Below are 55492 nucleotides of genomic sequence, written 5' to 3'. Positions count from 1 at the left end.
CGGCAACAATGAGGACAATCCTGAATACGGCGCGGCGAACGAACCTTTCATCCGCTTGACCGAAGCCCGCTATGGCGAGCCGGACGAAAACGGAAACCGGGCGATCAACCCGATCTTCGACGGTCTGGATGCGCGGGATATTTCCAACATCCTCGGGCAGCAAGAGGCGGGTACGCCAACCAACGCGATGAATGCGAGCACGCTGTTCATGGCCTTCGGTCAGTATTTCGACCACGGGCTCGATTTTATCGGGAAGGACCCTGCCTTTGGCACGATCGAGATCGGCGGACCGGGGGCGGAACGCAGCCCGACATCCGACAACCCTGCCGACCTGACGCGGGCAGCCGTCTCGGGGTATGACGAAAACGGCGTGCCGCAGCACATCAACAACACGTCGCCTTATGTCGATCAGAACCAGGCTTATGGTAGCCACGAGTTGGTTGGTCAGTTCCTGCGCGAAAGTGATGGAGCACAAGGGTTTGGCATGCGTCTTCTGGGAGGCGAGGCCGATCCGTCGGATCCGGCATTCACCCTGCTTCCGACGCTGCGTGACCTGATCGAGCATCACTGGGCGGCCGAAACGATCTTTGAGGATGCGGGTCTGCCGGGGGGAGCTGCAACGCTTCGCGACATGATGCCGGATCTGGTGGACGACACCACCGGCGAGATCGACGCGGCAGGGGTGCAAGCACTTGCATCGAACTTCCTGGGTTCCGGTCAACCGCTGCTGCTGGATACAAACCCGTACATCAACCTGCTTGATCACCGGGTCGCTGGCGATGGCCGTGCGAACGAGAATATTGCACTGACATCGGTCCACACGATCTGGGCGCGGAACCACAACTTCCATGTCGAGAACCTGATGGCTCAGGGCTATGAAGGTTCCGCCGAGGAGATCTTCCAGGCCGCCAAGATGATCAACGAGAGCGACTATGCGCGGGTGGTCTTCCAGGAGTTCGCGGACAAGCTGCTTGGTGGTCTGCGCGACCCTGACGGCGACTTCGGAACGCATGGCTGGGACGGCTACAATCCCGAAGCGGACGCCCGGATCAGCCACGAGTTCGCAGCCGCGGCGTACCGCTTCGGCCACTCGTTGGTCGGGGAGAACCTTCAGGTCACGGGACCCGATGGCGAGCCGATCCAGGTGCCGCTGTACGATGCCTTCCTCAACCCGAGCAATGATGCGTCGGTATTCACGGGGCCGCTTCCTCCGGGATATGTGCCGCAACCGGGTTACAGCCAGTTCGGTGTCTCATCGATCGTTGGCGGGACTTCCACGCAGATGGCGGAAGAGGTGGACCTCAAGATCGTGGAGGCGATCCGGTCTGACCTTGTTCGGATCAACGCGGACCTGTTCTCGTTCAACGTGGCACGCGGTTGGGATGTCGGTCTTGGGACGCTGAACCAGGTACGCGCTCAGCTTGCGGCTTCGATGGACAAGTATGTCAGCGAAGCGGTGGGGCTGGCCGGAGACCTGTCACCTTATGACAGCTGGGCCGACTTCCAGGCGCGTAACGATTTGAGCGACGAGATGATCGAGGATCTTATGGAGGCCTATCCTGACCTGGTGCTGGATACGCCCGAGAAGATCGCTGCTTTCGTTGCGGTGAACCCGGATATCGTACTGATGGATGGGGCGAACGGTGCGAAGATCGTCAAGGGGATCGACCGGGTGGATATGTGGACCGGCGGCCTTGCCGAGAAGCATATCAACGGTGGCATGGTGGGTCAGACCTTCTGCGTCGTGCTGCACGAACAGCTTGACCGTCTTCAAGAGGGCGACCGGTTCTACTACCTTGACCGGTTTGACGACTTCGACTTCTACGATGCCTTCGGCGAAGATACGACATTCGCCAACATTGTCGCGCGCAACACGAGCCTTACGGATATCGACAACAGCCTGTTCGATGCTGCGGTTGACGACGAAGACAACGGCAATGATGACGACAACGCCGACGATGACGACGACAATGCCGGTGATGATGACAACAACTCCGGTGACGACGACAACGGCGGTGACGACGACAATGCCGGTGACGACGATGATGAAGATGACGACGTCGGTGATGACGATGACGACGATGAGGCCGGGGATGACGATGATGATGTAGGCGCCCCGCCGCTTGCGGCATCAGGTGATATCATCGGAACCGCTGCCGGAGACACCCTTTTCGGTGGCGACGAAGGCGACAACATCCTCGGACTGGGTGGACGCGACATGATCTTTGCCGGTGATGGCAATGACAATGTGCTCGCTGGTGGCGGTCGCGACATGGTCTTCGGTGACGAAGGCAATGACAAGCTCTTCGGGGAGGGTGAAGACGACTTCATCCAGGGCGGAAGCGGCAACGACTTTGTCGTTGGCGGCGACGGAAACGATATGTTCCAGGCAACCCAGGGCGACGGCGATGATGTCTACTACGGTGACGACGTCGGTGCCGACTCCGGGACGGATACCCTGGACATGTCCCAGATCACGGCGGACGCGACGGTTGACCTCGGAAGCGGCCCGGGGGTACGCGGTCATGCCTCCAGTGATCAATCCGGTAATGACGTGCTCTGGAGTATCGAGAACTTTCTTGGAGGTTCCGGCGACGACGTGATCACTGCCGGCAGCGCGCAGAACGAAATGGATGGTGGGGTCGGCAACGATGTCTATCGCTTCCTGTCTGCGTCGGACGCCGATGGCGATACGATCCTGTCGTTCGAACCCGGTGACAAGATCGACCTTTCGCAGATCGATGCCAACGGCTCGGGCATGGGCAACGGAACGTTCTCTCTCGTGTCCGGCGCCTTTACCGGCAGTGGTCAGCTTCTCGTAACGCACGAAACAGGTGCGGACGGCGAGATGACCGTGGTCCAGGGCAATATCGATGGCGATGACGGTGCTGACTTCAGCATCAACATCCGGGGACGTCATGAGCTGAACCAGGATGACTTCCAACTCTGACGGGTAATTACGAAAACCGGTCCGGACAGGCTGTGTACCTGCCCGGACCGACCCGCCCGGACCCGATCATTTCAAGTTGCGAGAATTCATTATGGCACAGCCGAAGAAAAAGCCCGGTAATGCAGCCTTCAAGGCGCTGGGAAGCGTCAAGGGCCTGTTTGTTTTTCTGCTCATCCTTTCCGGCGTAATCAATATCCTGGCACTGACCGGTGCCTTTTACATGCTTCAGATCTACGACCGTGCCCTGGTAAGCGGTAGTGTTCCGACGCTGCTTGCCATTTCGGCCCTGGCTATCGGGTTGTACCTGTTTCAGGGCGTGTTCGACATTCTGCGCTCGCAGATCCTTGTCCGTATGGGCGCCAGGCTGGATCGCAGGCTTGCACCCATGGCGCATCAGCTGGTCATCGATATGCCACGGCATGGCTATTCCACGTCCGAGGCGCTGGAACGCGGCCGGGACGTGGACACGGTGCGAGGGTTTTTCGGATCCCAAGGACCGATTGCCTTGTTCGACCTGCCGTGGATGCCGGTTTTCCTGGCGTTCGTTTATTTCCTGCACCCTTATCTTGGCGCACTGACTATCGCTGGCGCCTTTGTTCTGACCTCGCTCGCGATAGCGGCCGAACTGCGGACACGCAGTTGGAGCAACTCGACGGTCGCGGCGACGATCGAACGCAATGCGATTGCGGACTCGAACGCGCGCAATGGCGAGGTGTTGAAAGCTATGGGCTTCGCCTCTCGCGCGGTTGCACGCTTCTCGGCTGCGAATGACCGACATCTCGAGCTTCAGACCCGCACCACCGACATCTCGGGGACCTACAGTGCGATTTCGCGTGTGCTTCGGATGTTACTGCAATCTTCGATTCTCGGGCTTGCCGCCTTTCTGACGATCATGGGTGAGCTTTCGGCTGGTGCGATCATTGCGGCGACTATTGCGGCAGCCCGTGCCATGGCACCGATCGATCTTGCAATCGGAAATGCCAAGAACATGGAATCCGCACGCACTGCGTGGAAACGGCTGCGCAAAACGATCGACGTCCTTGAAGGCGAACCCAAGCCGATGTCGCTGCCAGCTCCGAAGTACAACCTGAAGCTGGAAGGCGTAACCGTTGCGGCTCCGGCGACCGGCATGGTGTTGTTGAGCGACATATCGTTCGAAGCGGAGGCCGGACAGGCCATCGGCATTATTGGACCCAGCGGAGGCGGAAAGACGACGCTGGCGCGCGTCTTGACTGGCATCTGGTCACCCTTGCGAGGGTCGGTGCGGCTGGACAGTGCGGAGCTTACGCAATGGAGCGATGATGATCGGGGCGCTTTTGTCGGATACATGCCGCAAGATGTGGCGCTGCTGGACGCGACTGTAGAGGACAACATCGCGCGTCTCGATGAAGCGCCGGAGGCCGCGCATATAGTGGCAGCTGCGAAAGCCGCCAACGTACATGAGATGATCGTCCGGATGCCGGAAGGCTACCGTACCTACCTTGGGCCGATGGGCACATCGATTTCGGGTGGACAACGTCAGCGTCTGGGGCTTGCACGTGCGTTGTACAAGTCGCCGTTCCTTGTCGTGTTGGACGAGCCAAATGCGCATCTGGACCCTGAAGGCGAGGCGGCCCTCATCGCCGCAATCGAGGGCGTGAAAAGCCGCGGCGGAATTGTTGTGCTGATCGCGCATCGTCCCTCCGCACTTCAGGCATGCGATCTGATCGGCGTTGTCCAAGGTGGCAAGCTGACTGCTTTCGGGTCCCGAGAGGAAATACTAAATCCGAAACCCGTTCCCGATGCGCAGAAGAAAAGGTCTGTGAAGACCGCTCCTGCCGCGAAAGCAGAACCGAAACCGGCGCAGAATCAGGATGGCTGCGAAGTGCGAGAGCATGTTCGCGAGGCCAGTAGAGGAGGCCGGTCATGATTGACGTAAAAGGCTTTCGTTCAAGCAAAGAGGAACCACCGGAAAAGTTCGACCCGATGGGTCTGGAACTACCGGCCAACAACCAGGTCAAGCTGCTAAGTGGTTGGGTTGGTGGCCTGCTTGGTCTGGGACCCTACCTGCGTTCGTTCTTGTGGGCTGATCCGGTAGCCGCCCAGTCACCCGGCGAGGAAACGCCTGTGACTGATCCAGATGAGGAAAATGCATCAAACCTCAAGTCTTCCAAGGTGGGGGTGGCCAAGACGGCGGAGGAAGAAGGCGAACCCGCTGCCGAGGCGCACGCATCCGACGAAAGCGAAGCCGACACTGTCCATCCTTATCCTGAGATTGAAGGCCGGTTTGTGAGTATGTTTCTCGAGCCCGCTTCCGGCTCGCTATTTGTAAGCAACCTGGCCAGCGCGTCTGCAAACACGATCCTGCCCCCGTTCAGCCTGTTTCAGAGCTTCAAGAACCTACTAGAAGGCCATTCGCCGCAAGCCGCGGTTCGTAGCCCGCAGCCGGACGCCAGTGTCGTGACCGAGGAGGATACCACTGACGAGACCACCACGGAACAGGAACGCAACCGTGCCCCCCGCACGACAGGTCCAGTTCAACTCGGGGATATCGGTAGCGGCGCTGTGCTGGCGATCTCTTTATCGTATTTCCTGTCCGGAACGATCGATCCCGATGGTGATGCGATGAGCGTTTCGATCGATGGTGGTGTCATCGGACATATTGCCCCACACGGCGCGGGCTGGCGGTATTTTGCAGACACGGAATATCTTGGCGAGGTCGAAATTAGTTACACGATTACCGACGGAGATTTAACCATAGCGCAGACCGCCTATCTGAACGTGGTTGCGAACGAATTAGAAGGTACCGGGGCCGATGACCTGATCGTAGGTACGCTTGGTCGCGACGTCATCTCGGGGCTTGGCGCGGATGACAATCTGATCGGTCTGAGCGGGCATGACACGATTGATGGTGGCTCTGGCGACGACCAGATTGCCGGGGGTGACGGAAACGACTTTCTGTATGGGGGCGACGGGAACGACCAGATCGCAGGGGGTGCCGGCAACGATTTCATTTCCGGTGGCGCCGGCGACGATCATCTTTATGGCGAGGACGGTGACGACGAAATCCATGGCGATGCCGGGGATGATGAGATCCACGGCGGCGATGGCCATGACGAGATTATTGGCGGCATGGGGCAGGATACCGTACTGGCCGGCGCGGGGGACGACGTGGTTTCGGGCGGCGCCGACGATGACCTGCTTTCCGGCGATGACGGCGACGACGAGATCCATGGCGACGCCGGGGATGATGAGATCCACGGCGGCGATGGCCATGACGAGATTATTGGCGGCATGGGGCAGGATACCGTACTGGCCGGCGCGGGCGACGACGTGGTTTCGGGCGGCGCTGACGATGATCTGCTTTCCGGCGATGACGGCGACGACGAGATCCATGGCGATGCCGGGGATGATGAGATCCACGGCGGCGATGGCCATGACGAGATTCTTGGCGGCACCGGGCAGGATACCGTACTGGCCGGCGCGGGTGACGACGTGGTTTCGGGCGGCGCCGACGATGACCTGCTTTCCGGCGAGGACGGCGACGATCTGATCCTTGGCGAAGCCGGCGACGACGATATTTCTGGGGACGCTGGGGATGACGTGTTGTTCGGCGGGGAAGGTGCCGACCGGCTTGATGGCGGCGTCGGTGATGACGTCCTGTCGGGCGAGGACGGCCAAGACAGCCTTGTCGGAGGCGACGGCGATGACATCCTGATCGGTGGTGACGGGGCCGATACCGTCGAGGGTGGGGCCGGCAATGACCGGGTGATCGCCGACGATGATGACGCCGACGACACCTACCTTGGTGGCGATGGTCATGACCAATTGGATTATTCCGGGGCAAGCGAAGCAGTCGAGTTTGACCTGATCGTGAAAAAAGCTTCTGGCGACAGTGTCGGCGAAGACAGCTTTGACGACTTCGAGCATTACAGGGGTAGCAATTTTGGCGACCATTTCGTCGCCGGTGAGGGGCACGCCGTCATGTCCGGGAACGGTGGTGCCGACACGTATGAGTTCCAGCAGGGCGACACGGTCTCTTCTATGCCATCGTCCTACATGATCACGGATTTCGATGACGACGACCGCATTTGGATCGGTTCGGGTGCAAGTCACAGAGAGATCCGCCAAGCACAGAGATCGCTGGAAGAGCGCATAGAGGAAGATCTGGAAGATTACGCCGAAGAGGTCAACGCAGCTGAACCTCAACTGACCTTTCGCCACGATTGGACTGACACGTATCGCAGAACGATTATCGAAGTCGACCTCGACCGGGACCGGATTGTCGACTTTGAACTGACAATTGAAACAGACCAGATTCTGATAGTCGAACAAGGCTGTTAAAGTGAACGCGAGGGAAACTTCAAATGAGTGATGCCAAACGCAATTCGGAAAAGACAAATCGCAGCGCCGCCTTCGATAAGATCAGCGGACGCATCGTGCTGGGCGTGACCATGATGTTCGGGTTGTTGGGTGGCGTCGGCGCATGGGCGTTCAACGCAAACCTTACCGGCGCGGTGATCGCGATGGGCACCGTGAAGGTGGACCAGAACCTGAAGCAGGTTCAGCATCGCGACGGCGGAATCGTCGAGAAGATATTCGTGCGCGAAGGCGATGAGGTCGAGGCCGGACAAGTTCTGTTTCGTCTCGACGACGCACAGTCCCGTGCGGAACTGTCGATCTTGTCGGTTCAGCTTGACGAGGCCGAACTGCGGCGTGCCCGACTGATTGCTGATCGTGACGGCGAGGAAGAAATCCGTTTCCCCGAGCGCTTCGCCAGTGCGGACCCGCAGCAAAGCGAGTTGATGTCAGGGGAACTTCGTCTGCACGCCGGCAATATCAAGAACCGCACCAACCAGCGCGAGCAACTTGAACTCAGCATCGTGCAGGTAGAAGAGGAGATTGTGGCACTGGAATCGCAGCGTTCTGCCCTGGTCGATGAACTGGCGCTGGTCGAGGAAAGCCATGATCGGGTTGTCAGCCTGTTCGAGAAGGGTTTGATCCAGACGCCGCGCGTTGACGAGGCGAAACGCGAGCTTGTTCAGATGCGCGGCAAACTTGGTGAACTCGATGCGAATATCGCGCGCTCCGGTTCCCGTATTAGCGAAATCGAGATGCGTATCCTTTCGGTGGACGAGGTCGCCCGGAACGAGGCGCAGCGGGAACTCTCGATTGTGGAAACACGCATACAGGAATTGTCCGACAGGCTGACAGCTGTGCAGGACCGGCTGTCACGGACCGAGATACGTGCACCGATTTCCGGTCGCATCAACGAGTTGTCGGTCTTTACCGAAGGTGGTGTCATCACGCCGGCGGAAGTTCTGGCTACGATTGTTCCATCGTCCGCAGAATTGCGGATAGAGGTGCAATTGCCCACCACTTCGATTGACCAGGTTTATCTCGATCAGAGTGCCCGCATTCGCTTTTCGTCGTTCAACCATCGTACGACGCCCGAGATCCTCGGCGTGATTTCGCAGATATCACCTGCGACCACTATTTCGAGCGCAACCGGCGAGCCGTTCTACATCGGCAATGTTGATATTCCGCCTGAAGAGATGAACCGGCTGGACGGCCTCGTCCTGTTGCCGGGAATGCCTGCAGAAATCTACCTTTCGACACAAGAGCAAACAGCCGCGTCCTATTTTGCAAGGCCACTCATGGATCAGTTCGAGCGCGCCTTCCGCGAGGAATAAGCGCCTTGCTTCGCGCTTATCAAGACTTCGCTGATCAGCGAGCGAACCCGAGGTGAAGCCGGCGAGGATTTCGGAATTGGGCGTTCAACGCCGACACTTCAGAGGAGCCAGGTCCTTACGCCCCGGAGCCTGGAGGTCTGCGGGCCGAGCTGCGGCGGCATTGTGGATTGATCACGCGTATAGGCGGCTTGTTGCAGCTTGCCCGGTCGAGCCGGCAACCTGACAAAGCTCCATTCCGCGCTCACGCATTCCGAGCGGATGGTTCGTGAAAGGGGTGAGCGCGAGTTGTGGTGGGCGCGGCAGTGGAGTCGGGCGCCGCGCCCCCGGGAAAATCGAGGGGTGCTAAAGTGAGGCGGCCGCGCGGCTGGCCTGGTCGTACTGGCCCGAAAGGCCGCGCAGGATGCGGGCAATTTCACGCAGTTCCTCGCCGCTCAGGCCGGTGCCGCCGGAGGCGTCCAGCAGGCATTGGCGCCGCACATCGCGGTAGGATTGGCAGAGCGCGCTGCCCGCGTCCGATGTGCGATAGAACACCTCCTTGCCGCGTTTTTCGGACACGATCAGACCGGCCTTGGACAGCTTTCGCAGCGCGTAATTGACGGTGTGCGTGTCTTCGATGTTGAGCAGGAAGCAGATGTCGGACAGGCGCTTGTCGCGGTTGCGGTGGTTGGTGTTGTGCAGAATCAGGATGTCGAGCGGGTTGAGCTCGCCCTGTCCGGCGGCGGCCATGCAGCGAGTCATCCAGCGGGAGAACGCGTTGTAGGCGATGATCAGGCCGAATTCGAATTCGGAAAGTTCCCAGCCTTCGCCCTCGGCCAGATGGCGTGAGGAGACGATACGGCGGTTTTCCGATTGGGATTTTTCCATTCTTCGGCCCTTCTTTCTTTGGCGAAACGCTGGCATTTCATTGACTTTTTCACATTCAAAGCCGTCGCACAATGCTTTGAGGGTGGCCGCGTAGGCTGGCCTGCCGCTGCATGAGTGGGCCAAGCCATTCGCCGATAGCAAACCCGATTTGACAAAACGTTGACAAATTGCAAGCGTATCGTCAATATTCCGACATTGAATAATTCACAGGGAGAAATGTGATGACACTGATGAAGACATTGGGTGGCGCGGCGGTTGCCGTGGCGGCGCTGGCCCTGCCGATCAAGGCCGAGACGTGGGACATGCCGACGCCCTATCCGGATGCCACGTTCCACACGGTCAACATCGCGGAGTTCGCCAAGGACGTCGAAGAGGCGACCGGCGGCGACCTGGCGATCAAGGTCCATTCCGCGGGCTCGCTGTTCAAGCACCCCGAGATCAGCAAGGCCGTCCGCAGCGGTCAAGTGCCGGCAGGCGAGTTCTTCCTGTCGCTGCTGGCCAACGACAACCCGGTCTTCGGGGCGGATTCGCTGCCCTTCCTGGCCACCAGCTATGACGAGGCGCAGGCGCTGTGGGCCGCGCAGGAAGAGGTGATTAAGCAGCTGCTGGACGAGCAGGGGCTGATACCGCTTTACGCCGTGCCGTGGCCGCCGCAGGGGCTGTATACCACCAAGGAGATCACGTCGGTCGATGACCTGGCGGGTCTGAAATTCCGCACCTACAACGCCACGCTGGAGCAGTTCGCGAACCTGGCCGGCGCTGCGCCGACGCAGGTTGAAGTGCCCGACATCCCGCAGGCGTTCAGCACCGGGCGTGTGGAGGCGATGATCACCTCGCCCTCGACCGGGGTGAATTCCAAGGCGTGGGATTTCCTGACGCATTACACCGACATCCAGGCGTGGATTCCGAAGAACATCGTCGTGGTGAACAAGCGGTCCTTCCGCCGTCTGGACGAGGACACGCAGACCGCCGTGCTGGAAGCCGCGGAGGCCGCCGAGGCGCGCGGCTGGGAGATGAGCAAATCCGAAGCCGAGGAGATGACGCAGGTCCTGAAGGACAACGGCATCACCGTGGTCGAGCCGTCCGAGGAACTGACGACCGGCCTGCAAGAGATCGGCGCCCAGATGCTCGAAGCGTGGAAGGAAGAGGCCGGCGAGACCGGGCAACAGCTTCTGGACGCCTACGAAGGCTGACGCACGCATACCGGCCCGAGGCGCGCGCCAAGACGCGCCCGGGCCATCCTTCATCCAAACGGGGAGACACCTCATGCGGCGCGTTCTCGACACGCTTTACCGTGCGGCCGGCGGGCTGGCGGCGCTTTTCATCCTTGCCATCGTCGTGCTGGTTTTCGCGCAGGTGGCGCTGAACCTGGCCGACAAGATAACCGTGGGGCTGACGGGCAAGGGGCTGGGGGTCACGATCCCGTCCTACGCCGATTTCACCGGGTTCTTCCTGGCCGCCGCGAGTTTCCTGGCGCTGGCCTATACGCTGCGGGCCGGCGGGCACATTCGGGTGTCGCTGGTCACGCAGGCGCTGGGGGAGCGCAGCCGACACGCTTTGGAAATTGTCGTCACCGCGATCGGCCTTGGCATGTCCGCCTATGCCGCGTGGTTCATGATCCTGCTGGTGCTGGAGTCGCACGAGTTCGGCGACAAGAGTTCCGGCATGGTGTCGGTGCCGCTTTGGATCCCGCAGGTGCCGGTGGCGCTTGGTCTGATAATTCTCGCAATCGCGCTGGCCGACGAGCTTGTCGGGCTTCTACGCGGACGCTCTGCCAGCTGGACCGGCAAGGGCGAAAACCTTCTCAACGAGTGAGGTGCGCCCATGTCCGTCACGGTTCTTTCGATCATCCTGCTGGTCCTGCTGTTCGCGTTTCTGGGCGCGGGGTTGTGGGTGGCGTTTGCGCTTCTGGGTGTGGGCATCGCCGCCATGGTGCTGTTCAGCGACGCGCCGCTGGGGCTGGTCATGGCGACCACGCTTTGGGGGCATGGCAACAACTGGGCGCTGGCCGCGCTGCCGCTCTTCATCTGGATGGGTGAGATCCTGTTCCGCTCGCGCCTGTCGGACGACATGTTCGCGGGCCTGTCGCCCTGGATGAACCGGCTGCCGGGGCAGCTTTTGCATGTCAACGTCTTCGCCTGCGGGATCTTCGCCGCAGTCTCTGGGTCGTCCGCCGCCACGGCGGCGACCATCGGCAAGCTGTCGATCCCGGAGCTGACGCAGCGGGGCTATCCCGAAAAGATGGTGATCGGCACACTGGCCGGCTCGGCCACGCTGGGATTGCTGATCCCGCCGTCGATCATCCTGATCGTCTATGGCGTGGCGACCGAGCAATCCATCGCGCGGCTTTTCGTGGCGGGCGTCCTGCCCGGCGTTCTGTTGGTGGGGCTGTTCCTGGGCTACGTGATCCTGTGGGCGCTGTTGAACCGTGCGCGGCTGCCCGACGAGTCGCTGGCGGTGAGTTTCATGGAGCGGCTGCGCCGGTCGCGGCGGCTGATCCCTGTCATGCTGCTAATTCTTGGAGTGATCGGGTCGATCTATGCCGGACTCGCCTCGCCCACGGATGCCGCCGCGGTGGGCGTGGTGCTGGCGCTGATCCTGTCGTGGAGCACCGGAACGCTGACGAAACAGAGCTTCATCGACGGGCTGATGGGCGCGACCGTGACGTCTTGCATGATCGCCTTCATCCTGGCGGGTGCGTCGTTCCTGACCGTCGCGATGGGGTTCACAGGCATCCCGCGCATCCTGGCGGAATGGATCGGGTCGCTGGGGCTGTCGACTTTCACGCTGCTGGCCGCGCTGACCGTGTTCTTCGTCATCATGGGCTGTTTCCTGGATGGGATTTCGGTCGTGGTGCTGACGGCATCCGTGATCATGCCGATGGTGAATGAGGCCGGGATCGATCCCATGTGGTTCGGCATCTTCCTCGTGATCGTGGTGGAGATGTCGCAGATCACGCCGCCCGTGGGCTTCAACCTGTTCGTGCTGCAATCGCTGACCGGGCGCGACATTCTTTACGTGGCCAAGGCGGCCTTGCCGTTCTTTTTGCTTATGGTGGCGGCGCTGGTGATCATCTCGGTGTTCCCGTCCATCGTCACCTTCCTGCCGGGGCAGATGTAGGATGAGCGACACTGGCACAGAGCAGGTGGCCGCATCGGACTGGCCGAGGATCCGCACCGTTGGAGTGGACGGGATGCTGGTCAGCTTTGGCGATCGCCTGAGCGAGCCGGCCAACCGCGCCGCGCTGGCCTTTCGCGCCGCGCTGGACCGGGCCGCGCCGGAGGGGGTGGAGGAGACATCCACATCGCTGGTCTCGGCCTATGTCCGGTTCGATCCGGTGCACCGCGATCACGCCGGGTTGCGCGCCGATCTCGATGCGTTGTTGCAGGATCGCGACTGGTACGAAGCCGACCTGCCGCAGGGGCGGCGGGAATGGCGCATTCCGACGGTCTTCGGCACCGACCTTGCGCCGCAGCTGGAAGAGGCCGCTGCGGCGGCGGGGATGACAGCGGACGAGGCGATTGCCTCGATCTCGGAGACGGTCGTGCGGGTGCAGACCATCGGGTTCGCCCCCGGTCAGCCCTATCTGGGCGAGCTTGGGCCGGAGTGGGAAATCCCCCGCCAGAAGGCCCTGACCGAGCGCATCCCCGAGGGCGCGCTGGCGGTGGCGATCCGGCAGTTGGTGCTGTTCTCCGTTTCCACCCCGACCGGGTGGCGGCATATCGGGCAGACCGGGTTTCGGCTGTTCCGGCCCGAGGCCGACACGCCCTTCGTGCTGCGCCCGGGCGACGCGGTGCGGTTCGAGCCGGTGTCGCGGGAGCGCCTTGAGGCGATGAAGGACGATCCCGATGGCGGTGCCCGCGCGAAGGAGGTGACATGAGCCGGGCGCTGATCGTACGCCGCGCGGGCCCTGGCCTGACGCTGCAGGACCGGGGGCGGCCGGGCTACATGGGGTTCGGGTTGTCGCCGGGCGGTGCCGCCGACCGGCTGGCGCTGGCCGAGGGCGCGGCGCTTTTGGGACAGGATGACGGGCTGGCCGCTTTGGAAATGGCCGGGATGGGCGGCGAGTTCGAAGCGGACAGCGACATGCGTATCGCCCTGACCGGCGCGCCGATGCGGGCGGCCATCGACGGCACAAGGGTGACTTGGCACGCCAGCCATGCCCTGCCCGCCGGGGCGCGGCTGACCATCGGTGGGGCCGAGGCGGGCAGTTACGGCTATCTGCATGTGGGTGGCGGTTTTGCCGGCGAAACGTGCCTTGGGTCGCGCAGCGTACATGTGGCAAGTGGGCTGGGATCGGCGGTTGAGTCCGAGGCGCGGCTGGAAATCGGCGAGGAGAGCGCCCCTGTGGAGGTGAACCGGCTGCTGCCGGTCGAGCCCCGCTTCGCGGGGGGCACTGTGCGTGTCGTCCCGAGCCTGCAGACGGATTTCTTCGACGCCGGCCAGATCGAGCGGTTCGAGGCGACCCGGTTCAAGCGCGATGCGCGGGGCAGCCGCATGGGCGTGCGGCTGGATTTCGACGGCGAGGGCTTTCACAGCGATGCGGGCCTGAGTGTGCTGTCCGAAGTGGTGGTGCCCGGGGACATTCAGATCACCGGCGACGGCGCGCCCTTCGTGCTGTTGGGCGAGTGCCAGACAACGGGGGGATACCCGCGGATCGCGTCTGTACTGCCATGCGACCTGCCGACAGTGGTGCAGGCTGCGCCTGGCACGGCGCTGCGGTTCCGGTTCGTGACGCTGGAAGAGGCGGTGGAGGCCGAGCGCCGTGCCGCAACGCATCGCAAGGGGCTGCGATCGGCGCCGACACCGCTGGTGCGCGACCCGCATGACATACGAAATCTTCTGGCCTACCAGCTGATCAGCGGTGCCACGGCCGGACGAGAGCTTTAGGAGGCGAAAGAGACATGACGACGACGGTGGACCTGAACGCGGATATGGGCGAAAGCTTTGGCCCCTGGGTGATGGGCAACGACGCGGCCGTGCTGGATATCGTGACCTCGGCCAATGTCGCCTGTGGGCAGCACGCCGGGGACTGGGACGTGATGGCCAAGACAATGCGCGCGGCGACAGAGCGCGGTGTGGGCATCGGGGCGCATCCGGGGTTTCCCGATCTGCAGGGTTTCGGGCGGCGTCGGATGTCCCTGCCGGCAGAGAGCCTCGGTAACCTGGTGCGCTATCAGCTGGGTGCGGCGTTGGGCATTGCGCGGGCGGAAGGGGCCGAGGTGCGGCACCTGAAACTGCACGGGGCGCTGGCCAACATGGCGTCGGAGGACAAGGCGGTGGCGATGACCTGTTACGATGCCGCGTTGTCGGTCGCGCCGGAGCTTATCATCATGGTGCTGGCGGGCACGGCGCAGCAGGAGGCGGTGGCCGAACTTGGCTGTCGGGCGGCCTGCGAGATCTTTGCCGACCGCGCCTATAACGACGACGCGACGCTGGTTGATCGCAGCCAGCCGGGGGCTGTCATTCACGACCCCGAGGCCGCTGCCGCGCGGATGGTCGAGATGGTGGGGGCCGGGGCGATCATCACGGAAAGCGGCAAGCGCATTCCCACGCGGATCGATACGATTTGTCTGCATGGCGACACGCCCACCGCTGTCGACATCGCGGACCATGTCCGGCAAGCGTTGAAAGAGGCCGGAACGAAGCTGAAAATGTTTGCGGGAGACCCTGTTTCGGCGTGAGGGGCCCCATGTGCCTGGTCGTGCCGCCGCGCGGCCACATTTTCTTTCGATATGCTGCTGGCTGTCGTGACGTGGGTGTCACGCAGATTGCAACTTCGGTCGCACTGGCGCAGGGTGCTGAAAAAACCCGGAATGGAGATGTATCATGTTGCAGACCAACACCGCGACCACCCCCAACATTGCCCACTGGAAAGAGCGGGTCGAGCTGGCCGCGGCGTTTCGCTGGACCGCACGGTTGAACATGCATGAGGCTGTGGCGAACCATTTCAGCCTGTCGGTCAACGATGACGGAACGCAATTCCTGATGAACCCCAACCAGGTGCATTTCAGCCGGGTGAAGGCGTCGGACCTGCTGTTGATCGACGCCAAAGATCCCCAGACGCTGGACCGGCCCGGCGCGCCGGATCCGACTGCATGGGGGCTACATGGCGGGGTGCATCGGGCCTGTCCGCACCACCGCTGCCTGATGCATGTGCATTCGATCCACGCCACGGTGCTGGCCAGCCTGGCCGACAGCACTTTGCCGCCGATCGACCAGAACTGCGCCACCTTCTTCAACCGCTACGTCATCGACGACGGCTACGGCGGGCTTGCTTTCGAGGATGAGGGCGAGCGCTGTGCCCAGATGTTGGGGGATCCGTCCAAGAAAGTTATGATCATGGGCAACCACGGTATCCTGGTGATGGGTGACACGGTCGCGGATTGCTTTAACCGGATGTATTATTTCGAGCGGGCGGCGGAGACGTATATCCGCGCGTTGCAGACGGGCCAGACGTTGCGGGTGCTGTCGGACGAGGTGGCCGAAAAGACCGCGCGGGAGATGGAAGACTATCCAGAGCAGGGCGACCGACACCTGGCGGAACTGATGGCGATTCTCGACGCGGAAGGCTCTGATTACGCCGCGTGAGACGGGGCGGGCCAAAACTTTTCCGCAAAAGTTTTGCCAAAAGCTTTGATAAAGCTTTTGGCTAGGCGTGGCCGGCCTCGGAGGAGAGCGTGACGGAGCTGACGCCCAGCTTTTGCAGGGCGGCTTCCCACTTGGTTGCGTCAGCGTGGGAGAACACGATTTCCTTGTCGGCCTCGACCGTGAGCCAGGCGTTCTGGGACAATTCGCTTTCCAGCTGGCCGGGGCCCCAGCCGGCATAGCCCAAGGCCACGATGTTGCGCAGCGGACCACGGCCAAGCGCCAGGTCTTCCAAGATGTCCATCGTCGCGGTCATGGCGAAATCGTCGTTCACGTCGAGTGTGGAGATTGCAGAGTGGTAGCCGTAATCATGCAACACGAAACCGCGGCCATGTTCCACCGGGCCGCCGAAATGTACGGGTAGGTTGGTCATGTCCTGGCCCTGAGCGATCTCGAGTTGCTCCAGAAGGTCGCTGAGGCGCAGGTCGTCGGCGCGCTTGTTGACGATGAGACCCATCGCGCCCTCTGGTGAATGGGCGCAGATGAAGACGACCGACTGCGCGAAGCGGTCGTCGCCCATGGCGGGCATGGCGATCAGCAGTTTTCCGGTCAGGTCGATGTCGCTCAAGGCGGTCCCCGGTGGTTAGATTACAGGTCACATGATGGAGGTGCGGGGCGTTCTGTGCAACCATCCTGCCTTGAGAGTGCCGGGATTTCTCGCTTCAATGTGAATTGGCAAAGCCGATGAAACCCGCCATGAGAGGCCCCATGCAGAAGATCATGACCCTTTTGAAAGCCGCCCTGATCGCGGTCTGTGCCGCGCCGGTGTCGGCCCAGGATACCGCCAATATGGTGCGCGTCGATGTGCTGCCCGGATGGCGGGCGTCGGATGGCAGTCACTACGCCGCTTTGCGGCTGGACCTTGCACCGGGGTGGAAGACCTATTGGCGCAGTCCGGGTGAGGCCGGTGTGCCGCCGCTGTTCAACTGGCGCGGATCGCGCAACCTTTCGGGGGTCGACGTGATCTGGCCCGCCCCCAAGCCGGTGCCGCAATTCGGGTTTATGACCATCGGGTACGATGATGACGTGGTTGTGCCGTTGCACATCCGCCCCAAGGCGGGCGGGCGTGACGTGCGGCTGGAAGGCCAGCTGGAAATCGGTGTGTGCAAGGATATCTGCGTGCCGGTCAGCGTGAACGTGGCGCAGGTCTTGCCGAGTGCCGCGAAAAAGCCGGACCCCGCCATCGTCGCGGCCCTGACCGCGCGGCCTTATGGTGCCGACGAGGCCGGGGTGCGGAGCGTGGCGTGCCGGTTGTCGCCCGTGGCGGGTGGCGTGCAACTGACCGCGACGATCCGGATGCCGAAGCTGGGCGTGTCGGAATACGCGGTGGTCGAATCAAGTGACCCCAAGGTCTGGGTCTCGCCGCCCGAGACCACGCGGCAGGGTGACAGCCTGATCGCGCGGACGGTGTTGAACCATATCGACGGGCGGTCCTTTGCGGTCGACCGCAGGGGCCTGCGCTTTACCGTGCTGAGCCGGGGTGGCGCCGTGGATATTCAGGGCTGTTCGGCGGGCTGACGGCGAAAGGCGTGGCGCAGGGCCACGGCGGTATAGAGCAGAACCACGATCATAAGGGTTCCCGCGATGAAGAGCATCAGTGCTGTCGGCATCGGGGATGCAAAGGCCAGCGCGGCGATCGGTCCGGGCAGGCTGCCGGTCAGTGCCGCAAAACCCAGCGTGGCGGCGAAGAGCGCCGCGATGGCCACCCCGCCCACCAGCATGATACCGCGCAATTCCCCGGGTTTTGAGCGCAGGGCGCGGCGCAGGGAGGCGGTCTGTCGCGCGACGTCGGACTGGATGGCAATGATCGCGGGTACCAGCAGCAGGACGAGGACCATGCCGAAGGCCAGGCCGTAGACCAGCGTTATGACCGTGGGTTTGATGAACTGCGCCTGTGTGGATTGCTCGAACAGAAGCGGGGTGAGGCCAAGCACCGTGGTAAGCGTCGTCAGCATGACGGGGCGCAACCGGTCGACGGCGCCTTCGATGATTGCGGGGACGATGCCGCGCTCCTTGGCGTAATCGTCGATGGTTGTCACCAGCACGATCGAGTCATTGATGATGATGCCGGTCATGCCCAAGAGCCCCACGACCGTGAACATCGACAGCGGCACCTCCCAAAAGGCGTGCCCGTATATCGTGCCGACAAGACCGAAGGGGATGATCGACATCACCACGATGGGCCGCGTCCAGCTGGCGAAAACCCAGGCGAGGACGAGGTAGATCCCGGTCAGCGTCAGGATCAGGCCGAGGCGGGCGTCGTTCAGAAACTCGCTTTCCTGTTCGGCGAGGCCGCCAAGCTGCCATTCGACCTGGTGGACGCTGGCGATGCGGGGCAGGATCTCGGTTTCAAGCGCGGTGCTGATCTCGGCGGCGCGGGCGGGGTCATCTTCGGAAATGTCGCCGGTGACATTGATGTGGCGGATGCCGTTCTCGCGCCGGATTGTGGAGAAGCCCACGCGCTCGGTCACGCTGACGATATCCGCCAGCGGCACGTAGGCGCCGGTGGGCGCGCGGATCTGCATGCGTTCGAGGAAGTCGGCGGTAAGCTCGGGTTCCGGCACCTCGACGCGGATTTCGGCGCTGCGGGCGCTGTCGGGATAGGTCGCGGCCTCGATCCCGTTGAGGCGGTTGCGCAGGACGCTGCCCATGCCGTCGATGGTGAAGCCCAGCGCCTGGCCCTGCGGCGTGAGTTCGAGGATCAATTCCTGCTTGTCATAGGCCAAGTTGTCTTCGACCGCCGACACCTCGGGGTAGTCGAGCAGCGCGGATTTGAGCGCTTCGGAGGCGTCTTTCAGCGTCTCGGCACTGGCGCCGTAGAATTCGACGTCGAGCGCGTCGCCGCCGGGGCCCGAGCGCCAGCCTCGAAAGCTGAGTTCCTCGGTCAGGGGGTGGCGGGTGACGGCGTCCTGCAACTCGGCAACGAACGCGAAGGAGGAATAGGGGCGCAGGTCGGGGTCGATCAGTTCGATGGATATGCCGCCCAGCTGGTCGGGTTCCTTGGTGTCGGCACCGGCAAGGCCGCCGCCGGAATTGCCGCCGATCTGGGCGATGGCGAACTTGATGGGGTTGGCGCCGTAGCGGTCCTCGTAGTCGGCGCCGAGGTCTTCGACGGCGGTCTGGATCTGGCGCATCATGGCCAGCGTGTCCTCGCGCGTGGCGCCGGGGGCCATCGAGAAGTTGCCGGTCACGCTGCCGCGTTCGGGGGCGTTGAAGAAGCGCCATTGCACGTCGCCCTTGATGAAGAGCGCGGCCTGCGAAGCCAGGAGCACGATGATCCCCGCCAGCACCGGGTAGCGGGCGCGGATGACCAGCGCCATGAACGGGCGGAAGGCACGTTCGCGCAGCCAGACGAAGCCGCGGTTCACAGTGCGCGAGGGCCAGTCGTACCAGCGCTCCTTGCCCGCATGGGTCAGCGCATGGGACATGTGATGGGGCAGGATCAGGAAGCATTCCACCAGCGAGGCCGTCAGGACGACGATCACGGTAAAGGGAATGTCGATGATGAGGTCGCCGAAGCGCCCGCCGATGGCGACCAGACCGAAGAAGGCAATGAGCGTGGTCAGGGTGGCGGAGAAAACGGGCAGGGCCATGCGCTGGGCGGCGCGTTCGGCGGCTTGTACGGGGCTTTCGCGATATTTGCGTACACGGGCGTCGGCATGTTCGCCCACCACGATGGCATCATCCACCACGATGCCGAGCGTGATGATGAGCGCGAAGAGCGAGATCATGTTGATGGTCAGCCCCGCCGCGTACATCAGCGCGATCGCTGCCAGCATTGCGACGGGAATGCCCGCGGCGACCCAGAAGGCGGTGCGAGCGTTGAGGAACAGGAACAGCAGCGACACCACTAACAGGAGGCCGGTCAGGCCATTGTCCATGAGCATGTCGAGTCGGCCGGAGATGGCGTCGGAGCGTGTGTTTATGAGCGTCAGTTCCGTGCCTTCGGGCAGGGTGGCTTCCATCCGGGCGGCGATCTCTTCGACCTGGGCCTGGATGGCGAGTGCGTCGCCATTGGCGGAGCGGTCGACGCGGATCTGAAGGGCTGGGTTGTCGCCGACGAAATACTGGCGTTCGCGGTCGATGCCTTCGACCCGCACATTGGCCACGTCGCCGATGGTAAGCTTGGAGCCGTCGGGGTTGGAGCGCAGGATCAGCGCCTCGATCTGGTCGGTGTCGCGTTTCTCGGTGCCGATGCGGACGCGTGTGGCGCCGCCGGTCACGTCGCCGGCCGGGTCGGTGTCGGCCTCGGCGGCGATCACGGCGGCAATCTCGGCCATGGTGATGTCATAGGCGATGAGGTTCGTCGTGGGCACCTCGACGATAGTGTGCGGCGCGGCGACGCCCTGAAGCGTGGTGCGGGTGACGCCCGCGTCGTAGAGGCGGGTGACCAGCTCGTCGGCGAACTGCCCGAGCTGGGGCGTGGCGACGGGGCCGGTCAGGACGATATCGGTGACGCGGTCGCGCCATGCGCCGCGGGTGACGCGCGGCTCCTCCGCCTCTTCGGGCAGGTCGGTGATGCTGTCGACGGCGGCCGAGACGTCATCGGCGGCGCGGCCCATGTCCCAGCCCGGCTCGAATTCAAGCTGGATGCTGGCGGTGTTTTCGCGGGAGGTGGCCTGAGAGGTTTCCACGCCCTCGACGGCCAGAAGCGCGGGTTCGAGCACCTGCACGATGCCCGCGTCGATATCCTCGGCGCTGGCGCCGTCCCAGAGAACCGAGACGCTGACCTCGTCCACGACGACATCGGGGAAGAACTGTGCCTGCATCCGGGGCGCGGCGGCGAGGCCGAGGACCACGAGAACGACAAGCAGAAGGTTCGCCGCGGTGGGGTGGCGGGTGAAATAGGAGAGCATGCCGCCGGCGCTCTCGGGCAGATCGCGGACCATGGGTTAGCTGCCCATGCGGCGTTCGAGCCGCTCGACGGTCCGTGCCGGCACTTCCGGCTGCTCGAGTTGACCCAGAAGGCGGGTCTTCATGGCGGCGGGAATGTCGGGGCTGTCCTCGACAAACTGGCGCAGGCGGGCGCGGCGGTCCTCGCTGAGTTCCAGCATCTGGGCGGTATCGTCGGACTGGGGCGCGTTGCCCAACGGGCGCACCTTGAGGCCGGGGCCGAGAAGCGGGCTGCGTTCGGTCACGATGTCCAGTCCGTCGAGGTCATCGCCGGATACGAGAATGTCATTGCCCTGTCGGCGGACCAGCGTGACGGGGACGGCGCGCAGGCGGTCCTCGGCCGTCAGCGCCAGCACGGTGCCGTCCGAGCCGAGCGCCGTGGCGGGCAGACGAACGACGTTGTCGAGGGGCGGTTCCTCGATCAGGACCGAGACGAAGTCGCGGGGTTTGAGGCCCTGGGGGTCGTCGATGCGGGCATAGACAAGACGTCCGGTCTGGCCTTCCTCGACCCCGGCGCTGTCGCGGGTGATGCGGCCGGTGGTTTCCATTTCCAGACCGAAGACGTCGAGACGGATGCGGACGGGCGCGAGGATCAGGTCGCCGTTTTCATCCAGCAGGCGGCGGTGCTGGGCGGTAGAGACGCGGAAGGCCACGTCGAGTGCGGAGGTGTCGATGAGATCGGCCAGTTTCTCGTTGGCGGAAACGAGCCGACCTTCGACCACGCTGACGCCTTGTAACGTGCCGGTGAAAGGGGCGGTGATGGTGGTCTCGTCCAATGCCTTCTGCGCCTCGGCGAGCGCGATGCGGCTGCGCGATAGACGGGTCTGTGCCTGGTCGACACGGGCCTCGGCGGTGGCTTCTGCCTGGCGTCGGGTCAGGACGGCCTGTTCGGCGCTGGCCGCGTCGAGTTCGGCGAGTTCCACGGCGGCGGCAGTGCCAACGCCGCGCTCTTCGAGGTCAAGCTGGCGGTCCAGGGCCCTTTTGCGCAGTTCGGCCTGCGACTGCGCCGCGGCAAGCTCGTCGCGGGCGAGGTTGAGGCCGCGCTCGGCCTCGCGCACCTCGGCCTCGGCATCAGTCAAATCGGCGCGGGCGAGGTCCAGCGCGAATTGTGCGTCCGAAGGGTCGATCCGGGCCAGAACCTGCCCGTCGCGGACGCGGCCGCCATCCTCGAACAGCGCGGTCAACTCGGTCACGCGGCCCGGCGCATCGGAGCGGATTTCGAGCGTCCGGCGGCTTTCGACCTCGCCATAGGCGGTCAGGACGGGCGTCTGGGTGCCCGGCTCGGCGGTCACGGTGTTGACGGCGAAGACACGCTCGCGCCGCTCGGGCGCTTGGGTTTCGGCGCTCATGCGTTCCTGCACAGCCGAAAAGACGATCTGACCGGCATAGGCGAACAGGCCCACTGTCAGGGACAGCAGGAACAGTCCGGTCAGGCTGTGGCGCAGGAACCGCATTCAGATCAACCTTTTAAGCCACTTGGCGCGGGGCAGTCATACCATATAGATAGACGCTCGCGGCAAGGTTTCATGGGGCTGATACGCGGCCAAAGGTCACTTCCGTCGCAAATGTTCGTCCAGACGCGGCATTATTTCGACGAAATTGCAGGGGCTGTGGCGGTAATCGAACTGGTAGGCCAGGATTTCGTCCCACGCATCCTTGCAGGCGCCGGGGCTGCCGGGCAGGGCGAAAAGATAGGTGCCGTTCGCCACGCCCCCCGTCGCGCGGGATTGCACTGCGGACGTACCGATCTTTTTCATCGAAACTATGGTGAAGACCGTGCCGAACGCGTCGATTTCCTTTTCGTAGACATCCCTGTGCGCCTCGACCGTGACGTCGCGGCCCGTAAGGCCGGTGCCGCCGGTGGAAAGGACAACGTCGATTTCGGGGCTGGCGATCCATTCGCGCAGTTGCTCGGTAATCTGGTCGCGCTCGTCGCGGACGACCATGCGGTCGGAGAGGATATGGCCCGCGGCCTCGATGCGTTCGACTAACACGGCACCAGAGCGGTCCTGGCTGAGGTCGCGGCTGTCGGAGACGGTCAAGACGGCGATGCGGACCGGGATGAAGTCCTTGGTTTCATCGATGCGGCTCATGTTCGGGTCAGGTCCTTTCGATCAGGGCGAGGCGCAGGGCGAGGCCGGTGAAGATGGCGGCGCAGACATAGCCGATGCCGCGGGCAAAGTTGGGCGAGCGGGCCATGCGGCGGCCAAGGCCGCCTGCGAATATGCCGACGGCGGCATTGACGATGAAACCGCCCGCCGCGATTATCGCGCCGAAGACCAGGAACTGGGCCAAGATGCTGCCTTGGGAGGGGTCGATAAACTGCGGCAAGAAAGCCAGCACGAAGAGGATCACCTTCGGGTTTGTCAGGTTCACGATCATTCCATCGCGGAAGGCGCGGGAGGGTTTGATTTCTGGCGTCTCGCCGGTCTGTAGTGGGTGGCGCAAGGCCTGCCACGCGAGCCACAGCAGGTAGGCAATGCCGGCCCAGCGGATCACGTCGAAGAGCCACGGCAAGGTGGCGATCGCTGCGCCGAGGCCAAGGCCGGCCAGCGTGACATGCACCATGCCGCCGAGAACGATCCCGGCGCTGGCGGCCACGGCAGGACGCGGGCCACCGCGCAGGCCCTGGCCCAGGCAGAACATCATGTCCGCCCCGGGCGTGAGGTTGAGCGCGACAGCGGCGGGGATGAAGGCCAGCAGGGTGAGCGGGTCGATCATCAGAGCTCGAACCAGTTGGGGCGGGGGCCGAGATTGACCACCTGCGTCGCCCCGATGCGGCCGGTCACACCCCAGCTGTCGTGGATATGGCCGCAGAGGGCCAGTTTGGGCTGAATGCGCTCGATCGCGTCGCGGATGGCGGTGGAGCCCACGGACATGTCCAGCGAGGTAAGATCGGCGACGCCCTTGGGCGGGGAATGCAAGACAAGGATATCGGCGGTCTCGCATGAGGCGAGCAGCGTCGCGGCCTCTTCGTTGGACAGGTCGCAGGACCAGTCGCCGAAGGGCGTGACCGGCACGCCGTAGCCGAGACCGAAGAGGGAGAGGTCGCCTTGGCTGGTGCCGGTACCATGCAGTACGGTCATATTCGGCAGGGCCGCCGAGGTGAGTTCCTGATAGCTTTCGGCGTTGCCGGGGACGGCGACAATGTGAGCCGTGATGCCCGATAGCATCTCCATCGCCTCGTCCAGCCCGGCGCGGTGGTTGCAGAAATCGCCAGCGCCGATGACGAGGTCGGCCTCGGCGCTGGCGCCGACAAGGTCGGCGGCGCGGGCGCGAGCGAGGTGCAGGTCGGAAAAGGCGAGGATCTTCATGTCTGTCCTTCGAGGCGGGCCTGGAGGTCGAGCAGGTCGGCCCAGGCAGCGCGTTTTTCGTGTGGTTTGCGCAGCAGGTAGGCGGGATGGAACATCGGGAGGGCGGGCTTGCCAAACGCTTGCGTCCACTGGCCGCGCAGGCGGGTGATGCCGCGTTTGCCGAGTGCGGCCTGGCAGCTGATATTGCCCATGAGCACGATCACCTCGGGGTCGGCCAGTTGTACGTGACGTTCCACGAAGGGCAGCATCATGGCGATTTCCTGCGGGTTCGGGTCGCGGTTCTGCGGCGGGCGCCAGGGCAGGATGTTGGTGATATAGGCGCCGGTGTCGGCGTCGTCGTTGCCGCGCGCGTGTCCGATGGCGGCGAGCATCCGGTCGAGCAATTGCCCGGCGCGGCCGACGAAGGGTTTGCCTTGCTGGTCCTCGTCACGTCCCGGCGCCTCGCCGATGATCATCAGGCGGGCGGAGGGGTGGCCGTCGGAGAACACCAGATTGCGCGCGCCGCGTTTCAGGTCGCAATGCTCGAACGCGGCGAGGGCGGATCTGAGCGCGTCGAGGGAGCTTGCATCGGCGGCGGCGAACCCGGCCTCGGCGGCGGTGTCGACCTCGGGCGGCTTGGCCGGGATGGGGGGCGCGGACTCCGCTTTCCTTGCCGGTGTCAGCTTTTCGGGTACTTCGTAGCGGTTTACCGGCGTATCGCCGATCGCCTCGGTCGCGCCGAGGTCGATCTGCCAGTCGAGCATGGCAAGGGCGGTGTGCGAATCCAAGGGGGCGGTCATGGGGCGGAAGATAGCGGCTGTGGCGGGGCGGGGGAAGACGGGTTGCTTATCGGGCGGGATGGCCTCTCTCGCGGTGGGGCGCGGACTGTGGGATGGTGGGGTGGAACCCCACCCTACGCTTGCCCCGAGCGCCGGGCTTTCCTATAAGCGCGCAGGCAGTTGACGTCGGAGCGCTGGCATGACTTTTCAACACGCGCATCTTCTGGGGATCGAGCCCCTGGCGCAGTCGGATATCTCTACCCTGCTTGATTTGTCGGACCAGTACGTGGACCTCAATCGTCGCGACCAGAAGCATGCCGATGCGCTGGCGGGGCTGACGCAGATCAACATGTTTTTCGAGAACTCGACCCGGACGCAGGCCAGTTTCGAGCTGGCGGGCAAGCGGCTGGGGGCGGATGTGATGAACATGGCGATGCAGGCATCGTCGATCAAGAAAGGCGAGACGCTGATCGACACGGCGATGACGCTGAACGCCATGCATCCCGACCTACTGGTGGTGCGGCATCCGCAATCGGGGGCGGTGGATCTGCTGGCGCAGAAAGTGAATTGCGCCGTTCTGAATGCGGGTGACGGGCGGCACGAGCATCCCACCCAGGCGCTCTTGGACGCGCTGACAATCCGGCGGGCGAAAGGCCGGCTGCATCGGTTGAGCATCGCGATCTGCGGGGATATCGCGCACAGCCGTGTGGCGCGATCGAACATCATCCTTCTGGGCAAGATGGAGAACCGGGTGCGGCTGGTGGGGCCGCCCACGCTGATGCCGGCGGGAATTGCCGAATTCGGTGTCGAGGTGTTCGAGGACATGCGCGAAGGGCTGAAGGATGTGGACGTGGTGATGATGCTGCGCCTGCAACGGGAGCGGATGGATGGCGGCTTCATCCCCAGCGAGCGGGAATATTACCACCGCTATGGCCTGGACGCCGAAAAGCTGCGCCATGCCAAGGCGGATGCCATTGTCATGCATCCCGGCCCGATGAACCGGGGCGTGGAGATCGACGGAGAGATCGCCGATGACATCAACCGCAGCGTGATCCAGGAACAGGTCGAGATGGGCGTGGCCGTGCGCATGGCGGCCATGGACCTGCTGGCACGAAACCTGCGGGCAAGGCCCAAGGAGGTGATGGCATGAGCGACCGGATCGAAATACGCGAAAGCGAGAGCGGCGTGGTGCGCGTCTTTGACGTGGACCTGGACCGCGCGGAGGCCGAGACCTTCAACCGGCGCAACGGCAGTTGGCCGTTGCAGGATGCGCTTGGGGCCGAAACGCTGGACCCGCATCATGTCGACCTGATCCAGGTAGAGGACCTGACTGGCTTTGGCCTGCACCAGTACCTGGAAGAGGGGATGGGCGTTTCCTGGGACGATCTGGAAGACGAGCACGTGGTTGTCGAAGGTCTGAAGGGTACGGTGCTGATTGTTGGCTCGCGGGCCTTTGGCGGGCAGGCGCAGGTTTTGACCCCGCGGGCGCCGCTGACGCTGGTGGCGACGTTGAACGAAGAGAAGGCGCCGGTGCAGTTCGAACCGCTGCCGAGCGCCGGGGCGCAGGTGGCACCCGCACCGGAGGAGGCCGCCGAGGCCGAGCCTAAGAAGAAATCGGACGCGGCGATATCGGGCCGGGTGGCGATGATCGCGCTGCTTGTCCTGTTCGTGCTGACGGCTGTCGTGGTGTGGGTGGCTTCGTGAGCGACCCGCGTTCCGTCATGGTGCCGCAGGCGGAACTTGAACCCGGAGAGCGGGTTTTGGAAATTTTTCATGCGGATCGCACGGCTTATTGGCGTGACCATGCCTGGATGGCCGCGGGCGCGATGGCGCTGGGCATGGGCGTGCTTTGGGCCATCGGCAATCCGCATGTCTGGACTGGTGCCGTGGGCGGGTTGGCCGCGATCGCTGTACGCGCCGGGTATTTGGCGTCGGACGAGATGAAGGCGCGGTGGGATCTGACCGACCGGCGCGTGCTGGGCCCCTTGGGCAAGCAGGCGTGGCTGCGGGACATCGCGCAGATACGCGTTCTGGGCTCGGCCGTGCAGATCGTCACGGCGGGGGGAGACAAGCACCTGATGAAATACCAGGCCGACCGGGACGCCGTGAAAACCCGGATCGAGGCGGCGGTAGCGGAGACGCGCCCGTGACCGCCTTGCAGGACGAGTGGGAGGGCATTCTCGATCCCGGCGAACAGGTGCTGTGGCAGGGGCGGCCCGATCCGGCCATCACATTCCGGGCGGCGCATGCCGCGGCGCTGGTCTTTGGGTTGTTCTTCGCGGGGTTTGCGCTGTTCTGGATGGTGATGGCGGCGCAGGCGGGTGGTATGTTCTGGATGTTCGGACTGATCCATTTCTCGGTCGGGCTGGGGATCGCCTTTGGCGGGATCTTCTGGGAGCCTTGGAAACGGCGGCACACGTGGTACACGCTGACCGACAGGAGGGCTTTCATCGCGCGGGACCTGCCGTTCCGGGGCCGGACGCTGAAAAGCTATCCCATTACGGACCGGACACGGCTTGAGTTCCAGGATGGTGCGCCGGGGTCGATCATGTTCGACCACGAGATGCGACGGCGCAAGAACGGGCATTACCGCGTGGACATCGGTTTCGAGCGGATCGCTAAGGCCGAGGAGGTGCTGCGTCTGATGCGGCAGGTTCAGGAAAGGCAGAGTGCATGACGAAGGTGCTGTTCGAGAACGCGCGGCTGGTCGATCCCGAGGCGGGAGAGGTGACCGAGGGCTGGCTGCTGGTCGAGGATGGCCGCATCAAGGCTCGGGGATACGAGGCGGCCGCGCAAGGGGCGGATGAGCGGGTCGATTGCGGTGGCAAATTCCTGGCGCCGGGCATGGTGGACTTGGGCGTAAAGGTCTGCGAGCCGGGCGAGCGGCACAAGGAAAGTTACCGCAGCGCCGGGGCCGCGGCGGCGGCGGGAGGCGTGACAACGATGATCACCCGGCCCGACACGCTGACCGCGATCGACAGCCCGGAAACGCTGGAATTCGTTGCCCGCCGCGCCAATGAGGCTGCGCCGGTAAACGTGCTGCCCATGGCGGCACTGACCAAAGGGCGCGAGGGGCGCGAGATGACCGAGATCGGGTTTCTGATGGATGCCGGTGCGGTGGCCTTTACCGATTGCGATCATGTGGTGACTGACAACAAGGTGCTGAGCCGGGCGCTGACCTATGCGCGCAGCCTGGGCGCCTTGGTGATCGGGCATGTGCAGGATCCGGGGCTGAGCGCCGGGGCGGCGGCGACGAGCGGCAAGTTCGCCTCGCTGCGCGGCTTGCCGGGGGTGGGCACCGTGGCCGAGCGCATAGGGCTGGAGCGTGACCTTGCGCTGGTCGAGGCGACGGGCGCGCGGTATCACATCGACCAGGTGACGACGGCGGCCAGCCTGCCGGCGCTGGACCGTGCCAAGAGGGCGGGTCTGGACGTGACGGCGGGCACGTCGATCCATCACCTGACTCTGAACGAGCTGGACGTGGCGGACTATCGCACCTTTTTCAAGGTCAAGCCGCCGCTGCGGTCCGAAGATGACCGGCGCGCCATGGTTGAGGCGGTGCGAGACGGCAGGATCGACATCATCGGCTCGATGCACACGCCGCAGGACGAGGAATCCAAACGTCTGCCCTTCGAGGAGGCGGCGAGCGGGGCAGTGGCGCTGGAAACCCTGCTGCCAGCGGCGTTGCGGCTCTACCATTCGGGCGAACTTGACCTGCCTTGCCTGTTCCGGGCGCTGGCGCTGAACCCGGCCAAGCGGCTGGGTTTGGAAGCGGGGCGCCTGGCCGAGGGGGCCCCGGCGGACCTTGTTCTGTTCGACGCCGATGTGCCTTTCGTACTGGACCGCTGGACGCTGCGCTCGAAATCGAAAAATACCCCGTTTGACGGGCAACGCTTGCAGGGTAGGGTTCTTGCGACCTATGTTTCCGGGAAAGTGGTTTTCGAGAACTTAAATGCCTGATTTCCAGTCAAGTTTGACCGTTCTCGCCTTGTGGGGCGTCCTTGGATACCTGATTGGGTCGATCCCGTTCGGGATGGTGGTGGCTCGTGTCCTGGGCCTTGGCAACCTTCGCAACATCGGCTCGGGCAATATCGGCGCCACCAACGTGTTGCGCACGGGGAATAAGCTGGGGGCGTTGGCAACGCTGATCCTGGACGGTGGCAAGGGCGCGGCAGCGGTGCTGCTGGCGCGGGCGGTGGCGGGTGAGGATGCCGCGCAACTTGCGGGGCTCGCCGCCTTCGCCGGGCATTGTTACCCGGTCTGGCTGTCGTTTCGCGGCGGCAAGGGGGTGGCGACGTTCCTTGGCATCATGCTGGGGCTGGCCTGGCCGGTGGGCATTGCATGTTGCCTGAGCTGGCTGGTGGCGGCGGCGGCGACCCGGATCTCGAGCATGGCGGCGATCTACATGGCGGCGCTATCGACGATCTGGATGGTGTTCCTGGGGTACCGGGATCTGTTCGTGCTGGGCATCATATTGACGCTGTTCATCTTTTTCCGTCATGGCAGCAATATACGGCGGCTGCGGGACGGAACGGAGCCGAAGATCGGCCAGAAATAATCGCGGCTGCGCTTGGTTAGGCAATCATCGCCAATTTTGCGAGAAGAGTAATAAAAAGGTGTAGTGCTTGACCTTTCCGTGGTTTCTGCTATTTCTGTTGTGACAGAAATTTATGGAATCACGTTATGGAGCTTTCGCCCGCCACACAGAACTTCATCCTTCACTGGGGAGAGATGGGCGCGAAATGGGGGGTCAACCGCTCGGTCGCGCAGATCCACGCGCTGCTTCATGTCATGCCGGACCCGATGACGGCCGAGGAAATCAGCGAGACACTCAACCTTGCGCGGTCGAACGTATCCAACGGGCTGAAGGAATTGCAGGCCTGGAAGCTGGTGAAGGTCAGCCGGCAACTTGGCGACCGGCGGGATCATTTCACCTCGGTGCGTGACATGTTCGACCTTGTGACGGTTGTCATCGAGGGACGCCGAGAGCGGGAATACGCGCCGACACTGGCCGCGCTGCGGGCGGTGGCCGACGAGGCGGAAGCAGACGGCACGCCGAGACAGGTGCGCGGACGCATCCACGAGACGCTGGAGACGATGCAGCTTTTCGATGACTGGTATCGTGACGTGTCGCGCCTGCCGCGTGCGGTTCAACTGAGCGCGGTGAAACTGGGCGCGCGTGTTGCGAAGTTCCTGCCGAAAGGCAAATCCGCATAAAAAATTTGGCTGGAGATTTCACTCATGACAGAAATAACTGCAAATATAAAACTGCACGAGATATACGTGGTCGATCCCGTGGCGTTCTTTTTCGCGCTGGTGGGCGCACCGCTGGCGGTGGCCGCGGGGGGCTTTTGGGCCTTGGGAATTCCGGTCGTAGCCGTAGTGTTCGGCGGACCTTTCTACTTGGCGATCGGGGTGCCGGTATTGCTGTGGTACCTGGGCCGCAGGCCGCCAGAACCGTTTCGCATCGCGGGGCTGGCGCTGGTCAGCTACGGCGTGCCGGCGGGCCTCTTCATGCTGTACCTTCTGGCGACCGGCGGCCAGAGCGCGGCGCAGGAATTCGTCATATTCGCTGGGTTCGGCCTGATCTTTGCCCCGCTCTGGGGCAGCGTTTTCGGCATCTTCTACCGCAATTTCCGGCGCGAGTTCTACGCGCGCCCCATCTGAAGGAGACATGACATGATGGTATTTCTACTGAGTTTCATAGGGCTGGCTTTGGCCGCCTTGGCGGTGTTGACCCGGATGATCCTGCTGATCGGATCGATGCAGCGGGACTGTCCCGAGACCGGGCCAGCGGCGCGGCTGGTGGCGGTGACCGTCGCCACGGGGTTCTGCGCCATCGGTGCGGGCGGCGTGTTGCTCATCGCGGCCGCGTTCCCGATCCTGTCGCAGGCGCCGGTGATGGCGTTCTTCGTCGGGTTGGGGCTGGCCGTGCTGTGCCTTGGCTTGGGCTTCTCGCACGCGGTCAATACGCTGCGGCTGACGCTTGCCAGGTCCAAGATGCTTGCCGATAGCTGAGGCGGGTGCTGACAGATGGAAAGGCCGCCCTGCTCGGGGCGGCCTTTTCTGTTTGCGTGTGAGGCCCCGGGTCAAGCCCGGGGCGGGAGCGCTTATCAGTAGCTGAATTCTTCGTAAATCTTGGTCAGGTCGCCATTCCACGCGCCGTGATAGCGGTCGAGCAATTCGTCCGCCGGTACGCGGCCGGACTCGACGCTTTCCTGAAGGGCGTTGAGGAAATGGGTCTCGTCGGGGACCATGCCGCCGGCGCCGGGGCGGGCGCGGGCCTTTAGGCCGGCCTCGGCGATGGAAAGCACCTCGCGGGCGAGGTCGTGCATCGAGATGTTGCCGACCTTGGCATCCAGCGCCTGTTCGCTGGCGGCCACGCGCAGGGCCTCGCGCGTCTCGGTATCCCAGCCCTTGGCCAAGTCCCACGCGGCGTCGAGCGCGGACTGGTTGTACATCAGCCCGACCCAGAAGGCGGGAAGGGCACAAAGCCGCCGCCACGGGCCGCCATCGGCGCCGCGCATTTCCATGAATTTCTTGATCCGCGCCTCGGGGAAGATCGTGGTCAGGTGATCGGCCCAGTCGGACAGCGTTGGCGTTTCGCCGGGCAGAGCGGGCAGTTCGCCCTTGAGGAAGTCGCGGAAGGATTGACCGAGCGCGTCAATATACTGTCCGTGGCGGTAGACGAAATACATCGGCACATCGAGGGCGTATTGGGCATAACGCTCGAACCCGAAGCCATCCTCGAACACGAAGGGCAGCATGCCGGTACGGTCCGCATCCAAGTCGCGCCAGACGCGGGCGCGCCAGGACTTGTGGCCGTTGGGCTGTCCGTCGAGGAAGGGCGAATTGGCAAAAAGCGCAGTGGCCACGGGTTGCAGGGCCAGCGCGACGCGCAATTTTTGGACCATGTCAGCCTCGGACGCGAAATCGAGGTTGACCTGCACGGTACAGGTGCGGCGCATCATGGTCTGGCCCATCGTGCCGACCTTTTGCATGTAGGCGTCCATGAGCTTGTAGCGGCCCTTGGGCATCAGCGGCATGTCTTCGTGCCGCCAGATCGGCGCCGCTCCGAGGCCGATGAAGCCGACGCCAACCTTGTCGGCGACGTCCTTGACCTCGGCCAAGTGGACGTTCACCTCGTCGCAGGTGTGGTGGATCGTCTCGACCGGGGCGCCGGAGAGTTCAAGCTGGCCACCGGGTTCAAGGCTGACATTGGCGCCGTCCTTTTCGAGGCCGATGAGGTTGTCCCCTTCCATGACAGGGGACCAGCCGTGCTTGTCGCGCAGGCCTTCAAGAACGGCGCGCACGCTGCGGTCGCCGTCGTAGGGAATGGGCTTGAGCGTGTCCTTGCAGTAGCCGAACTTTTCGTGCTCGGTGCCGATGCGCCAGTCGTCGCGCGGTTTGCAGCCGCTTTCGAGATAGCCTGCCAGTTGGGCCTCTGACTCGATCGGGCCGCCGCCGGATTGGGGGATGGACATAGAGAATTTTCCTGCGTTGCGCGCGAACTTGGGGGAGAGGCTTGGCCCGAATGAGCGGGGGTGTCAATGCAGCCGATTGGAGTAGGTGGACCAGACGGTCACGGTGTCGCGATCTTGTGACGAGAGCGCCGCGAGCATTTTCTGCACGCGAAGGCCCGGCAGGGTGGCGAAGGCGTCGAAGAGCGTGTCGGCCCCTTGCGCGGTGGTCGGGATCATCAGGGCGGGCTGGCCAGGTTGATGCAGGCCCCAGTGGGCGGGCTTGGCGGCGTGGTCGAGCGTGAGGCGGGACATCTCGGCCAGATCGACGGTGCCTCCGGTGAGCGGGCCGAAATAGGTGACTCGGCCCTCATCCACCTGCACGATACCGGGCCCGCCGGTGGCGCCGCGGAAGCGGGCGCGTTGCAGGCCGATGAAGCCAAGTGCGGCGCCGATGGGCAGAAGCGCGTATCCGACCCAGGACAGGATGCCGATAAAGCCAAGCGACCACCAGGCACCGAGGGCGATGACGGCGATGCCGATCAACACTTCGCGCCAGCGGGTGAGGCTTTGAGCGGCTTCGGGGCGGATGAAGCTCATTTCCAGTCTCCGAAGCGCTGTTGCCAGACGGCCATGGCGGCCACGGCGGCGGTGTCGGCGCGCAGGATGCGCGGGCCGAGGGCCGTGGGGTGCGCGAAAGGACAGGCTTTGAGCCGCGCGCGTTCAGCGTCTGAAAAGCCGCCTTCGGGGCCTATGAGAATCGCCCAGGGCGCCGTTTGTCCGTCTTTGCGGACGGCCTCGCCTGGTCCGGCGAGGGCTTCGTCGCAGAACATCAGTTGGCGGTTCTCCGGCCAGTCGGCAAGCAGGCGGTCGAGCTTCTGCAGGTCCGTCACTTCGGGGACATATGTGCCGCCGCATTGCTCGGCGGCCTCGACGGCATGGGCCTGAAGGCGGTCTTGCCGGATGCGTTCGGAATTGGTGAAATCGGTCTGAACGGGCAAGATGCGGGCGGCGCCCATCTCGGCGGCCTTCTCGACGATGAAGTCGGTGCGGGCCTTCTTGATCGGTGCAAAAAGCAGCCAGAGGTCGGGCGGGTCTTGCTGAGGGCGGGTCTGACGCTCGACGTTCAGCAGGCCTTTGCGCTTGCCCGCCTCGGCCACGGTGGCGTGCCATTCGCCATCATGGCCGTTGAAGAGCAGGACAGCGTCGCCCGCGCCCTGCCGCATGACCCCGAAGAGATAATGCGCCTGGTCGCGGTCCAGAGGAACCGTTTGCCCTTCCCCGAGCGGGTGCTCTACATAAAGCCTGATCTTTGCAGTCGACATGGGGCCAACATATGACCGGACCGAACCAGACGCCAGATGCGACCGGCGAGGTGGCCGATGCCGTCAAGGGCAACTGGGTGGACAGCTCGGCCCCGGCCTGGAGCCGGCCCTATCTGCGGCTGAGTCGGGCGGACCGGCCGATCGGGACGTGGCTGCTGTTGCTGCCGTGTTGGTGGGGGCTGTTGTTGTCGATGCTGCATGACGGGCGCGCCACGTGGCACGACCTGTGGATATTCGCGGGCTGCGGGATCGGCGCGTTCCTGATGCGGGGCGCGGGGTGCACGTGGAACGACATCACCGACCGGCACATAGACGGATCGGTCTCCCGAACGGCCTCGCGCCCGATCCCGTCGGGGCAGGTGAGCGTGATGCAGGCGCTGGCGTGGTTGGTGGCGCAGGCTCTGGTGGCGTTCTGCATTTTGCTGACGTTCAACATGGCGGCAATTATCTTGGGGGTCATCTCGCTGGCGCCGGTCTGCATCTATCCGTTTGCCAAGCGGTTCACGTGGTGGCCGCAGATTTTCCTGGGCCTCGCGTTCAACTGGGGGGCGCTGCTGGCATGGACGGCGCATAGCGGGCGTCTGGAATGGCCGGCGGTGGTGCTGTACCTGGCTGGAATTGCATGGACGCTGTTCTATGACACGGTCTATGCCCAGCAGGATGCCGAGGACGACGCGCTGATCGGCGTGAAATCCACGGCGCGGCTGTTCGCGGAACGCACGCCAGCCTGGCTTCAGAGGTTCCTGATCGGCGCGGTCAGCCTGATGGCCATTGCGGTGATCGGCGCGGCTGTGAGCAGCTCGGCTCTGGCGGTGCTGGTGGCGCTGATCGGTCCGTGGGCGTTCGGCTGGCACTTGTTCTGGCAGCTCAGGCAGTTCGACATGGAGGACGATCCGACTCTCTTGCGATTGTTCCGGTCGAACCGCGATGCGGGCCTGCTGCCCCTGCCGTTTTTCGCCGCAGCCCTTTTCGTTTGATTGCACTCACGCCCCGTGGCGAATAAATAGGCTGGGTGGTAAACAACGGCGAGCCTGCGGTTCATGCGCCTTTCCTCCATCTTCGCTATTTTAGGGACGTTTTTCCTTGCCTTCGTGCTGTGTCTTTTCGCGGCACGATTCTCGGTACAGGTGATCGAGGAGGGCTCGCGCAACTCGGTGCGGGACACGCTGGACGAGCGCGGCATGACCTGGACCGAAGTGGACGCAGACGGGTTGCAGGTGTTTCTTGCGGGCACGGCGCCATCCGAGGCCACGCGCTTTCGGGCGCTGTCCATCGCGGGTAGCGTCGTAGAATCCGCTCGGATCATCGACCAGATGCTGGTGGCCGACAGTGCCGATATCGCGCCACCGCGATTCTCGGTCGAGATCCTGAGCAATGACAGCGGACTGTCGCTGATCGGGCTGATTCCGGCGTCGACCGACCGCGAGCAACTGATCGAGGACGTCGCTGATAGCGCGCCGGGCAAGGAAGTGACGGACCTTCTGGAAACCGCCGATTATCCGCAACCCGATAGCTGGGACGAGGCGCTTGACTATGCCGTTGGTATCCTGGAGCGGATGCCGCGCACCAAGATCTCGGTCGAGGCGCGGCGGGTCAGCGTGGTGGCCATGGCCGACAGCGAAGAGGACAAGCGCAACCTGGAAACCCAACTGGCGCGACGGGTGCCTGAGGGTGTGCGCCTGCGGCTGGACATCTCGGCGCCACGCCCGGTGATCACGCCTTTCACGTTGCGCTATCTGCTGGAGGATGGCGAGGGCAGCTTTGACGCCTGCGCGGCCGATACCGAAGCCGCGAAGGACCGTATCCTTGCCGCCGCCGGGCAGGCCGGCTTGCAGCAGAAGGCACAATGCACGCTGGCGTTGGGGGTTCCGTCTCCGCAATGGGGCCGCGCGGCCGAGCTTGCGATCGGGGCGCTGGGCGAACTGGGGGGTGGCAGCGTCACGTTCTCGGACGCCGATATCGCGCTCGTGGCAGCGGAAGGGACCGACGAGAAACTTTATGACACGGTGATCGGGCAGCTGGAGACGAGCCTGCCCGATGTCTTTGCGCTCAAGGCTGTGCTGCCCGAGCCCAAGGACGACGCCGAGCAGGCGCCGCCGGAATTCGTCGCGACGCTCTCGCCTGAGGGGCTGGTACAGATCCGCGGCCGGGTCGAAAGCGCGCAGGCCCGCGAGATGGTCGACAGTTTCGCAAAGGCCAAGTTCAGCTCGGACGTCGTGAGCACGACGGCGCGGGTGGCCGAAAACCTGCCTGCGGACTGGACGGTGCGGGTGCTGACAGGGCTTGAGGCGCTGGCCTACCTGTCCAACGGCGCCGTGACGGTCGGCCCGGAGGAGATCGCCGTGTCGGGTCTGACCGGGCAGGAGGACTCCAGTGCGAAAATCTCGGCGATGTTCGCGGCCAAGCTTGGCGAAGCGGCGGAGTTCGATATCGACGTCGCCTACCGTGAGGAGCTGGACCCTGTGGCCAGCAAGCCCACGCCCGAGGAGTGTGAGGCTCAGATCGCCGAGGTGCAGGCCGAGAACAAGATCACGTTCGAACCGGGCGAGACCGATGTTGACGCCAACGGTGCAGAGATCATGGACCGGATCGCGGCGATCCTGAAAGCCTGCGGCGAGATCCGGATGGAGATCCAGGGCCATACCGACAGCCAGGGGCGCGAGGTGATGAACCAGCAGCTGAGCCAGGCGCGGGCGCAGTCGGTGCTGAACGAATTGCGGACGCGGCGGGTGCTGACCTCGGCCATACGGGCCAAGGGATACGGCGAAAGCGATCCCATCGCCGACAATGACAGCGAGGAAGGCCGCGAGGCCAACCGCCGGATCGAATTCCGGGTGATACGTCCGGAACCGATCGAAGAACAGCAAACAACGCTTGAAGCGCTGGAAGAAGAAGCGCTAAACGAGACCGATGCGGCGGGTGGGGACGCCGAGCAGGAATCTGGGACGGATGAACAGAACTGAATTTATCATAGCCACGGCGATTGTCCTGTTCGTGGCGTTCTGCATGGGATGGTTCGCCAATTGGCTGGTGCATCGGTTCATCCGGGTGTCTGGTTCCGACGTGGGTGAACTGGAACGCATGGCGCAGGAACTGCACGAGGCAGAGGAAACCCGCGACCAGGCGATCACCTACCTGCAGCAGCGCGAGGCAGAACTGACCAACCAGCTGAGCCAGGCCGAGGCGGAATTGTCGGCGACGATGGACGGGCTGCGCGAGGCGCGACACGAAGCCGAGGAACTGCGTAACGCGCTGGAAGGAAGCCGCGCCTGAGGCACGGTGCGAAAGCCTTCGACATGGCGAAGTTCACGATAGCGTAGGGCGTAGTTTCGCGCTGGCACCGCATGGCGTAAGGTAACGCCAACGTGGGATGGTCCCCGGTGTCTTGAGGAGCCGTAACGCTTGTTCCTGTCGCTCAATTGCCTAGTTTCCAGAGTGACGCTGCCCGGTGCGACCGAGTGGCAGATCGCCGAACCGCACGCGCGATGACCGAGCGAGCCTTCGTATGATAAGACGTTCCCTTCCCGTGGCCGTTGTAGCGATCCTGGTATCGCTTTTCCTGCACGTCGCAGGCTTTGGCTGGCGGCAGGTTCTGGACGCGCCCGAGGAGCCGCCGGAGACGCAAGAGGCGCCGCCACCGCCCGAGACGGGACGCAACTTCGAGGATCTTGTCGAACCGCTACCGGAGCCGCCCGCACCGGAGCCGGCAGAGGCGCCCCAGCCGCCCGATGCGCAGCAACCGGATCGGATGCAGACAAGCCAGGCTATGGTGGCCTCGGACAATCCCGAGAACGTCACCGCTCCCGATGGTCCGGCGGGCGAAACCGGGAGCCCTGATGAGGGGGCCGGTCGCCCGGCCGAGGAGGCGGCAGAGGACAGTGGCGAGGACAGCAGCACGTCGGACATCGCCATGATTGCGCCCGACGCGCCCGAGGCCACCCCGCAACCGCCTGAAGGTACCGAGGATGCCGCGCCGCAGCCCGCCGAAGAGACCGCTGAGACCGAGGTGCTGCCCGAGCCCGAGACTGCCACAACAGAGACCGACGAAGCTGCGCTGGCCCCGACGCCAGAGGCGCCGGAGAACGTGATCGCTGCGGACGATCCGGACCTGGCGGCCTCGGCCGTCACCCGGTCGCTGCGTCCGCCAGCGACACGGCCCACGGCGGAACAGCTTGGGGTTCCGGACAATCCTCCGGCGCAGGCCAGCCGCACGCCTACCTACGAATCGCCCCTGACCGCCTACAAGCGCGACGGAACCGACCTTACGGCGCTCGGTCGTGTCGGCAATGCCAGCCCTGGTGATTTCGGTGGTTCCGGGGGGCAGGGCAACGCGGGCACGACGAATTATGCCGGTCGGGTCTTGATGAAGCTCAATCGCGGGCCGCGGGTGGACAACCAGGCCACGGGCATGGCGCGGGTCTATTTCCAGATCAACGCGGACGGGTCACTCGGCTGGATACGTATCCTCGACAGTTCCGGCTCGTCAGGAATTCGCAGCGCTGCTCAGGACCAAGTGCGCAGTGCGGCGCCCTTTCCGCGCCCTCCGGGGGGGCAGCCGGAAAAGCTGGTTTTCGTCTATCGCAATCGTTGAATGCAGGGGAGATCCGTTGCACCTGACGTCGAACACTTCGATCTGGCTCAGCAGCGTCCACATCGTGTCGGGCGTGTGGACTCGGAACACCCGGCGCTTGCGCAAGGGATCGCCGGCGACGCGGGTGAGGTCGATCAATTGATGCTCCGTGAAATGTGGATTCCAGCGTATTTTTTAGGGATACATTGTATATATAAATACCGTAAGGGCTCCGAAGGTCAGCCGTCCCGAGGTATTCAAGGCATGCCGATCCGTCAGGCCTTGGCAAAATTGACAATTGCCTCCACGAGGCAGTCCAAACTGTCGGTGTGCGGTGTGCCGGGGGGCAGCGCGTGGGCCATCAGCGAGAGTTCGGTGCAGGCGATCAGCAGGTGATCCGCACCGTCCGCGGTCATTCGCGCCGCAATATGCCCCAGCCTCGGAGCAAGCGTATCGAGCGCCTCGCCTGCCTTGACCGCGCGGATGATGGACAAAAGCGCGTCCTCGTCTTTGGCCCACCGAGGCTGGAGGTCGTAGGCTGCGAAGACGGTCTCGAAGACGCCTGTCTTGCGTGTGGCCGGGGACGCGAGCATGCCGACCGTTCGCGCACCCGCAGTGGCGAGATGCTCGGCGGTCAGGTCGATCATGTTCAGAAACGGCAGGCTGGTGGCGTGGGTCACCGCGACGGCGTAGTGATGGGCGGTGTTGCACGGCATCGCAAGCGCCTGCGCTCCGGCGCGTTCAAGATCCTGCGCCATGGACATCAGCACAGGCATGGGGTCGGCGCCGCCGCCCTCGATCAGTGCTTTTATCCGAGACGGAACCTGCGAGTTCTGGTGCACGATCAGCGGAACATGGTCGGCGTCGTCCTGTGCCGGTACGGCGGCCAGAACCTTCTGCATGAGCAGGATGGTGGCCTCTGGCCCCATCCCGCCCAGTATTCCGACCGGCTTCATCGCAGGGTTACTTCGGCACGTCGAAGCAATGGCTGTACCCGGTCAGGCCGATGGCTCCGCCGGTGTGCAGGAAGACGATGCGCTCGCCTTTCTTGAAATGCCCCTTGCGGCAGAGGTCGATGAGGCCCGCGGCGCCCTTGGCCGAATAGACCGGGTCGAGCAGGATCGCCTCGGTCCGGGCGAAGAGGTCGATGGCCTCCAGCGTGTCCTCCGCGGGGATGCCGTAGCCGGGGCCGACGTAGTCGGTGTTGGCGACCACGTCCTCGCGCGCAACGACGCCGGGACAACCCAGTTTCTCGGCGGTCTTTACGGCGAGGTTGTAGACGTTTTCCTCTTGCTTGGGTCTGGGTGCGCGGACGCCGATACCCAAGAGCGGGATCTGCGCGTTCATCGCCTTGAGGCCGGTGATCAGGCCCGCCTGTGTGCCCGCCGAGCCGGTTGCGTGAACGACGTGGTCGACGTCGAGGCCCATTGTGACGAACTGGTTCAACATCTCGAAGGCGCAGTTGACGTAGCCCAGCGCGCCTGTCGCGTTGGAGCCGCCGCCGGGGATGGTGTAGACCTTTTTGCCCTCTTCGCGAAATTTGTCGGCCACGGCTTCCATTTCGGCATTCATGTCGAGGTCGGGGCCGCGATGTTCCATCGTCGCGCCGTGCAGGTGATCGAGCAGGACGTTGCCGTTGTACTTGTAGTTATCGTAATTGTAGCCGGTCCGGTCCTCGAGCAGGATATGGCAGGCAAGGCCAAGCTTTGCCGCCGCCGCCGCGGTCTGGCGGGCGTGGTTCGACTGGGTCGCGCCCTGGGTCATGACCATTTCGGCGCCTTGTTCCTGCGCTTCGGCCATCAGGAATTCCAGCTTGCGGGTCTTGTTGCCGCCCGTGGAGAGCCCCGTGCAGTCGTCCCGCTTGATCCAGATCTCGGGACCGCCCAGAGCCTCGCTGAGACGGGGCATGGGTTCGAGCGGGGTGGCGAGATGCGCGAGGCGCACTCGGGGGAACTTGGCGAGATTCATGTAGTCCTATCCTTTGGAATTCGCGGTGAGTTTCGCAGGTCCGGCCAGTTTGTCCAGCCGGATATCGGCGGCCAGCGCGTGGCCTTCCATCCGTTCGGCGCGGCTGATGGCGGCGCTGGCACGGGCAAGGTCGTGCACGGCCTCGTCCGACACGGTCTGCCAGGTCACGGTTTTGAGGAACTTGTGCACCGAAAGCCCCCCGGTATAGCGGGCGGCACCGGACGTGGGCAGCACGTGATTGGTGCCCGACGCCTTGTCGCCGAAGCTGACGGTGGTGTTCGCGCCCAGGAAAAGCGAGCCGTAAGCGGTGAGCCGCTCGCGCCACCAGCCGAGGTCCTCGGCCATGACCTGAAGATGTTCGGGCGCCTTGGCATCGGCGTAGTGCGCCATGTCCTCGGGCGTGTCGCAAAGCACGATTTCGGCCAGGTCGGCCCATGCCTGGCTGGCGGCGGCGCGGTTCGGGCCCGGAAGCGCGTCAATCAACTCGGGCACGCGGGCCAGGACCGTGTCGGCCAGCATGCGGTCGGTGGTGGCAAGCCAGACGGGGCTGGTCGTCCCATGTTCGGCCTGGCTGACCAGATCGACGGCCACGACCTCGGCATCGGCGGTGTGATCGGCGAGGATGAGGCTGTCGGTTGGACCGGCGAACATGTCGATGCCGATGGGGCCGAACAACTGGCGCTTGGCTTCGGCGACATACGCGTTGCCGGGACCGACAAGGATATCCGCGGCGGGTGCCCCGAACATGCCGAAGGCCATGGCGGCGATGCCCTGCACCCCGCCGATGCACAGGATGCGCGTGGCACCGGCAAGATGCATGGCGTAAAGCATCGCGTCGGGAATGCCCGCGTCACCGTTTGGAGGCGAGCAGGCGGTGATATCGGGCACGCCCGCCTCGCGGGCGGTTGCGATGGACATGAGCGCCGAGGCGATATGGGTGTAGCGTCCGCCGGGCACGTAGCATCCGGTGGCCTGCACGGGGATCTGTCGCTGTCCGGCGATCAGGCCGGGGCGCAGCTCGATCTGCATGTCCTGCGCGGAGGCGCGTTGCGCAGCGGCAAAGCGCGAGATGTTGTCGTGGGCCCAGCGGATGTGATCCCTGAGGTCTTGCGGGACGCGCGCGATGGCGGCCTCGATGGTGGCGGCGGGCACGGCGACCTCGCCGGTCCAGCCGTCAAGCTGGCGGGCATATTCCAAGGCTGTCTGGGCTCCGCCGGCCCTTAGCCGGCCGAGCATGACCTGAACGGTGTCCGCGATGTCGGCGGCGGTTTGGGGGGGCTGACCGGGGGCGGTCTTGAGATGGGTAAGGGGCATGGCAAATCTCCTGTCCCTATCCCGATTGCGCCGATTGTAGCTTTCAAGCAAGGGTCGTGATCCCTGCGCGCACCTGTTTTTCCAAGGCCGGAAGAGCGTTTTCGGGAAAGGCGAAACTGCGACCGGGGCAGAAGAATATTCGTACGAATTTTCGTGTCAGGCGGGACGGCCGCGCAGCATGGCGAAATGCTTTGGGATCGAAGGAATGAAGAACAACAGCCACCATCCCATGCTGAACGCGATCAGCATTCCGGGGATCCACAGGATCGACAGCACGAGGCCGATGCCGCCCGTGATTGTCGTTGCGGCATGTTGAGGGGCCAGGCGCAGCATCAGAAGATGCAACAGCTTGCCACCGTCCAGAGGCTGTACCGGCAAGAGGTTGAAGATGGCCAGAAAGCCGTTGATATGGGCGAAAAGACCGAGATACTCGGCGAACTGTGCCTGCGGCGAGGAGAGGATCAGCATCGGATCGGTGTAGCCCGATGCATTTGCGAAAACGCTGTCCCAAAGCGCATCCGAGGCCAGCGATGCCAGCGCCCAGAGTACGAGGTTCACGATCGGTCCCATCGCCACGATCAGTTCCTGCTGATGCGCCGTCGCCGAGCGGGCGCGTTCGCAGAAACCGCCGCCGCCATATAGCATGACCCGGCGGACCGGCACGCCCTGGACAACGCAGGCCCAGGCGTGGCCCATCTCGTGCAGGAAGATCGAGACCATGAGCATGGTGACGGACGCCGCCGTCCACGCGATGTCACCGCTGCCCGTGTAGGCAAAGAAGGCCAGCAGCAAGAAGATCGAGCTGCCGATCTGAACCGGAACGCCGAAGGGACCGCGAAATTCGAAAACGGGGTTGGTATCCTGGAACAAAGTTTTCTTCCTTTTGCCGGTATCTGGCTGTCGTCGGCATGGGCTGCATGGTTTCCAAGAAGCTTGTAGAGGTTAATGTGAGCAGAACTGTGGCAGGCGGCGACGAGGTGATGGAATTGCCATGACGAAGATTGTGATCCTGACTGGTGCCGGGATATCCGCCGAAAGCGGCCTGGGCACGTTCCGTGACGAGGACGGGCTCTGGGTGCGGCACCGGATCGAGGACGTGGCGACGCCGGAGGGGTTTGCGCGTAATCCCGCGCTGGTGCAGACATTTTACAATGCGCGAAGGGCGCAAGCCGCTGGCGCGCGGCCCAACCCGGCCCACAAGGCGCTGGCGCGGTTGGAGGCCGAGCATGACGGCGAAGTGCTGGTGATCACGCAGAATGTCGATGGTCTGCACGAGGCCGCCGGAAGCCGTAACGTACTGCATATGCACGGTCAGCTGGACCAGGCGTTGTGCCACGCCTGTGGTCATCGCTGGCCCGCGCCTGACGAGATGCGCATCGAGGATGCCTGCCCCGAATGCGGGCGGTGCCAGACCCGGCCCGATGTCGTGTGGTTCGGCGAGATCCCTTATTGGATGGACCGGATCGACCCGGCGTTGGCCGAGGCGGATATCTTTGCCGCGATCGGAACCTCGGGCAACGTCTATCCGGCGGCGGCCTATGGTCAGCACGCACGGCGGATGGGCGCGCATACGGTGGAGCTGAACCTGGAGGTCTCCACCGCTTCGCGCGACTTTGATGAGCACCGCCGTGGACCGGCCAGCGAGGTTGTGCCGCTTTGGGTGGACGAGGTTCTGAACGGGTGAACCGGCTCCGCCCGCTCGGCCCGATGTTGAATTGCAGGCGGGCGACAGGAGGCCGGGCGCTTCGGTCAGCCGCCGAGATGGCTGGAGAATTCCACCACGATCGGGTCGAAGCTGATGTTGCGGATTGACGTGTCGCCGTGGGGGTTCTGGTCGGTTGATATGTCGTCGCCCATGGTGTCGCTGAGATAGGTGACCGCATTCAGATACCCCGGCAGATTGCGCTGGGTCAGGATAAGCCCGCCATCCTCGGCCGGACCGATGGTGGCACAGCCGATGGGCGCGCAGCCGGGTACGGACCGAAGGCGCGTGGTGGCGATGGGATCGGTGATGATACGGCTGACGAAGCGGGCCCCGTCGGAGGGTTGCCAGCGCCAGACCTCGGTGGGCGCGGTGCGGATCGACGTGGCGGTGCCGTCGCCGCCGTCTTCGCGAGCGGAGAAGATCACCGATGCGAAGACGGCCCGTCCGTTCCGTCCGATGGTCAGTTCGGTGCCCAGCGTCATGATCGGACCGTTGCCGTCGAAATCCCGGTCGGCGCCGGAACGGGCAACCGTTGGTACGATGTCGGCGGTCAGGTCCCGCAGGACTATGGTGCCCTCTTCGGCGAAAGCGGCGGGAATGGCGGTGGTAATTGCAATGAAAGTCAGTGTGAGAAGGCGTTTCATGACAAAGGCTCCTTTGAAGGTTGATGGATATGCGTCGGTCCGGACGGTGCCGGGGTTCAACCATGCTTTCCTTTCCGGCTCGCGCCGGGCAGGGTGGCGGCACGACAGGAGAGCGCAGATGACAGGCCATATTGACCCCACAAAAGAGTGTTTCGCCCGATTCCGCGAGATGGAGAGGCCGGGCCCTGTGCATATGCTGAACCTCGTAAGACTGCGGCAGGTCGCGGCCTACGAAGACGGGACGCAGGCGACGGGCGCCGAGGCCTATGCGGCCTATGGTCGGGAGAGTGCGTCGGTTCTGCGTGACTTGGGCGGACGGATCGTCTGGGCGGGCCAGCCGGAACTGATGCTGATCGGGCCGGCGGACCAGGCCTGGGACATCGCCTTCATCGCGGAGTATCCCAGCGTGTCCGCCTTTGTCGGCATGTTGCGCGACCCTGCGTATCGCACGGCCGTGCGGCACAGGCAGGCGGCGGTGGCGGACTCGCGACTGATCCGAATGCGCCCGGGTATTCCCGGCGCCGGGTTCGGGGACATGACGATGGTCGAGGGATGAGGGTGTTGCAGGGCGAACGAGTATGAAGCAGGCGGTCGTCTTTGACCTGGACGGGACGCTGATCGACAGCGCGCCGGACATTCATGCCGCAGCCAACACGGTGCTGGAGCGTCGGGATATCGCGCCTTTCACGCTGGCCGAGGCGCGCGGTTTCGTGGGCCACGGCGCGGCGGTATTCGTCGAACGTTGCCTGTCGGCGCGTGGTTTGGCCGCGGACACGGCGTTGCAGGCGGAGGTCCTGGACGAGTTTCTGGCTCTTTACGAGGGCGCCGTTCACCTTACGTTGCCATATCCAGGGGTGGTGGCTTGCCTTGACGCTTTGGCGGCCGAGGAGCTGGACCTGGCGGTCTGCACCAACAAGCCGGAAGGGCCAACCGCGGCGGTGCTGACGCATCTGGGACTGGACCGGCATTTCGGCGTGGTGGTCGGTGGCGATACTATGGCGGTGCGCAAACCCGACCCTGCGCCGCTGCTCGAGGTCATTGCGCGGGTCGGGGCAGCGAGAGTTGTTTTCGTGGGCGATAGCGAAGTCGATGCCGAAACCGCCGCGCGGGCCGAGGTGCCGTTCGCTCTATACACCGAGGGGTATCGCAGGACCTCGGCAGAGGAGTTGCCGCATGACGCGCGGTTTGATGCATTTGGTGACCTGCCCGCCATCGTGAGGCGGTTGCTGGCCGTAGGCTGAGCGCTTTCAATTCGTGGTGGCGCTGCTAGGCTGTGCCAAAGCGGGGCGCCCGAACAGAGCGAGCGGGGAAGATGCGAACACTGTCGAACACATCGCGTGTCGAAAACCTGCGCGGTTTTGTAGTCCTGTCGCGTTTTGCGAGTTCCCGGACCGGCACCGAGACTCGGGCCAAGGGGGCAGGGGCATGAGCGCAGACCTGAGCGCAAGATTACTGGCCGAGGTGGCGGCGCGGCGCGAGGATCTGGTGGCACTGACACAGGCGTTGATCCGCATCCCGACACTGAACCCGCCCGGGGCGCTCTACCGCGATATCTGTGATCTGCTGGACCGGCGGTTGCTGAAATCCGGGTTTCACACCGAACTGATCCGGGCCGAGGGTGCCGTGGGCGACAGTGACCGGCACCCGCGCTGGAACATCGTGGCGCGGCGCGAGGGCAGCGGCCCGGGGCAATGCGTGCATTTCAACAGTCATATTGACGTGGTCGAGGTGGGCCACGGCTGGACGGTCGACCCGTTCGGCGGCGAGGTGAAGGACGGCCGCGTCTATGGCCGGGGTGCCTGTGACATGAAGGGCGGGTTGGCGGCCAGTATCGTCGCCGCCGAGGCCTTCATCGCGGTCTGCCCCGAGTATGCCGGTGCCATCGAGATCAGTGGCACGGCGGACGAGGAATCGGGCGGGTTCGGTGGCGTCGCCTACCTGGCCGAAAAGGGATATTTCAGCCCCGACCGGGTGCAGCACGTGATCATACCCGAGCCGCTGAACAAGGATCGCATCTGTCTGGGACATCGCGGCGTATGGTGGGCCGAGATCGAGACGCTGGGCGAGATTGCCCATGGCTCGATGCCGTTCCTTGGCGATTGCGCGGTGCGGCACATGGGGGCGGTCGTGGCGGAGATGGAAAAAAGCCTGTTCCCGGCACTGGCGCAGAAGCGCACGGACATGCCCGTGGTGCCGGAAGGGGCAAAGCAGTCGACGCTGAACATCAACTCGATTCATGGCGGCGAGCCGGAACAGGACATGGATTATACCGGCCTGCCCAGCCCCTGCGTGCCCGACCGGTGCAGGATGGTGATCGACCGGCGGTTCCTGATTGAAGAGGATATTCGCGAGGTCGAACAGGAGGTTCGCGCCGTGTTGGAACGGGTGCGCGCGGGCCGGGCCGGGTTCGACTATACGATCAAGGCTATCCACAGTGTCGAGCCCACGATGACTGAGCGGGATGCGCCGGTCGTAGGCGCGGTGGCAGGCGCGGTCGAAACGGTTTTCGGACGCGAAGCGCAGTACGTGGTCAGCCCCGGCACCTATGACCAGAAGCATATCGACCGGATCGGGCGGCTGAAAAACTGCATCGCCTATGGGCCGGGCATACTGGACCTGGCGCACAAGCCAGATGAATACGTCGGTATAGACGATATGGTGGAAAGCGCGCAGGTCATGGCGTTGGCGTTGCACGGGTTGTTGAGGGCGTAGGGTGGGTGACAACCCACGCCGAGCGGGCTTGTGTCGAGGCACTCGGGTTTCGCCTTAGCTGCCAAACCACTTGATTTTGTGCCCAAGGCGAAGCCTGGCGGGATGTCGCGCTGAACACGGAAAGAGCAAGACCGTGTCCGGAGCGGTGTCAGACCGCGATGTTGTCGATGAGCCGCACGCCGGCAAGGTGCGCTGCCGCGAATAGGCGCGCGGGCTGCGCGGTGTCCGAGACGCTGCGCAAATCGGACTGGGCGCGCAGGTCGAGATAATCCACCTTCGTGAATCCGGCCTTGAGCAGGCGGGCCGTTGCGGCCTCGCGCAAGGGGTCGAACGCGTCACCGCGGGAGAGCCCCGCGGCAATCTCTTCCATTTCCTCGTGCAGGCGCGGGGCCGTGGTGCGGGCCCGGTCCGACAGCAGCAGGTTGCGCGAACTGAGCGCCAGCCCGTCGATGTCACGGATCGTGGGACAGCCATGCACGGTCACGCCCAAGTCGAGGTCGGCGGCAAGGCGGCGCACCACGAGGAGCTGTTGAAAGTCCTTCTCGCCGAAGAACGCATCGGTGGCGGAGGTCTGGGTGAACAGCTTGGTCACCACGGTGGCGACCCCGTCGAAATGGCCCGAGCGATAGGCGCCGTCCATCACGTCGGTCAGGCCAGAGACCGACACGCTGGTCGCAAAGCCGTCCGGGTAGACCTGATCGCCGCCGGGCACCCAGAGCGCGTCTATATCGAAGCGGGCGAGCTTTCTTGCGTCGTCGGTCTCGGTCCGGGGGTAGTTGGCCAGGTCCTCGGGGTTGTTGAACTGCTTGGGATTCACGAAGATCGTCACGATGACGTGGTCGCAGGTCTTTTTAGCCGCCGCCACCAGCGAGAGATGTCCGTCATGCAGCGCGCCCATCGTCGGCACCACGCCAATACGGGCGCCGGCCCGCAGCCATGGTGCGGTGGTGGCGCGAAGGTCGTCCAGTTGCCGCAGGATCGGCGCCGTCATTTTTCGGGGGCCTTGTCCGCGAACATATGCTCTTCGGCCGGAAAGGCGCGGGCGCGGACCTCTTCGGCATAGGCGGCTATGGCCTTTTCCGCGTCCTCGCCCAAGTTGGCGTAGCGCTTGACAAATTTCGGCTTGAAGGCGGTAAAGAGCCCGAGCATGTCGTAATGCACGAGGACCTGGCCGTCGCAACCCGCGGAGGCGCCGATGCCGATGGTCGGAATCGCGATCTCCTCGGTGATCTCGTCCGAAAGACTGGCGGGCAGCTTTTCCAGGACCACCGAGAAGGCGCCGGCATCCGCCACCGCGCGGGCGTCGCGCAGGACCTGTCCCGCGCCGGCGTCACGGCCCTGAACCTTGTAGCCGCCCAGCGTGTTGATCGATTGCGGCGTCAGTCCGATATGCGCCATGACCGGCACCCCGCGGGCCACCAAAAAGGCGATCGTCTCGGCCATGTGCACGCCGCCCTCGAGCTTGACCGCGGCGCAGCCGGTTTCGGCCATCATTCGCGACGCGTTGCGAAAGGCCTGTGCGGGGCTTTCCTCGTAAGAGCCGAAGGGCATGTCCACGACCAGCATCGCGGACTTGAGCCCCCGGGCCACGGCCTGTCCATGCATGATCATCATCTCCATGGTCACGGCCAGCGTGTTCTGCATGCCATGCAGGACCATGCCGACGCTGTCGCCCACGAGGACGAAATCGCAATGGGCATCCATCAGCTGCGCCATCGGCGTTGTGTAGGCGGTCAGCGATACGATGGGCGTGCCACCTTTCATGGCGCGGATATCGTCTGGCAGGGGGGCAGATTTGCGGGCTGTGGCGTTCATGGGACATTCCGGCATTGGCTTCTTGCGAGATGACCTAACAGGTAAGTGACAGCGAATCCAGTATGGAAGCATACGTGAGCAAGGCCCTGATATCCGGGCGAATTACGCGAAATGGCCAGACGCTTGCGCGGCACTGGCGCGGCAATTCGGGGCGACGCATCGGGAAGGGGCTTTCAAACCGTCGGAGAATCCTTAGGTTGATCAAACGGGATCCGACCACGCCCCCTGCGACACCCTGCTGTTCAGGATAGGAGACTTTCTTTGCGCCTTCTTGCTGTTTTCGCTTGGCTGATCGTGGCCGGCACCGGACTTGCCATGGCCCAGGAAAAGGCCACGGAAGCCGAGCGGCAGGAGGTGATCCGACTGTTGGGGCAACTTCCCGACATCGCACCGATCCGCGAGGATTTGCGGCTGCTGGGGTTCAGCGGCGAGAACCTGGAGTTGGCGGTGGACCAGGCAGAACTGCTTTACCGTGATCCGGTGATCGCGGGCTATGTCGCGGACCAAGTGATCGCCGCGTTCGAGGATCCGACCGCTGTGCGGGTTTCGGATGGCTTGATGTGGCCGTTAGTCGAGCGCGGGCTGGGCCATCTGCCGACGCGAGATCTGAAGTTCTATTACACCGTCGAGCGCAAGATCATGGAGACGCTGACGATCCGGCAATGCGGCATGGCGGTAAGTAACCGGATGCGCCCCGCAAGGTTTGCTGAACTGACGTCGCGCGTGGCGGCGCGGCTGAACACCGACGCGTTGCAGAAATATTACCGTATTCAGGCGAAGGCGGCCCGGGTTGGGGCGCGCCGTGCGCCGATCAAGTTGAGCGATGCGACCACTCAACGGGTCGAGGACCGCATCCAGGCCAGCATGACCCGCAGCATCCAGGCCACCGACCGGGCGCCGAGTCTGATGGTGGCGATGATGAATCTCGACCAGGCCAGCAACACCGAAGCCTGCGCCATCGGGCGGCTGTTCATGAACACAGTTCTTCAGTTCGAGGGCCGCGCCCTGCGCGAAACGCTGGTGTATATGAGCCGGCCGTGACCGCGGCGCTGCGGATCGGCAACCGGGCCGCACGGCGGCTTTGGCTGCATGCCAACGGGCTGGCTGATGCGCCGGGCGGGCCGGTGGATGTAATGGACATGATCCGGCGTCTGGGGTTCGTGCAGATCGACACGATCCGAAATGTCACCCGCGCCCATCACCATATCCTGTGGAGCCGCAACCGGAACTATCGCGAGCGGCAGTTGTGGCCGCTTCTGAAGAACCGGCAGCTGTTCGAGCATTTCACGCATGACGCCTCGCTGATTCCGATGGAGGTGCTGCCCTATTGGCAGCGGCAGTTCCGCCGGCTTGGGACAAAGGTTGCGCGGTCCGACTGGTACCGTTCGGGGCTGGGGCAGGAACAGGTGCAATGGATCCGTGAGCGGATCGCGCAAGAGGGGCCATTGTCGACTCACGCGTTCGACACCAAGGCGGAAAGCCGGGAAATGTGGGCGCGCCCGCCCCACAAGAAGGCGCTGGATCAGATGTGGTATGCAGGCGATTTGGCGACCTGTCACCGCGAGAATTTCGTGAAGTACTATGACCTTGGCGAGCGCGTGTTCCCTGTGGATCTGCGGCGCTGCCCGGGCGAGGACGTGGCGGCGGACTGGCTTTGTGATTCCGCGCTCGACCGACTGAGTATGGCCACGGTGGGCGAGGTGCAGCGGTTCTGGGAGGCGATGACATCCCCTGAGGCAAAAGCCTGGTCCGAGCGTCGCCGGTTGGTGCCCCTAGAGGTTGAAGGCGCGGACGGCACGTGGCGACAAGCCTGGGGCGTGGATGATATCGAAGACCGGCTGGCGGCGGCGGAAAGCGTGTCGTCGCATCTGCGCCTGCTCAACCCGTTCGACCCGGCGATACGCGACCGGGCGCGTCTGGAGCGGTTGTTCGGGTTTGCCTACCGAAACGAGATGTTCGTGCCGAAGGATCAGCGGATCTGGGGATACTACGTGTACCCTCTGCTGGAGGGCGATCGGTTTGTCGGGCGGCTGGAACTGAAAGCCGACCGGGCGGCGGGGTGGATGCAGGTGACGGGGTTCTGGCCGGAGCCGCGGGTCAAGTGGACCCCGCAGCGGTTGGCCAAGCTGGAGCGCGAACTGGAGCGCTTCGCGCGACTGGCGGGGATCCGGGACGTGGGCTGGAGCGTGTCGCGCCCGGTGTGATCCGTAAGATAGGGGTTGCGCCTAGGGCCAGGGCAGAGTGCCATGTGCCGAACGACGGCAAGGGAGGATTCAGATGCGATTGCAAGGAAAGACGGCGGTGGTCACCGGCGGGGCGAGCGGCTTTGGCGCAGGGATCGTGCGCAAGTTCATCGCCGAGGGTGCGCAGGTGATGATCGCGGACCTGAATGGCCCCGGCGCGATGGCCCTGGCAGAGGAACTGGGCGCAGCGGCCTGTCCGGTGAACGTGGCGGACCCGGCGAGCATGAAGGCGCTGACGCTGGCCACGGAGATGACGTTCGGCTTGCCGGATATCGTGGTGAACAATGCCGGAGTTACCCATCTGCCGACACCGGCGGAAGAGGTGACCGAGGAGGATTTTGACCGGGTCTTCGCGGTCAATTGCAAGTCGGTCTACCTTTCGGCGCAGAACTTCGTGCCGGGGATGAAGGCGCGAGGATCGGGCGTGTTCCTGAACGTCGCCTCCACCGCCGGGGTCAGCCCGCGGCCGAAACTGAACTGGTACAACGCATCGAAAGGCTGGATGATCACGGCGACCAAGGCACTGGCGGTCGAGCTAGCCCCCGAAGGTATAAGGGTGAATGCGCTGAACCCGGTGGCGGGCGAGACGCCACTCTTGAAATCCTTCATGGGCGAGGACACGCCCGAGATGCGGGCAAAGTTCCTGAGCACTATCCCACTGGGGCGGTTTTCGACGCCTGAGGATATGGGCAACGCGGCGTCCTTCCTGTGTAGCGACGAGGCGAGCATGATCACGGGCGTCTGCATGGAGGTGGATGGCGGGCGCTGCATTTAGGCGAGTGCATTGTCCGCGCGGAAAAAGGATAGAAAAAGTGCATTATCTATCACGGAAATTGTGCAGATGCGCGGCTGCGCCCGGGGCATAGAGCCTGTTCGTTTGAGGCCGGAGGCTTTGCGGATATGCGAAAGACCGGATTGCGGGCGCAAGGTCCATGAAAAAGCGCCGATTTCCGGTGCGCCGGGACGGCACTCCACGCCCTGTTTGCCCAGGGCCGCGATCAGATCACTGCGTGAAATGAAGTGGTCGCGAAGCACATGGATCACATAATCCGTGGCGCCTTGAAAAATGCTGACGAGATTGATGGCAATGGGCCGTTAATCGGCAACCACAATTATCGGCTGACAGACCAGAGGGATCTGCTGCGCTAGGCTCTGGCGGATTTCCCAGATTATTCTGCGAATAATCTGGGCCTGAGAAAATTCGTACGAATTTTCTCAGGCAACGCCAGCGCGCAGAGCATCGTGGATGTGGACGAGACCGCGCAGTTGGCCGGTGTCGTCCACGGCGAAAAGTGCGCTGATCTTGTTGGTGTTCATAACGCCGAGGGCTTCGATCAAAAGAGCTTCGGGCGCGATCGTATGGGGATCGCGCGTGGCGACTTCGCCTGCGCTGCGGGACATCAGACTGTCGAGGTTACGCCGGAGGTCACCGTCGGTGATGATCCCGGTCAAGCGTCCATCTTCAACCAATGCCGCGACGCCGAACCCCTTGGCCGTCATCTCGATCAGTGTTTCGGACATCGGTGTATCCGGAAGCACGGTGGGAAGCGCGTCGCCTGTATGCATGACCGCGGAGACCTTCAGCAGCTGTGCGCCCAACGTGCCGCCGGGGTGGAAGGTAAGAAAGTTCTCGCGCTCGAACCCGCGCAGTTTCATCATGGCCACAGCCAGCGCGTCGCCCATCGCCATGGTGCAGGTGGTCGAGGTGGTGGGCGCCATGCCGATGCCGCAGGCCTCGGGTGCGTCGGGCAGCGTGAGAACGTGATCGGCCTGTCGCGCCAGCGCGCTGTCGGGTTTCTTGGTAATTGCCACAAGCGGGATCGAGAAGCGCGCGCAGTGGGCGATGATATCCGCGAGTTCGCGCGTTTCGCCGGAGTTGGAAATCAGGATCACGGCGTCCTGGCGCGTGACCATGCCGAGATCGCCATGGCTGGCTTCGCCCGGGTGAACGTATTGCGCCGGCGTGCCGGTGGAGGCGAAGGTCGCCGCGATCTTCGCCGCCACGTGGCCGGACTTGCCCATGCCAGAGACGATGACCCGCCCCGGCACCTCAAGCAGGCGGTCGACCACGGTGTCGAACGTCTCGGTCAAGGTGTCGCGCATCAGGTCGAGCGCATCGCGTTCGATGGTCAGCACGTCACGCGCAATGTCGGTGGGAGTCGGAGTGTCCGTCATGTGGATCGCTTTGCTAAGGTGCGCCGAGCCTGTCCGAGCGGGCGGGGCCGGTCAAGCCTCGTCCTCGTGGACAATTTTGATGTGGGTCGTGCCGCGGGCTTCGGCCAGGGCCATTTGTTTCTGGCGTTCGCGGAAGCGGTTCTTGTCCGCCTCGGTGGTCTCATGCGCGCAGAGGTGGCAGGCGACGCCCTGTTCGTACTCTGGGCGCTTGGTGTCTTCTGGCAGGACGGGGCGGCGGCAGGCGTGGCACAATAGGTGCAGTCCTTCCTTCAGTCCGTGGCCCACCGACACGCGGCCGTCGAAGACGAAGCATTCACCCTGCCAGGTGCTGTCCTCCGGCGCGACCTCCTCCAGGTATTTCAGAATGCCACCCTTGAGGTGGTAGACGTCTTCGACGCCTTGGCCCAAGAGGTAGTTGGTCGATTTCTCACAGCGGATGCCGCCTGTGCAGAACATCGCGATGCGCTTGTTGTGGAAGCGGTGCTTGTTTTCCTCCCACCACGCGGGGAAGTCGCGGAAGCTTTCGGTTTTGGGGTCGATGGCGCCGTTGAAGGTGCCGATCGCCACCTCGTAGTCGTTGCGCGTGTCGATCACGGCTACGTCCGGCGACTGGATCAGGTCGTTCCAGTCGGCCGGATCAACGTAGTGTCCGACCTTTGCGACAGGGTCGACTTCGGGTTGACCCATCGTGACGATCTCTTTCTTCAGGCGCACCTTGAGGCGGCGGAAGGGCTGCGACGCGGCGGTGCTTTCCTTCCACTCCAGGTCGTCACATCCCGGCAGCGCTCGGATATGGGCGATAACAGAGCCGATCCCGGTGCGAGGACCGGCGATCGTGCCATTGATGCCCTCATGCGCCAGCAGCAGGGAACCCGATATCTTTTCCGCCTCGCAGAGGGCAAGCAGCGGCCCCTGTATGGCGGCGGGATCTTGGAACCGGGTAAAGTGGTAGAGCGCGGCGATGGTGTACATGCGCCGCGATCTACGCCCTTCGGTAGAATTCGGCAAGACCCGCGAGGTTAGCCTGCCGCGGTGCTCGTCAGGCGCTTCAGTTGCTTGGTGATGAAGTCCCGCGTGTTGCCGTCGGTCAGCTTGCCGTCCTCGATCTTTCCGGCGGAGCCGCCGATGGCGATCTCGAACCCGGCCTGAACGTTCGCGTTGATGACCGAGAGAACCTGGCGCAGGTCGTAATGCGCGGTGAGGCCTGCCGTGGCACCCGGCGACTGGGTGATGATCAGCGTGGGTTTGCCCGAGAAGGGCGCGTTCGGCTCTTTTGACATCCAGTCGATGGTATTCTTCAGCACGCCCGAGGTGCCGCGGTTGTATTCTGGTGACACCACGATGATGGCGTCCGCAGCGGCCAGCTTCTCGGCCAGGTCGCGGACAGGCTGAGGTGCGGTATCGCCGTCCTTGATGTCCTCATTGTAAAGCGGAATGTCGGCAATGTCGTGCCGGGTGACCGTCACGCCTTCGGGAACGAGGTCTTGCAGGGTGTCGGCCACGGACGTGCTGTGGCTGCCCTTGCGAAGCGAGCCGCTTATGGTGGCGAAATTCAGTGTTTTGGTCATGGTCATGTCTCCTTTGACACCAGACATAATCGGTTTGTGGATGAAGGAAACAGAAAGGTTCGCAGGCGTTCTCTGCGTTGGCGCACAGAAGTGAGGCTGGCGTTGACCATTGCGCATCGCTGCTTCAGGGTCCGGCGCGTGTTCGCAACAGGAGAGACTCATGCCAAAGGCCCTGATCGTCATCGATGTGCAGAACGATTTCTGCCCCGGGGGGGCGCTGGCCGTCGAGGGCGGAGACCGGATCGTGGCCGGGATCAACACGATGATGCGGGATGCGGGCGCCGTGATACTGACGCAGGACTGGCACCCGGCCGGGCATTCGTCGTTCGCGTCGAGCCACGACGGAAAAGCGCCGTTCGAGGTCATCGACATGCCCTATGGCTCGCAGGTTCTGTGGCCGGACCATTGTGTACAGGGGACGAAAGGCGCCGCGTTTCATTCCGACCTGGAAACCGACCGCGCCGACATGATCGTGCGGAAGGGATATAACCCGGCGATCGACAGTTACTCGGCTTTCTACGAGAACGATCACGAGACACCCACCGGCCTGCATGGCTACTTGCGGACCCGCGGAATCACCGAGTTGGTAATGGTCGGGCTGGCCACGGATTTCTGCGTGAACTACTCGGCGGTGGATGCAGCACGGCTGGGTTATCCGGTGACTGTGCTGCGTGATCTGTGCCGGGGGATCGACCTGGACGGGTCATTGGAGATCGCGCTGAAGGACATGCGTGCGGCGGGTGTAACGCTTGCCTGAGGGCCTGATCCGAGAAATCGAAGCCTGCCGTATCTGCGCTGACCGTTTTGCCTTAACGCAGACCGCCCATGCGCCGCGTCCTGTCGTGTGGTTCCGGCCCGGGGCGCGAATCCTCATCGCGGGCCAGGCGCCGGGCA

At 63.9% G+C, this 55492-nt stretch carries 56 protein-coding genes (2 of these 56 only partly in view); 34 read left to right on the top strand and 22 right to left on the bottom strand.

The features are described from left to right. The 4 genes from PVV74_RS10615 to PVV74_RS10600 all read left to right on the top strand — a co-directional run. Positions 1 to 2950, top strand: partial view of a peroxidase family protein gene (locus PVV74_RS10615; RefSeq protein ID WP_274593146.1) — the 3' end only. Its footprint begins 6131 nt before the window's first position; the window shows 2950 of its 9081 coding nt (coding positions 6132-9081); its start codon lies off the left edge, out of view; the stop codon is at positions 2948 to 2950. Between the two features lie 91 nt (positions 2951 to 3041). Next, on the top strand, positions 3042 to 4859 hold the full coding sequence (locus PVV74_RS10610) for a type I secretion system permease/ATPase (protein ID WP_274593145.1): 1818 nt from the start codon (positions 3042 to 3044) through the stop codon (positions 4857 to 4859). Further along, positions 4856 to 7273 carry a calcium-binding protein gene (locus tag PVV74_RS10605; protein WP_274593144.1) on the top strand — a complete coding sequence of 806 codons (2418 nt, stop codon included), beginning with the start codon at positions 4856 to 4858 and terminating at the stop codon, positions 7271 to 7273. Before PVV74_RS10610 ends, PVV74_RS10605 begins: the two co-directional genes overlap by 4 nt. Before the next feature lie 23 nt (positions 7274 to 7296). Continuing rightward, positions 7297 to 8622, top strand: a complete 1326-nt coding sequence (locus PVV74_RS10600; RefSeq protein WP_103763183.1) for an HlyD family type I secretion periplasmic adaptor subunit — start codon at positions 7297 to 7299, stop codon at positions 8620 to 8622. 342 nt (positions 8623 to 8964) lie between these two features. On the opposite strand, the gene PVV74_RS10595 is transcribed toward PVV74_RS10600, so the two are convergent. Further along, positions 8965 to 9486, bottom strand: a complete 522-nt coding sequence (locus tag PVV74_RS10595; protein ID WP_103763184.1) for a winged helix DNA-binding protein — start codon at positions 9484 to 9486, stop codon at positions 8965 to 8967. Positions 9487 to 9707: 221 nt separating this feature from the next. On the opposite strand from PVV74_RS10595, the gene PVV74_RS10590 reads away from it, so the two are divergent. The 7 genes from PVV74_RS10590 to PVV74_RS10560 all read left to right on the top strand — a co-directional run bounded on the left by PVV74_RS10590 (position 9708) and on the right by PVV74_RS10560 (position 16077). Further along, a complete protein-coding gene (locus tag PVV74_RS10590; RefSeq protein WP_274593143.1) occupies positions 9708 to 10679 on the top strand; it encodes a TRAP transporter substrate-binding protein in 972 nt (323 codons plus the stop codon). A 73-nt stretch (positions 10680 to 10752) separates the two neighbouring features. Further along, positions 10753 to 11301: a TRAP transporter small permease gene (locus tag PVV74_RS10585; RefSeq protein ID WP_274593142.1), complete on the top strand. Its 549-nt coding sequence runs from the start codon at positions 10753 to 10755 to the stop codon at positions 11299 to 11301. 9 nt (positions 11302 to 11310) lie between these two features. Further along, complete coding sequence (locus tag PVV74_RS10580; RefSeq protein ID WP_274593141.1) at positions 11311 to 12606, top strand: TRAP transporter large permease; 1296 nt, start codon at positions 11311 to 11313, stop codon at positions 12604 to 12606. A gap of 1 nt (position 12607) precedes the next feature. Then, positions 12608 to 13366: a 5-oxoprolinase subunit B family protein gene (locus tag PVV74_RS10575; protein WP_274593140.1), complete on the top strand. Its 759-nt coding sequence runs from the start codon at positions 12608 to 12610 to the stop codon at positions 13364 to 13366. Next, entirely contained in the window at positions 13363 to 14376 is a 1014-nt protein-coding gene (locus tag PVV74_RS10570; protein WP_274593139.1) for a biotin-dependent carboxyltransferase family protein, read from the top strand. Before PVV74_RS10575 ends, PVV74_RS10570 begins: the two co-directional genes overlap by 4 nt. Before the next feature lie 14 nt (positions 14377 to 14390). Continuing rightward, positions 14391 to 15170 carry a LamB/YcsF family protein gene (locus PVV74_RS10565; protein WP_274593138.1) on the top strand — a complete coding sequence of 260 codons (780 nt, stop codon included), beginning with the start codon at positions 14391 to 14393 and terminating at the stop codon, positions 15168 to 15170. Between the two features lie 145 nt (positions 15171 to 15315). Continuing rightward, positions 15316 to 16077 carry a class II aldolase and adducin N-terminal domain-containing protein gene (locus tag PVV74_RS10560; RefSeq protein WP_274593137.1) on the top strand — a complete coding sequence of 254 codons (762 nt, stop codon included), beginning with the start codon at positions 15316 to 15318 and terminating at the stop codon, positions 16075 to 16077. Between the two features lie 61 nt (positions 16078 to 16138). Here the strand turns inward: PVV74_RS10560 and PVV74_RS10555 are convergent, their stop codons facing one another. Then, positions 16139 to 16693, bottom strand: a complete 555-nt coding sequence (locus PVV74_RS10555) for a YqgE/AlgH family protein (RefSeq protein WP_274593215.1) — start codon at positions 16691 to 16693, stop codon at positions 16139 to 16141. Positions 16694 to 16854: 161 nt separating this feature from the next. Here PVV74_RS10555 and PVV74_RS10550 point away from each other — a divergent pair, with 161 nt between their 5' ends. Further along, complete coding sequence (locus PVV74_RS10550; RefSeq protein WP_274593136.1) at positions 16855 to 17652, top strand: protein-disulfide reductase DsbD domain-containing protein; 798 nt, start codon at positions 16855 to 16857, stop codon at positions 17650 to 17652. On the opposite strand, the gene PVV74_RS10545 is transcribed toward PVV74_RS10550, so the two are convergent. The 6 genes from PVV74_RS10545 to PVV74_RS10520 form a co-directional block, all read right to left on the bottom strand. After that, entirely contained in the window at positions 17631 to 21023 is a 3393-nt protein-coding gene (locus PVV74_RS10545; protein WP_274593135.1) for an efflux RND transporter permease subunit, read from the bottom strand. The two genes, PVV74_RS10550 and PVV74_RS10545, sit on opposite strands and share 22 nt — an antisense overlap. Positions 21024 to 21026: 3 nt before the next feature. Next, positions 21027 to 22481 (bottom strand): efflux RND transporter periplasmic adaptor subunit, encoded by a 1455-nt coding sequence (locus PVV74_RS10540; protein WP_274593134.1) that lies wholly within the window; start codon positions 22479 to 22481, stop codon positions 21027 to 21029. Positions 22482 to 22577: 96 nt separating this feature from the next. Next, positions 22578 to 23120: a molybdenum cofactor biosynthesis protein B gene (gene moaB, locus PVV74_RS10535; protein ID WP_274593133.1), complete on the bottom strand. Its 543-nt coding sequence runs from the start codon at positions 23118 to 23120 to the stop codon at positions 22578 to 22580. A gap of 7 nt (positions 23121 to 23127) precedes the next feature. Next, positions 23128 to 23748, bottom strand: a complete 621-nt coding sequence (locus PVV74_RS10530) for a LysE family translocator (protein ID WP_274593132.1) — start codon at positions 23746 to 23748, stop codon at positions 23128 to 23130. Continuing rightward, on the bottom strand, positions 23748 to 24341 hold the full coding sequence (locus PVV74_RS10525; RefSeq protein ID WP_274593131.1) for a metallophosphoesterase family protein: 594 nt from the start codon (positions 24339 to 24341) through the stop codon (positions 23748 to 23750). The genes PVV74_RS10530 and PVV74_RS10525 overlap by 1 nt, the downstream gene beginning before the upstream one ends. After that, the gene (locus PVV74_RS10520; RefSeq protein ID WP_274593130.1) at positions 24338 to 25120 is read right to left on the bottom strand and encodes a uracil-DNA glycosylase; all 783 of its coding nucleotides are present in this window, start codon (positions 25118 to 25120) and stop codon (positions 24338 to 24340) included. The genes PVV74_RS10525 and PVV74_RS10520 overlap by 4 nt, the downstream gene beginning before the upstream one ends. 178 nt (positions 25121 to 25298) lie before the next feature. On the opposite strand from PVV74_RS10520, the gene PVV74_RS10515 reads away from it, so the two are divergent. The 9 genes from PVV74_RS10515 (at position 25299) to PVV74_RS10475 (ending at position 31117) form a co-directional block, all read left to right on the top strand. Beyond that, positions 25299 to 26249: an aspartate carbamoyltransferase catalytic subunit gene (locus PVV74_RS10515; RefSeq protein ID WP_103763197.1), complete on the top strand. Its 951-nt coding sequence runs from the start codon at positions 25299 to 25301 to the stop codon at positions 26247 to 26249. Next, the gene (locus tag PVV74_RS10510; RefSeq protein WP_274593129.1) at positions 26246 to 26803 is read left to right on the top strand and encodes a hypothetical protein; all 558 of its coding nucleotides are present in this window, start codon (positions 26246 to 26248) and stop codon (positions 26801 to 26803) included. Before PVV74_RS10515 ends, PVV74_RS10510 begins: the two co-directional genes overlap by 4 nt. 17 nt (positions 26804 to 26820) lie before the next feature. Further along, a complete protein-coding gene (locus PVV74_RS10505) occupies positions 26821 to 27249 on the top strand; it encodes a hypothetical protein (protein WP_274593214.1) in 429 nt (142 codons plus the stop codon). After that, positions 27246 to 27776: an aspartate carbamoyltransferase catalytic subunit gene (locus PVV74_RS10500; protein ID WP_274593128.1), complete on the top strand. Its 531-nt coding sequence runs from the start codon at positions 27246 to 27248 to the stop codon at positions 27774 to 27776. Before PVV74_RS10505 ends, PVV74_RS10500 begins: the two co-directional genes overlap by 4 nt. Beyond that, positions 27773 to 29059 (top strand): dihydroorotase, encoded by a 1287-nt coding sequence (pyrC, locus tag PVV74_RS10495; RefSeq protein ID WP_274593127.1) that lies wholly within the window; start codon positions 27773 to 27775, stop codon positions 29057 to 29059. The genes PVV74_RS10500 and pyrC overlap by 4 nt, the downstream gene beginning before the upstream one ends. Next, positions 29052 to 29657: a glycerol-3-phosphate 1-O-acyltransferase PlsY gene (plsY, locus tag PVV74_RS10490; RefSeq protein WP_103763202.1), complete on the top strand. Its 606-nt coding sequence runs from the start codon at positions 29052 to 29054 to the stop codon at positions 29655 to 29657. Before pyrC ends, plsY begins: the two co-directional genes overlap by 8 nt. A 125-nt stretch (positions 29658 to 29782) precedes the next feature. Next, complete coding sequence (locus PVV74_RS10485) at positions 29783 to 30316, top strand: GbsR/MarR family transcriptional regulator (RefSeq protein ID WP_274593126.1); 534 nt, start codon at positions 29783 to 29785, stop codon at positions 30314 to 30316. A gap of 24 nt (positions 30317 to 30340) precedes the next feature. Then, positions 30341 to 30766 carry a hypothetical protein gene (locus PVV74_RS10480; RefSeq protein ID WP_274593125.1) on the top strand — a complete coding sequence of 142 codons (426 nt, stop codon included), beginning with the start codon at positions 30341 to 30343 and terminating at the stop codon, positions 30764 to 30766. A gap of 12 nt (positions 30767 to 30778) precedes the next feature. Beyond that, positions 30779 to 31117, top strand: a complete 339-nt coding sequence (locus PVV74_RS10475; RefSeq protein ID WP_274593124.1) for a hypothetical protein — start codon at positions 30779 to 30781, stop codon at positions 31115 to 31117. A 95-nt stretch (positions 31118 to 31212) separates the two neighbouring features. On the opposite strand, the gene PVV74_RS10470 is transcribed toward PVV74_RS10475, so the two are convergent. The 3 genes from PVV74_RS10470 to PVV74_RS10460 form a co-directional block, all read right to left on the bottom strand. Then, positions 31213 to 32583 (bottom strand): glutamate--cysteine ligase, encoded by a 1371-nt coding sequence (locus tag PVV74_RS10470; RefSeq protein ID WP_274593123.1) that lies wholly within the window; start codon positions 32581 to 32583, stop codon positions 31213 to 31215. Between the two features lie 63 nt (positions 32584 to 32646). After that, the gene (locus PVV74_RS10465; RefSeq protein ID WP_103763207.1) at positions 32647 to 33159 is read right to left on the bottom strand and encodes a hypothetical protein; all 513 of its coding nucleotides are present in this window, start codon (positions 33157 to 33159) and stop codon (positions 32647 to 32649) included. Further along, entirely contained in the window at positions 33156 to 33884 is a 729-nt protein-coding gene (locus PVV74_RS10460; RefSeq protein ID WP_274593122.1) for a 16S rRNA (uracil(1498)-N(3))-methyltransferase, read from the bottom strand. The genes PVV74_RS10465 and PVV74_RS10460 overlap by 4 nt, the downstream gene beginning before the upstream one ends. Positions 33885 to 33895: 11 nt before the next feature. Between PVV74_RS10460 and ubiA the strand changes: the two genes are divergently transcribed. From ubiA to PVV74_RS10440, 4 genes are all read left to right on the top strand, one after another. Continuing rightward, the gene (ubiA, locus tag PVV74_RS10455; protein ID WP_274593121.1) at positions 33896 to 34861 is read left to right on the top strand and encodes a 4-hydroxybenzoate octaprenyltransferase; all 966 of its coding nucleotides are present in this window, start codon (positions 33896 to 33898) and stop codon (positions 34859 to 34861) included. Between the two features lie 63 nt (positions 34862 to 34924). Beyond that, entirely contained in the window at positions 34925 to 36847 is a 1923-nt protein-coding gene (locus PVV74_RS10450; RefSeq protein ID WP_274593120.1) for an OmpA family protein, read from the top strand. Further along, entirely contained in the window at positions 36834 to 37157 is a 324-nt protein-coding gene (locus PVV74_RS10445; protein ID WP_103763211.1) for a hypothetical protein, read from the top strand. Before PVV74_RS10450 ends, PVV74_RS10445 begins: the two co-directional genes overlap by 14 nt. 232 nt (positions 37158 to 37389) lie before the next feature. Continuing rightward, a complete protein-coding gene (locus PVV74_RS10440) occupies positions 37390 to 38475 on the top strand; it encodes a TonB family protein (RefSeq protein ID WP_274593119.1) in 1086 nt (361 codons plus the stop codon). A gap of 254 nt (positions 38476 to 38729) precedes the next feature. On the opposite strand, the gene PVV74_RS10435 is transcribed toward PVV74_RS10440, so the two are convergent. From PVV74_RS10435 to PVV74_RS10420, 4 genes are all read right to left on the bottom strand, one after another. Further along, positions 38730 to 39410, bottom strand: coding sequence for an aspartate/glutamate racemase family protein (locus PVV74_RS10435; protein WP_103763213.1), 681 nt, complete (start codon positions 39408 to 39410; stop codon positions 38730 to 38732). Between the two features lie 7 nt (positions 39411 to 39417). Beyond that, positions 39418 to 40422, bottom strand: a complete 1005-nt coding sequence (locus PVV74_RS10430; RefSeq protein ID WP_274593118.1) for a D-cysteine desulfhydrase — start codon at positions 40420 to 40422, stop codon at positions 39418 to 39420. A 6-nt stretch (positions 40423 to 40428) separates the two neighbouring features. Beyond that, entirely contained in the window at positions 40429 to 41736 is a 1308-nt protein-coding gene (hisD, locus tag PVV74_RS10425; protein ID WP_274593117.1) for a histidinol dehydrogenase, read from the bottom strand. 156 nt (positions 41737 to 41892) lie between these two features. Beyond that, positions 41893 to 42606: a site-2 protease family protein gene (locus tag PVV74_RS10420; protein ID WP_274593116.1), complete on the bottom strand. Its 714-nt coding sequence runs from the start codon at positions 42604 to 42606 to the stop codon at positions 41893 to 41895. A gap of 121 nt (positions 42607 to 42727) precedes the next feature. On the opposite strand from PVV74_RS10420, the gene PVV74_RS10415 reads away from it, so the two are divergent. Further along, positions 42728 to 43420, top strand: a complete 693-nt coding sequence (locus PVV74_RS10415; RefSeq protein ID WP_274593115.1) for an NAD-dependent deacylase — start codon at positions 42728 to 42730, stop codon at positions 43418 to 43420. A 65-nt stretch (positions 43421 to 43485) separates the two neighbouring features. On the opposite strand, the gene PVV74_RS10410 is transcribed toward PVV74_RS10415, so the two are convergent. Next, entirely contained in the window at positions 43486 to 44085 is a 600-nt protein-coding gene (locus PVV74_RS10410; protein ID WP_274593114.1) for a hypothetical protein, read from the bottom strand. 118 nt (positions 44086 to 44203) lie between these two features. Here PVV74_RS10410 and PVV74_RS10405 point away from each other — a divergent pair, with 118 nt between their 5' ends. The 3 genes from PVV74_RS10405 (at position 44204) to PVV74_RS10395 (ending at position 46797) form a co-directional block, all read left to right on the top strand. Further along, positions 44204 to 44641, top strand: a complete 438-nt coding sequence (locus PVV74_RS10405) for a DUF1330 domain-containing protein (protein ID WP_274593113.1) — start codon at positions 44204 to 44206, stop codon at positions 44639 to 44641. A gap of 22 nt (positions 44642 to 44663) precedes the next feature. Further along, complete coding sequence (gph, locus tag PVV74_RS10400) at positions 44664 to 45326, top strand: phosphoglycolate phosphatase (RefSeq protein ID WP_274593112.1); 663 nt, start codon at positions 44664 to 44666, stop codon at positions 45324 to 45326. Between the two features lie 184 nt (positions 45327 to 45510). Beyond that, positions 45511 to 46797, top strand: coding sequence for an acetylornithine deacetylase/succinyl-diaminopimelate desuccinylase family protein (locus PVV74_RS10395; protein WP_103763220.1), 1287 nt, complete (start codon positions 45511 to 45513; stop codon positions 46795 to 46797). A gap of 148 nt (positions 46798 to 46945) precedes the next feature. Here PVV74_RS10395 and panC read toward each other — a convergent pair whose 3' ends face one another. Continuing rightward, complete coding sequence (panC, locus tag PVV74_RS10390) at positions 46946 to 47788, bottom strand: pantoate--beta-alanine ligase (RefSeq protein WP_274593111.1); 843 nt, start codon at positions 47786 to 47788, stop codon at positions 46946 to 46948. Further along, positions 47785 to 48612, bottom strand: coding sequence for a 3-methyl-2-oxobutanoate hydroxymethyltransferase (gene panB / locus PVV74_RS10385; protein ID WP_274593110.1), 828 nt, complete (start codon positions 48610 to 48612; stop codon positions 47785 to 47787). The genes panC and panB overlap by 4 nt, the downstream gene beginning before the upstream one ends. Before the next feature lie 261 nt (positions 48613 to 48873). Between panB and PVV74_RS10380 the strand changes: the two genes are divergently transcribed. From PVV74_RS10380 to PVV74_RS10370, 3 genes are all read left to right on the top strand, one after another. Then, positions 48874 to 49653 carry a hypothetical protein gene (locus PVV74_RS10380; protein ID WP_274593109.1) on the top strand — a complete coding sequence of 260 codons (780 nt, stop codon included), beginning with the start codon at positions 48874 to 48876 and terminating at the stop codon, positions 49651 to 49653. After that, on the top strand, positions 49650 to 50816 hold the full coding sequence (locus PVV74_RS10375; protein ID WP_274593108.1) for a winged helix-turn-helix domain-containing protein: 1167 nt from the start codon (positions 49650 to 49652) through the stop codon (positions 50814 to 50816). Before PVV74_RS10380 ends, PVV74_RS10375 begins: the two co-directional genes overlap by 4 nt. Positions 50817 to 50889: 73 nt before the next feature. After that, positions 50890 to 51630, top strand: coding sequence for an SDR family oxidoreductase (locus PVV74_RS10370; protein WP_274593107.1), 741 nt, complete (start codon positions 50890 to 50892; stop codon positions 51628 to 51630). Here PVV74_RS10370 and PVV74_RS10365 read toward each other — a convergent pair. The 4 genes from PVV74_RS10365 to PVV74_RS10350 form a co-directional block, all read right to left on the bottom strand. Beyond that, on the bottom strand, positions 51627 to 51899 hold the full coding sequence (locus PVV74_RS10365; protein ID WP_274593106.1) for a hypothetical protein: 273 nt from the start codon (positions 51897 to 51899) through the stop codon (positions 51627 to 51629). The two genes, PVV74_RS10370 and PVV74_RS10365, sit on opposite strands and share 4 nt — an antisense overlap. A 171-nt stretch (positions 51900 to 52070) precedes the next feature. Beyond that, entirely contained in the window at positions 52071 to 53030 is a 960-nt protein-coding gene (locus PVV74_RS10360; RefSeq protein ID WP_274593105.1) for a KpsF/GutQ family sugar-phosphate isomerase, read from the bottom strand. Between the two features lie 51 nt (positions 53031 to 53081). Further along, the gene (gene trhO, locus PVV74_RS10355) at positions 53082 to 54002 is read right to left on the bottom strand and encodes an oxygen-dependent tRNA uridine(34) hydroxylase TrhO (RefSeq protein ID WP_274593104.1); all 921 of its coding nucleotides are present in this window, start codon (positions 54000 to 54002) and stop codon (positions 53082 to 53084) included. Positions 54003 to 54049: 47 nt separating this feature from the next. Further along, the gene (locus tag PVV74_RS10350; protein WP_170067191.1) at positions 54050 to 54598 is read right to left on the bottom strand and encodes an NADPH-dependent FMN reductase; all 549 of its coding nucleotides are present in this window, start codon (positions 54596 to 54598) and stop codon (positions 54050 to 54052) included. A gap of 160 nt (positions 54599 to 54758) precedes the next feature. Between PVV74_RS10350 and pncA the strand changes: the two genes are divergently transcribed. Next, complete coding sequence (pncA, locus tag PVV74_RS10345) at positions 54759 to 55355, top strand: bifunctional nicotinamidase/pyrazinamidase (protein ID WP_103763444.1); 597 nt, start codon at positions 54759 to 54761, stop codon at positions 55353 to 55355. Then, a protein-coding gene (locus PVV74_RS10340; protein ID WP_103763229.1) for a uracil-DNA glycosylase family protein crosses the window boundary here: on the top strand, positions 55348 to 55492 show its 5' portion. The gene runs 446 nt beyond the window's last position; 145 of the gene's 591 nt are visible here — the first part of the coding sequence; it begins with the start codon at positions 55348 to 55350; its stop codon lies beyond the right edge, outside the window. The genes pncA and PVV74_RS10340 overlap by 8 nt, the downstream gene beginning before the upstream one ends.

The organism is Roseovarius sp. SK2 (assembly GCF_028807495.1).
Classification (GTDB): domain Bacteria; phylum Pseudomonadota; class Alphaproteobacteria; order Rhodobacterales; family Rhodobacteraceae; genus Roseovarius; species Roseovarius confluentis.
This window is presented reverse-complemented; position numbering and strand designations above follow the sequence as displayed.

Coding starts and splice junctions, on each gene's coding strand:
- panB (WP_274593110.1), bottom strand. CDS start 48,612: ATGAACGCCACAGCCCGCAAATCTGCCCCCCTGCCAGACGATATCCGC.
- PVV74_RS10530 (WP_274593132.1), bottom strand. CDS start 23,748: ATGATCGACCCGCTCACCCTGCTGGCCTTCATCCCCGCCGCTGTCGCG.
- pncA (WP_103763444.1), top strand. CDS start 54,759: ATGCCAAAGGCCCTGATCGTCATCGATGTGCAGAACGATTTCTGCCCC.
- PVV74_RS10575 (WP_274593140.1), top strand. CDS start 12,608: ATGAGCGACACTGGCACAGAGCAGGTGGCCGCATCGGACTGGCCGAGG.
- PVV74_RS10430 (WP_274593118.1), bottom strand. CDS start 40,422: ATGAATCTCGCCAAGTTCCCCCGAGTGCGCCTCGCGCATCTCGCCACC.
- PVV74_RS10465 (WP_103763207.1), bottom strand. CDS start 33,159: ATGAGCTTCATCCGCCCCGAAGCCGCTCAAAGCCTCACCCGCTGGCGC.
- PVV74_RS10435 (WP_103763213.1), bottom strand. CDS start 39,410: ATGAAGCCGGTCGGAATACTGGGCGGGATGGGGCCAGAGGCCACCATC.
- moaB (WP_274593133.1), bottom strand. CDS start 23,120: ATGAGCCGCATCGATGAAACCAAGGACTTCATCCCGGTCCGCATCGCC.
- PVV74_RS10450 (WP_274593120.1), top strand. CDS start 34,925: ATGCGCCTTTCCTCCATCTTCGCTATTTTAGGGACGTTTTTCCTTGCC.
- PVV74_RS10595 (WP_103763184.1), bottom strand. CDS start 9,486: ATGGAAAAATCCCAATCGGAAAACCGCCGTATCGTCTCCTCACGCCAT.
- PVV74_RS10475 (WP_274593124.1), top strand. CDS start 30,779: ATGATGGTATTTCTACTGAGTTTCATAGGGCTGGCTTTGGCCGCCTTG.
- PVV74_RS10565 (WP_274593138.1), top strand. CDS start 14,391: ATGACGACGACGGTGGACCTGAACGCGGATATGGGCGAAAGCTTTGGC.
- PVV74_RS10605 (WP_274593144.1), top strand. CDS start 4,856: ATGATTGACGTAAAAGGCTTTCGTTCAAGCAAAGAGGAACCACCGGAA.
- gph (WP_274593112.1), top strand. CDS start 44,664: ATGAAGCAGGCGGTCGTCTTTGACCTGGACGGGACGCTGATCGACAGC.
- PVV74_RS10560 (WP_274593137.1), top strand. CDS start 15,316: ATGTTGCAGACCAACACCGCGACCACCCCCAACATTGCCCACTGGAAA.
- PVV74_RS10585 (WP_274593142.1), top strand. CDS start 10,753: ATGCGGCGCGTTCTCGACACGCTTTACCGTGCGGCCGGCGGGCTGGCG.
- PVV74_RS10405 (WP_274593113.1), top strand. CDS start 44,204: ATGACAGGCCATATTGACCCCACAAAAGAGTGTTTCGCCCGATTCCGC.
- trhO (WP_274593104.1), bottom strand. CDS start 54,002: ATGTACACCATCGCCGCGCTCTACCACTTTACCCGGTTCCAAGATCCC.
- PVV74_RS10515 (WP_103763197.1), top strand. CDS start 25,299: ATGACTTTTCAACACGCGCATCTTCTGGGGATCGAGCCCCTGGCGCAG.
- PVV74_RS10480 (WP_274593125.1), top strand. CDS start 30,341: ATGACAGAAATAACTGCAAATATAAAACTGCACGAGATATACGTGGTC.
- PVV74_RS10525 (WP_274593131.1), bottom strand. CDS start 24,341: ATGAAGATCCTCGCCTTTTCCGACCTGCACCTCGCTCGCGCCCGCGCC.
- PVV74_RS10470 (WP_274593123.1), bottom strand. CDS start 32,583: ATGTCCATCCCCCAATCCGGCGGCGGCCCGATCGAGTCAGAGGCCCAA.
- PVV74_RS10510 (WP_274593129.1), top strand. CDS start 26,246: ATGAGCGACCGGATCGAAATACGCGAAAGCGAGAGCGGCGTGGTGCGC.
- PVV74_RS10505 (WP_274593214.1), top strand. CDS start 26,821: ATGGTGCCGCAGGCGGAACTTGAACCCGGAGAGCGGGTTTTGGAAATT.
- PVV74_RS10370 (WP_274593107.1), top strand. CDS start 50,890: ATGCGATTGCAAGGAAAGACGGCGGTGGTCACCGGCGGGGCGAGCGGC.
- PVV74_RS10460 (WP_274593122.1), bottom strand. CDS start 33,884: ATGTCGACTGCAAAGATCAGGCTTTATGTAGAGCACCCGCTCGGGGAA.
- PVV74_RS10440 (WP_274593119.1), top strand. CDS start 37,390: ATGATAAGACGTTCCCTTCCCGTGGCCGTTGTAGCGATCCTGGTATCG.
- ubiA (WP_274593121.1), top strand. CDS start 33,896: ATGACCGGACCGAACCAGACGCCAGATGCGACCGGCGAGGTGGCCGAT.
- PVV74_RS10410 (WP_274593114.1), bottom strand. CDS start 44,085: ATGAAACGCCTTCTCACACTGACTTTCATTGCAATTACCACCGCCATT.
- PVV74_RS10360 (WP_274593105.1), bottom strand. CDS start 53,030: ATGACGGACACTCCGACTCCCACCGACATTGCGCGTGACGTGCTGACC.
- PVV74_RS10485 (WP_274593126.1), top strand. CDS start 29,783: ATGGAGCTTTCGCCCGCCACACAGAACTTCATCCTTCACTGGGGAGAG.
- PVV74_RS10545 (WP_274593135.1), bottom strand. CDS start 21,023: ATGGTCCGCGATCTGCCCGAGAGCGCCGGCGGCATGCTCTCCTATTTC.
- PVV74_RS10395 (WP_103763220.1), top strand. CDS start 45,511: ATGAGCGCAGACCTGAGCGCAAGATTACTGGCCGAGGTGGCGGCGCGG.
- PVV74_RS10540 (WP_274593134.1), bottom strand. CDS start 22,481: ATGCGGTTCCTGCGCCACAGCCTGACCGGACTGTTCCTGCTGTCCCTG.
- plsY (WP_103763202.1), top strand. CDS start 29,052: ATGCCTGATTTCCAGTCAAGTTTGACCGTTCTCGCCTTGTGGGGCGTC.
- PVV74_RS10600 (WP_103763183.1), top strand. CDS start 7,297: ATGAGTGATGCCAAACGCAATTCGGAAAAGACAAATCGCAGCGCCGCC.
- PVV74_RS10580 (WP_274593141.1), top strand. CDS start 11,311: ATGTCCGTCACGGTTCTTTCGATCATCCTGCTGGTCCTGCTGTTCGCG.
- PVV74_RS10415 (WP_274593115.1), top strand. CDS start 42,728: ATGACGAAGATTGTGATCCTGACTGGTGCCGGGATATCCGCCGAAAGC.
- panC (WP_274593111.1), bottom strand. CDS start 47,788: ATGACGGCGCCGATCCTGCGGCAACTGGACGACCTTCGCGCCACCACC.
- pyrC (WP_274593127.1), top strand. CDS start 27,773: ATGACGAAGGTGCTGTTCGAGAACGCGCGGCTGGTCGATCCCGAGGCG.
- PVV74_RS10570 (WP_274593139.1), top strand. CDS start 13,363: ATGAGCCGGGCGCTGATCGTACGCCGCGCGGGCCCTGGCCTGACGCTG.
- PVV74_RS10520 (WP_274593130.1), bottom strand. CDS start 25,120: ATGACCGCCCCCTTGGATTCGCACACCGCCCTTGCCATGCTCGACTGG.
- PVV74_RS10590 (WP_274593143.1), top strand. CDS start 9,708: ATGACACTGATGAAGACATTGGGTGGCGCGGCGGTTGCCGTGGCGGCG.
- hisD (WP_274593117.1), bottom strand. CDS start 41,736: ATGCCCCTTACCCATCTCAAGACCGCCCCCGGTCAGCCCCCCCAAACC.
- PVV74_RS10610 (WP_274593145.1), top strand. CDS start 3,042: ATGGCACAGCCGAAGAAAAAGCCCGGTAATGCAGCCTTCAAGGCGCTG.
- PVV74_RS10550 (WP_274593136.1), top strand. CDS start 16,855: ATGACCCTTTTGAAAGCCGCCCTGATCGCGGTCTGTGCCGCGCCGGTG.
- PVV74_RS10350 (WP_170067191.1), bottom strand. CDS start 54,598: ATGACCAAAACACTGAATTTCGCCACCATAAGCGGCTCGCTTCGCAAG.
- PVV74_RS10445 (WP_103763211.1), top strand. CDS start 36,834: ATGAACAGAACTGAATTTATCATAGCCACGGCGATTGTCCTGTTCGTG.